The 55704-nt window shown below is 70.8% G+C and carries 52 protein-coding genes (2 of these 52 running past the window's edge); 25 read left to right on the top strand and 27 right to left on the bottom strand.

Going from position 1 to position 55704, the window contains the following annotated elements:
• From AB0I38_RS05835 to AB0I38_RS05825, 3 genes are all read right to left on the bottom strand, one after another.
• A protein-coding gene (locus tag AB0I38_RS05835; protein WP_358462573.1) for a proline--tRNA ligase crosses the window boundary here: on the bottom strand, positions 1-1540 show its 5' portion. The gene continues 206 nt to the left of window position 1, outside the view; only the first 1540 of its 1746 coding nucleotides appear in the window; it begins with the start codon at positions 1538-1540; its stop codon lies off the left edge, out of view.
• 70 nt (positions 1541-1610) lie between these two features.
• Entirely contained in the window at positions 1611-2282 is a 672-nt protein-coding gene (locus AB0I38_RS05830; protein WP_358462570.1) for a hypothetical protein, read from the bottom strand.
• A 157-nt stretch (positions 2283-2439) separates the two neighbouring features.
• Positions 2440-2907 (bottom strand): hypothetical protein, encoded by a 468-nt coding sequence (locus tag AB0I38_RS05825; protein ID WP_358462567.1) that lies wholly within the window; start codon positions 2905-2907, stop codon positions 2440-2442.
• 271 nt (positions 2908-3178) lie between these two features.
• On the opposite strand from AB0I38_RS05825, the gene AB0I38_RS05820 reads away from it, so the two are divergent.
• Together AB0I38_RS05820 and AB0I38_RS05815 are read left to right on the top strand one after the other, a co-directional pair.
• Positions 3179-4486 (top strand): FAD-dependent oxidoreductase, encoded by a 1308-nt coding sequence (locus AB0I38_RS05820; protein ID WP_358462564.1) that lies wholly within the window; start codon positions 3179-3181, stop codon positions 4484-4486.
• A 26-nt stretch (positions 4487-4512) separates the two neighbouring features.
• Positions 4513-5682 carry a DUF6986 family protein gene (locus tag AB0I38_RS05815; RefSeq protein ID WP_358462561.1) on the top strand — a complete coding sequence of 390 codons (1170 nt, stop codon included), beginning with the start codon at positions 4513-4515 and terminating at the stop codon, positions 5680-5682.
• A gap of 3 nt (positions 5683-5685) precedes the next feature.
• Here the strand turns inward: AB0I38_RS05815 and AB0I38_RS05810 are convergent, their stop codons facing one another.
• From AB0I38_RS05810 to AB0I38_RS05800, 3 genes are all read right to left on the bottom strand, one after another.
• Positions 5686-6366, bottom strand: coding sequence for a copper homeostasis protein CutC (locus AB0I38_RS05810; RefSeq protein ID WP_358462558.1), 681 nt, complete (start codon positions 6364-6366; stop codon positions 5686-5688).
• 108 nt (positions 6367-6474) lie between these two features.
• A complete protein-coding gene (locus AB0I38_RS05805) occupies positions 6475-7080 on the bottom strand; it encodes a GNAT family N-acetyltransferase (protein WP_358462555.1) in 606 nt (201 codons plus the stop codon).
• Between the two features lie 199 nt (positions 7081-7279).
• Positions 7280-8029 carry a GntR family transcriptional regulator gene (locus AB0I38_RS05800; RefSeq protein WP_358462552.1) on the bottom strand — a complete coding sequence of 250 codons (750 nt, stop codon included), beginning with the start codon at positions 8027-8029 and terminating at the stop codon, positions 7280-7282.
• Between the two features lie 722 nt (positions 8030-8751).
• On the opposite strand from AB0I38_RS05800, the gene AB0I38_RS05795 reads away from it, so the two are divergent.
• Both AB0I38_RS05795 and AB0I38_RS05790 read left to right on the top strand, forming a co-directional pair.
• Complete coding sequence (locus AB0I38_RS05795) at positions 8752-10047, top strand: DUF2252 domain-containing protein (protein WP_358462549.1); 1296 nt, start codon at positions 8752-8754, stop codon at positions 10045-10047.
• A gap of 102 nt (positions 10048-10149) precedes the next feature.
• Positions 10150-10896, top strand: coding sequence for an SDR family oxidoreductase (locus tag AB0I38_RS05790; protein ID WP_358462546.1), 747 nt, complete (start codon positions 10150-10152; stop codon positions 10894-10896).
• 76 nt (positions 10897-10972) lie between these two features.
• Here the strand turns inward: AB0I38_RS05790 and AB0I38_RS05785 are convergent, their stop codons facing one another.
• Positions 10973-11788: an ATP-grasp domain-containing protein gene (locus AB0I38_RS05785; RefSeq protein WP_358462543.1), complete on the bottom strand. Its 816-nt coding sequence runs from the start codon at positions 11786-11788 to the stop codon at positions 10973-10975.
• A 254-nt stretch (positions 11789-12042) separates the two neighbouring features.
• Here AB0I38_RS05785 and AB0I38_RS05780 point away from each other — a divergent pair, with 254 nt between their 5' ends.
• Positions 12043-12705, top strand: coding sequence for an NIPSNAP family protein (locus tag AB0I38_RS05780; protein ID WP_358462540.1), 663 nt, complete (start codon positions 12043-12045; stop codon positions 12703-12705).
• Positions 12706-12818: 113 nt separating this feature from the next.
• On the opposite strand, the gene AB0I38_RS05775 is transcribed toward AB0I38_RS05780, so the two are convergent.
• Both AB0I38_RS05775 and AB0I38_RS05770 read right to left on the bottom strand, forming a co-directional pair.
• Positions 12819-13490 (bottom strand): pentapeptide repeat-containing protein, encoded by a 672-nt coding sequence (locus tag AB0I38_RS05775; RefSeq protein WP_358462537.1) that lies wholly within the window; start codon positions 13488-13490, stop codon positions 12819-12821.
• A 4-nt stretch (positions 13491-13494) separates the two neighbouring features.
• Complete coding sequence (locus AB0I38_RS05770; RefSeq protein ID WP_358462534.1) at positions 13495-14982, bottom strand: glycoside hydrolase family 3 protein; 1488 nt, start codon at positions 14980-14982, stop codon at positions 13495-13497.
• 156 nt (positions 14983-15138) lie between these two features.
• On the opposite strand from AB0I38_RS05770, the gene AB0I38_RS05765 reads away from it, so the two are divergent.
• Together AB0I38_RS05765 and AB0I38_RS05760 are read left to right on the top strand one after the other, a co-directional pair.
• The gene (locus AB0I38_RS05765) at positions 15139-15801 is read left to right on the top strand and encodes a TetR/AcrR family transcriptional regulator (RefSeq protein ID WP_358462531.1); all 663 of its coding nucleotides are present in this window, start codon (positions 15139-15141) and stop codon (positions 15799-15801) included.
• Complete coding sequence (locus AB0I38_RS05760; protein ID WP_358462528.1) at positions 15798-16478, top strand: DNA alkylation repair protein; 681 nt, start codon at positions 15798-15800, stop codon at positions 16476-16478. The genes AB0I38_RS05765 and AB0I38_RS05760 overlap by 4 nt, the downstream gene beginning before the upstream one ends.
• Positions 16479-16505: 27 nt before the next feature.
• On the opposite strand, the gene AB0I38_RS05755 is transcribed toward AB0I38_RS05760, so the two are convergent.
• A complete protein-coding gene (locus AB0I38_RS05755) occupies positions 16506-17342 on the bottom strand; it encodes a LysR family transcriptional regulator (protein WP_358463229.1) in 837 nt (278 codons plus the stop codon).
• Positions 17343-17425: 83 nt separating this feature from the next.
• Between AB0I38_RS05755 and metE the strand changes: the two genes are divergently transcribed.
• On the top strand, positions 17426-19699 hold the full coding sequence (gene metE, locus AB0I38_RS05750) for a 5-methyltetrahydropteroyltriglutamate--homocysteine S-methyltransferase (RefSeq protein WP_358462525.1): 2274 nt from the start codon (positions 17426-17428) through the stop codon (positions 19697-19699).
• Positions 19700-19799: 100 nt separating this feature from the next.
• Here metE and AB0I38_RS05745 read toward each other — a convergent pair whose 3' ends face one another.
• The 6 genes from AB0I38_RS05745 to AB0I38_RS05720 are packed head-to-tail and all read right to left on the bottom strand — an operon-like array spanning position 19800 to position 25573.
• Positions 19800-20645, bottom strand: coding sequence for a phosphotransferase family protein (locus AB0I38_RS05745; RefSeq protein WP_358462522.1), 846 nt, complete (start codon positions 20643-20645; stop codon positions 19800-19802).
• A 51-nt stretch (positions 20646-20696) separates the two neighbouring features.
• Positions 20697-21614, bottom strand: a complete 918-nt coding sequence (locus AB0I38_RS05740; RefSeq protein ID WP_358462519.1) for a carbohydrate ABC transporter permease — start codon at positions 21612-21614, stop codon at positions 20697-20699.
• A gap of 16 nt (positions 21615-21630) precedes the next feature.
• A complete protein-coding gene (locus AB0I38_RS05735) occupies positions 21631-22539 on the bottom strand; it encodes a carbohydrate ABC transporter permease (protein ID WP_358462516.1) in 909 nt (302 codons plus the stop codon).
• The gene (gene ngcE, locus AB0I38_RS05730) at positions 22539-23948 is read right to left on the bottom strand and encodes an N-acetylglucosamine/diacetylchitobiose ABC transporter substrate-binding protein (protein WP_358462514.1); all 1410 of its coding nucleotides are present in this window, start codon (positions 23946-23948) and stop codon (positions 22539-22541) included. The genes AB0I38_RS05735 and ngcE overlap by 1 nt, the downstream gene beginning before the upstream one ends.
• Positions 23949-23967: 19 nt before the next feature.
• On the bottom strand, positions 23968-24702 hold the full coding sequence (locus AB0I38_RS05725) for an SIS domain-containing protein (RefSeq protein WP_358462511.1): 735 nt from the start codon (positions 24700-24702) through the stop codon (positions 23968-23970).
• 1 nt (position 24703) lies between these two features.
• Positions 24704-25573: a MurR/RpiR family transcriptional regulator gene (locus tag AB0I38_RS05720; protein ID WP_358462508.1), complete on the bottom strand. Its 870-nt coding sequence runs from the start codon at positions 25571-25573 to the stop codon at positions 24704-24706.
• A 79-nt stretch (positions 25574-25652) separates the two neighbouring features.
• On the opposite strand from AB0I38_RS05720, the gene AB0I38_RS05715 reads away from it, so the two are divergent.
• The 3 genes from AB0I38_RS05715 to AB0I38_RS05705 all read left to right on the top strand — a co-directional run bounded on the left by AB0I38_RS05715 (position 25653) and on the right by AB0I38_RS05705 (position 28271).
• Positions 25653-26600: an N-acetylglucosamine kinase gene (locus AB0I38_RS05715; protein WP_358462505.1), complete on the top strand. Its 948-nt coding sequence runs from the start codon at positions 25653-25655 to the stop codon at positions 26598-26600.
• 177 nt (positions 26601-26777) lie between these two features.
• Entirely contained in the window at positions 26778-27626 is an 849-nt protein-coding gene (locus tag AB0I38_RS05710) for a LysR family transcriptional regulator (protein WP_358462502.1), read from the top strand.
• A 15-nt stretch (positions 27627-27641) separates the two neighbouring features.
• The gene (locus tag AB0I38_RS05705) at positions 27642-28271 is read left to right on the top strand and encodes a MerR family transcriptional regulator (RefSeq protein WP_358462499.1); all 630 of its coding nucleotides are present in this window, start codon (positions 27642-27644) and stop codon (positions 28269-28271) included.
• Here the strand turns inward: AB0I38_RS05705 and AB0I38_RS05700 are convergent.
• From AB0I38_RS05700 to AB0I38_RS05685, 4 genes are all read right to left on the bottom strand, one after another.
• Positions 28268-31348 carry an ADP-ribosyltransferase gene (locus AB0I38_RS05700; protein WP_358462497.1) on the bottom strand — a complete coding sequence of 1027 codons (3081 nt, stop codon included), beginning with the start codon at positions 31346-31348 and terminating at the stop codon, positions 28268-28270. The genes AB0I38_RS05705 and AB0I38_RS05700 overlap by 4 nt on opposite strands.
• Positions 31349-31375: 27 nt before the next feature.
• Complete coding sequence (locus AB0I38_RS05695) at positions 31376-31684, bottom strand: hypothetical protein (protein ID WP_358462495.1); 309 nt, start codon at positions 31682-31684, stop codon at positions 31376-31378.
• Positions 31681-32094: a YbaB/EbfC family nucleoid-associated protein gene (locus AB0I38_RS05690; RefSeq protein ID WP_358462492.1), complete on the bottom strand. Its 414-nt coding sequence runs from the start codon at positions 32092-32094 to the stop codon at positions 31681-31683. The genes AB0I38_RS05695 and AB0I38_RS05690 overlap by 4 nt, the downstream gene beginning before the upstream one ends.
• 151 nt (positions 32095-32245) lie before the next feature.
• Positions 32246-32614, bottom strand: a complete 369-nt coding sequence (locus tag AB0I38_RS05685; RefSeq protein ID WP_358462489.1) for a hypothetical protein — start codon at positions 32612-32614, stop codon at positions 32246-32248.
• Between the two features lie 156 nt (positions 32615-32770).
• Between AB0I38_RS05685 and AB0I38_RS05680 the strand changes: the two genes are divergently transcribed.
• Positions 32771-33649 (top strand): alpha/beta fold hydrolase, encoded by an 879-nt coding sequence (locus AB0I38_RS05680; protein ID WP_358462486.1) that lies wholly within the window; start codon positions 32771-32773, stop codon positions 33647-33649.
• On the opposite strand, the gene AB0I38_RS05675 is transcribed toward AB0I38_RS05680, so the two are convergent.
• On the bottom strand, positions 33639-34313 hold the full coding sequence (locus AB0I38_RS05675) for a ThuA domain-containing protein (RefSeq protein ID WP_358462483.1): 675 nt from the start codon (positions 34311-34313) through the stop codon (positions 33639-33641). The genes AB0I38_RS05680 and AB0I38_RS05675 overlap by 11 nt on opposite strands.
• 65 nt (positions 34314-34378) lie before the next feature.
• Between AB0I38_RS05675 and AB0I38_RS05670 the strand changes: the two genes are divergently transcribed.
• The 5 genes from AB0I38_RS05670 (at position 34379) to AB0I38_RS05650 (ending at position 40625) form a co-directional block, all read left to right on the top strand.
• Complete coding sequence (locus tag AB0I38_RS05670) at positions 34379-35239, top strand: RNA polymerase sigma-70 factor (RefSeq protein ID WP_358462480.1); 861 nt, start codon at positions 34379-34381, stop codon at positions 35237-35239.
• A gap of 7 nt (positions 35240-35246) precedes the next feature.
• Positions 35247-36005, top strand: a complete 759-nt coding sequence (locus AB0I38_RS05665) for an SDR family NAD(P)-dependent oxidoreductase (RefSeq protein WP_358462477.1) — start codon at positions 35247-35249, stop codon at positions 36003-36005.
• Between the two features lie 89 nt (positions 36006-36094).
• Positions 36095-37744: an FAD-dependent oxidoreductase gene (locus AB0I38_RS05660; RefSeq protein WP_358462474.1), complete on the top strand. Its 1650-nt coding sequence runs from the start codon at positions 36095-36097 to the stop codon at positions 37742-37744.
• A gap of 12 nt (positions 37745-37756) precedes the next feature.
• Entirely contained in the window at positions 37757-39208 is a 1452-nt protein-coding gene (locus AB0I38_RS05655) for an ATP-binding protein (RefSeq protein WP_358462471.1), read from the top strand.
• A 145-nt stretch (positions 39209-39353) separates the two neighbouring features.
• On the top strand, positions 39354-40625 hold the full coding sequence (locus tag AB0I38_RS05650) for a serine hydrolase domain-containing protein (RefSeq protein ID WP_358462468.1): 1272 nt from the start codon (positions 39354-39356) through the stop codon (positions 40623-40625).
• Between the two features lie 11 nt (positions 40626-40636).
• On the opposite strand, the gene AB0I38_RS05645 is transcribed toward AB0I38_RS05650, so the two are convergent.
• A complete protein-coding gene (locus AB0I38_RS05645) occupies positions 40637-41374 on the bottom strand; it encodes an SDR family NAD(P)-dependent oxidoreductase (protein ID WP_358463226.1) in 738 nt (245 codons plus the stop codon).
• 245 nt (positions 41375-41619) lie between these two features.
• Here AB0I38_RS05645 and AB0I38_RS05640 point away from each other — a divergent pair, with 245 nt between their 5' ends.
• Positions 41620-43551, top strand: a complete 1932-nt coding sequence (locus tag AB0I38_RS05640; RefSeq protein WP_358462465.1) for a protein kinase domain-containing protein — start codon at positions 41620-41622, stop codon at positions 43549-43551.
• 145 nt (positions 43552-43696) lie between these two features.
• A complete protein-coding gene (locus AB0I38_RS05635; protein ID WP_358462462.1) occupies positions 43697-44446 on the top strand; it encodes a glucose 1-dehydrogenase in 750 nt (249 codons plus the stop codon).
• Positions 44447-44482: 36 nt separating this feature from the next.
• On the opposite strand, the gene AB0I38_RS05630 is transcribed toward AB0I38_RS05635, so the two are convergent.
• Positions 44483-45169 carry a PaaI family thioesterase gene (locus tag AB0I38_RS05630; RefSeq protein ID WP_358462459.1) on the bottom strand — a complete coding sequence of 229 codons (687 nt, stop codon included), beginning with the start codon at positions 45167-45169 and terminating at the stop codon, positions 44483-44485.
• A gap of 298 nt (positions 45170-45467) precedes the next feature.
• Here AB0I38_RS05630 and AB0I38_RS05625 point away from each other — a divergent pair, with 298 nt between their 5' ends.
• Positions 45468-47468: a CHAP domain-containing protein gene (locus tag AB0I38_RS05625; protein ID WP_358462456.1), complete on the top strand. Its 2001-nt coding sequence runs from the start codon at positions 45468-45470 to the stop codon at positions 47466-47468.
• Between the two features lie 89 nt (positions 47469-47557).
• On the opposite strand, the gene AB0I38_RS05620 is transcribed toward AB0I38_RS05625, so the two are convergent.
• Positions 47558-48523, bottom strand: coding sequence for an alpha/beta hydrolase (locus tag AB0I38_RS05620; protein WP_358462453.1), 966 nt, complete (start codon positions 48521-48523; stop codon positions 47558-47560).
• Between the two features lie 150 nt (positions 48524-48673).
• On the opposite strand from AB0I38_RS05620, the gene AB0I38_RS05615 reads away from it, so the two are divergent.
• The 5 genes from AB0I38_RS05615 (at position 48674) to AB0I38_RS05595 (ending at position 53752) form a co-directional block, all read left to right on the top strand.
• Positions 48674-49279, top strand: coding sequence for a VOC family protein (locus tag AB0I38_RS05615; RefSeq protein ID WP_189127117.1), 606 nt, complete (start codon positions 48674-48676; stop codon positions 49277-49279).
• Positions 49280-49587: 308 nt separating this feature from the next.
• Positions 49588-50934, top strand: coding sequence for a family 16 glycosylhydrolase (locus AB0I38_RS05610; RefSeq protein WP_358462450.1), 1347 nt, complete (start codon positions 49588-49590; stop codon positions 50932-50934).
• A 100-nt stretch (positions 50935-51034) separates the two neighbouring features.
• Complete coding sequence (locus AB0I38_RS05605; RefSeq protein ID WP_358462447.1) at positions 51035-52513, top strand: AAA family ATPase; 1479 nt, start codon at positions 51035-51037, stop codon at positions 52511-52513.
• Between the two features lie 76 nt (positions 52514-52589).
• A complete protein-coding gene (locus AB0I38_RS05600; protein ID WP_358462444.1) occupies positions 52590-53105 on the top strand; it encodes a cupin domain-containing protein in 516 nt (171 codons plus the stop codon).
• Positions 53105-53752, top strand: a complete 648-nt coding sequence (locus AB0I38_RS05595) for an ArsR/SmtB family transcription factor (RefSeq protein WP_358462441.1) — start codon at positions 53105-53107, stop codon at positions 53750-53752. Before AB0I38_RS05600 ends, AB0I38_RS05595 begins: the two co-directional genes overlap by 1 nt.
• 11 nt (positions 53753-53763) lie before the next feature.
• Here the strand turns inward: AB0I38_RS05595 and AB0I38_RS05590 are convergent, their stop codons facing one another.
• The 3 genes in view from AB0I38_RS05590 to AB0I38_RS05580 are tightly spaced (at most 33 nt apart) and all read right to left on the bottom strand, a layout consistent with a single transcriptional unit that may run on beyond the window.
• Complete coding sequence (locus AB0I38_RS05590) at positions 53764-54258, bottom strand: flavin reductase family protein (RefSeq protein ID WP_358462438.1); 495 nt, start codon at positions 54256-54258, stop codon at positions 53764-53766.
• Positions 54255-55472, bottom strand: coding sequence for a styrene monooxygenase/indole monooxygenase family protein (locus AB0I38_RS05585; RefSeq protein WP_358462435.1), 1218 nt, complete (start codon positions 55470-55472; stop codon positions 54255-54257). Before AB0I38_RS05585 ends, AB0I38_RS05590 begins: the two co-directional genes overlap by 4 nt.
• Positions 55473-55505: 33 nt before the next feature.
• A protein-coding gene (locus tag AB0I38_RS05580) for an AraC family transcriptional regulator (protein ID WP_358462432.1) crosses the window boundary here: on the bottom strand, positions 55506-55704 show its 3' end. The gene runs 845 nt beyond the window's last position; only the last 199 of its 1044 coding nucleotides appear in the window; the start codon falls outside the window, past its right edge; the stop codon is at positions 55506-55508.

Below are 55704 nucleotides of genomic sequence, written 5' to 3'. Positions count from 1 at the left end.
GGCCCCGGGACTCGAGCTCCGCGCCCAGCTCCAGCGCCGCCTCCACCTGGTGCTCCTTGCCGGTGCCGACGATGTGCACGTCGGCGGGGGCCACCTCGCGGGGCCACACCAGGCCGAGCGAGTCGTGCAGCTGCTCGGCGATGACGGCCACCGCTCGGGAGACGCCAATGCCGTAGGAGCCCATCGTGATGCGGATCGGCTTGCCGTCGGGGCCGAGGGCGTCGAGGCCGGCCGCGTCGGCGTACTTGCGGCCGAGCTGGAAGATGTGGCCGATCTCGATGCCGCGGTCGATGGACAGCGGCGACGCGCAGCGGGGGCAGGAGTCGCCCGCGCGCACCTCGGCGGCCTCGATCGTGCCGTCGGGGACGAAGTCGCGCCCCGCGACCACGTGGGCGGCGTGCTTGCCCGGCTGGTTGGCGCCGGTCACCCAGGAGCTGCCCGTGACGACGCGGGGGTCGACGAGATAGCGGATGCCGAGGTCGCGCAGCACCTGCGGGCCGATGTAGCCGCGCACCAGGCCGGGGTGCCGGGCGAAGTCTTCGGCCTCGAAGATCGCGGGCTCGCCGGGGGCCAGCGCGGCCTCCAGGCGCTTGAAGTCGACCTCGCGGTCACCGGGAACCCCGATGACCAGGGTCTCGACCTTGTCGGAGCCGGGCGTGGAGATCTTGACGACGACGTTCTTCAGGGTGTCGGCGGCGGTGATCGACAGGCCGTGGTGCTCGTTGACGAACGAGACCAGCGTATCGATGGTCGGCGTGTCAGGGGTGTCGAGGACCCGCTGCTCCGCCAGGCCGTCGAGGGGCGCGGCGGCGGGAGGCGTCGTGGTGACGGCCTCGGCGTTGGCCGCGTAACCGCACGAGCGGCAGGCGACGAAGGTGTCCTCGCCCGTGGGGGTCGGCGCGAGGAACTCCTCGGAGGCCGAGCCGCCCATCGCGCCGGACGTGGCGAACACGATCTTGTAGTTGATGCCCAGCCGGTCGAAGGTCTTGATGTAGGTCTCGCGGTGCTGCTCGTAGGAGTGCTTGAGACCGTCGTCGTCGAGGTCGAAGGAGTAGGAGTCCTTCATGAGGAACTCCCGGCCGCGCAGGATGCCGGCGCGGGGCCTGGCCTCGTCGCGGTATTTGTTCTGGATCTGGTAGAGCGTGACCGGATAGTCCTTGTACGAGGAGTATTCGCTCTTGACCATGTCGGTGAAGAGCTCCTCATGCGTGGGCCCGAGGAGATAGTCGGCGCCCTTGCGGTCACGCAGCCGGAAGAGCGTGTCACCGTATTCGGTCCAGCGACCGGTGGCCTCGTAGTATTCGCGGGGCAGCAGGGCGGGGAAGAGCACCTCCTGACCGCCCATCCGGTCCATCTCCTCGCGAACGACGCGGGCTACGTTCTCCAGCACCATCTTGCCGAGGGGCAGCCACGAGTAGATGCCGGGCGCCACCCGGCGGACATAGCCGGCGCGGACGAGGAGCTTGTGGCTCGGCACTTCCGCGTCTGCCGGGTCGTCCCGCAGGGTGCGAAGAAACAACGACGACATGCGCAGCAACACGGCTACTCCTTGGTCGAGCCTGGATGTGAAGGATTACAGGCTATCGACTCGGGGCGGCAGGCCGCTCCGGTTAAACGAGGAGCGGAAACCAGCCCGGCACCGGACCGGCGAGCACGAAGGCGGAGACGCCGGCCAGCGTGGCGGTGACGGCGAGCGCGCGCACGCGTCCTCGGGCGCTTCTCCGCACGACGATCACCAGGAGAACGGCCAGGGCGCCGACCACCAGGGCGGGACCCGGCCAGAACTCCCGCACGTCGCCGATGAAACCTGGTGTGGCCCGGTCGACCACGTCGGTGAGCAGCACCGCTCCCACGAGACCGGCGGCGACGTCGCCCCAGCGGTCGCGCCTGCGGGTCAGGTAGGCGAGCAGCCCGAGGCCGACCAGCATGGCGAGCGTCCAGTTGAGCCCGGCGGGGCTGTCACCGATCACGTCGAAGCTGAGGTCACCCCGGAACACGCTCCCGCCCATGGCCGCGACCAGCATGGACACGGCGGCGAGGAAGGTCGTCAGCAGTGCCCAGCCGAACCCGGACGCGGTGGCTCCCACGACCAGGGTCAGCGCGAGGTAGGCATAGGGATAGTAGATCTGCCCTACCCATCCGGGCCCCTTGCCGGACATGAGCATGCCGATCAGGCCGACGACCAGCCCGCCGAGGAAGGCCGCCAGCATGTGACGCTCGATGCCACGCTGTCGCCGGTCGTACTCGGCGAAGTCGGCATAGTCGATCGCGGTGTCGTTCATCTCCATCCCCTGGTCATCCCTGCCCCGGAAATGTCTTGGGACGACCACCCAAAGATTATGCAACCCTACAAAAAAGGCAAATTTCAGTTAACCCTTTTGACAAAGCAAGTGCTTGTTTAACATAGGGGTTCCACGCTCGGCCCGGAGCCAGGGGCGGCTAACCGCCGAGGAGTTCCTCCCACGGGTGGCGGGCGTTGGTGGCGCGGGTGGTGTCGAGCGCCTCGGCCAGCCTCCAGAACCCCGGCCGGGCTCGTACGCTCACCCTGCCCATCGGGTCGATGGCCCGCAGCACGAAGCGGACGCCCATCACGTGCAGGACGGCCGACGCGGCTCCGCCGGGGGCGTCGGCCGTGACGAGGCCGCTCATCCGCTCGCCGAGCATCGCCGCCACCTCGGAGGCGTAGGGGCCGTCGCGCCACTCCACGTGCCAGCTCCGCTCGGAGCCGCGCCACCAGGTCAGGTCGCGGCAGGACTCGATGAACTCCGCCTCGGCGGCGAGCGCGGCCATCACCCGCCCGAACGCTTCGTACCGGCGGGAGCTCGTGGGCGAAAGGTCGTCGTCCCGGGCGCCAGGGAGCGGACCATCCTTCGGCCGCCGTAGCGCGTGCTTTCGCCTCACGAACATCACTCTGATCGCGAGCGCGCCCTTCCCGCAAGGGTTTGATCCCGCCAGTCTCAACGGCCGGCCGCCCACGCTCACGGCGACCCCGGCAAGCCGGCCCTCCGCGCCGGGGCCTCCGGACTCGATTTGGCAGATCCCGATATGTCATAGGAAAGGTCAAGGCAGGGTATGGGTTCGTCGCTCGGGGCGTCCGGGGATACATCGAACACGCCGGGCCGTTACATCTGGTGGAACGCGGGCCCCGTGTTGCAGAATCGCCGGCTAAGGAGGCGACGTGACGTTGCGCGTGGCGGTCATCGGATCCGGCCCTGCCGGGATCTACACGGCCGAGGCATTGGTCAAGCAGTCCGCCGGGGCGGTCGAGGTCGACGTGCTGGAGCGCCTGCCCACCCCGTACGGGCTGGTCAGATATGGTGTCGCACCTGATCACACCTCGATCAAGTCGATCGCCAACTACCTGCGCCGCGTCCTGGAGCTGCCCGAGGTCAGATTCCTCGGCGGGCTCACCCTCGGCGCCGACGTCACGGTCGGCGACCTGCTCAGCGCATACGACGCCGTCGTCTACGCCACCGGCGCGATGGTCGATCGCAAGCTCGGCATCCCGGGCGAGGACCTTCCGGGCAGCGTGGCGGCCACCGACTTCGTCAACTGGTACTGCGGCCATCCCGACGTCGACTCCTCCAGGTTCGTCCTCGACAGCTCCGAGGTAGCGGTCATCGGCGTGGGCAACGTGGCGGTGGACGTGGTGCGGATCCTGGCCAAGACGGCCGCCGAGCTGAGCGCCACCGACGTGCCGCACGAGGTGCTCGAACGCCTGGAGGAGAGCCAGGTCAAGGCCATCCACATGATCGGCCGCCGGGGCCCCGAGCACGCCAAGTTCACCCTGAAGGAGCTGCGCGAGCTCGGCGAGCTGGCCAACGCCGACGTGTGCGTGCGGCCCGACGAGGCCGTGGTCCTCGGCGACGACTTCACCCGGCAGATCCGCGGCAACATCGACGTCCTGCGGTCCTGGGCGGCCCGCGAGCCGGCCGGCCGGCCACGCCGCCTCGACGTGCGCTTCTGGATGCGGCCCGTCGAGATCCTCGGCACCGACCGGGTGGAGGGCCTCCGGCTCGAACGCACCCGGCTGTCGCCCGAGGGCCGCGTGGTGGGCACCGGCGAGTTCGAGACGCTCCCGGTCGGCATGGTGTTGCGCTCGGTCGGCTACCAGAGCGTCCCGCTGCCGGGCGTGCCGTTCTCAGCCGAGACGATGACGGTGCCCCATGAGGCGGGCCGGGTCCGCGAGCGCGAGTACGTGGCGGGCTGGCTCAAGCGGGGCCCCACCGGCGTGATCGGCACCAACAAGTCCGACGCGGCCGAGACCGTCCGCACCCTCCTGGCCGACCTCGCCGGTCGCGAGCCGGCGCGCACCACCGACATCGGCACCCTGCTGGCCGAGCGCGGACTGCGGCCGGTCAGCTACGAGGAGTGGCTGGCCATCGAGGCGGCCGAGACCGAGCTGGCCAGGTCGCTGGGCCGGGGCGAGCGGGTCAAGCTGGCCGGCCTGGAGGCCATGCTGCGCGCCTACCGTCCTGGGGAGTGATCCGCTTCCCGGCTAGGGTGCGGGACATGCGTGTCACCGTGGGAGACGTCCCCATCGCCGGGTTCGAGGAGACCTACCGGGTCCAGCGGGCCCGCTATCCCGGCGCCGGCCCCGACCGGCAGCCGGTGCACACCGTCTACGTGCCCGCCGACCGGTTCTCCGCCGCCACGGTCGCCGACTGGGGCGGGCAGGCGCTGGCCCTGGCGCGTGCGCACCTGGCGGGTCCCGCCGAACTGGCCGAGGTGTTCGGGGTGCCCGGTGAACTGGCGTCCGCCGTACACGAGCGGGTGCTGCGCAAGCTCGGCCGCGAGCCGATCGAGGACCTGCGGATCGACTTCGAGGACGGCTACGGCGTACGTCCCGAGCAGGAGGACGGCGACGCGGAGCGGGCGGCGGTCGCGGTGGCCGAGCTGTGGGCGGCGGGGACGTTGCCTCGCCGGTGGGGCCCGCGGGTCAAGTCGTTCGCCGATGGCGACCCGGCGCGGTCGGTGCGGACCCTCGACGGGTTCGTCACCACGGTGGTCGAGCGGGCGGGCGAGCTGCCTCCAGGGTTCACGGTGACCTTCCCGAAGGTGCTGATGGAGGGCTATCTCGGGCAGTTCGCGAGTGTCCTGGAGCGGCTGGAGGCGGCTCTGGGGGTGCGGCTCCGGTTCGAGATGCAGGTGGAGGCGCCGCAGACGCTGGGGTTCCTGAGGGCGGAGCTGGCCGGGTCGCTCGGCGGCAGGCTGGCCGCGGCGCACTTCGGGGTGTTCGACTACACGGCGGCGATCGGCCTGCCGCCGCACGAGCAGCGGCTCGACCATCCGGCGTGCGACCACGCGCGGCATGTGATGCGGGTGGCGTTCGCGGACACCGGGGTCGAGCTGTCCGACGGGTCGCTGGCCGCCTCCCCCGCCTCCGGCTCGGCCGGCGACGTGCGGGCGCTGTGGCGGCGGCACGCCGAACTCGTCAGGCACTCGCTGGCGCACGGGTTCCACCAGGGGTGGGACATGCATCCCTCGCATCTGGTGAGCCGGTTCGCCACGGTCTACGCCTTCCATCTGGCGCGCTATGACTCCTACCGCGAGCGGGTGCGCGCCTGGGAGGAACGGCGCGACGCCGGTGGCGGGGTCATGGACGAGCCCGCCACCGTCAGGACCATGACCGCCGCCCTGCGGCGCGCCGACGCCGCCCTGGACGAGCCTCCGGCCGGGTGACGCTCAGTCGCGCTCGACCAGGTCGCGCCAGCGGCGGACGAGGCGCCACTCGACTGGGTCGGACCAACCGGCCCGCACCGCGGAGCCGACGTGGAAGGCCCGGATGCCGAAGTCCAGCAGGGCCGGCACGTGCGCGGCCCGGAGCCCGCCGCCGGCCAGGATGATCGAGCCGTCGCCCGCGTCGGCGCGCCCTCTGAGCACGGACAGGCCCTCGCCGACCCCGGTGGGCGAGCCCGAGGTGAGGACGGTCGCGAGGTTCGGGAGCAGGCGCACGGCGCGCCAGGAGGCCTGGATGTCGGCGGCGTGGTCGACGGCCCGGTGGAAGGTCCACGGCAAGGGCGACACGGCGTGGATGAGCGCCTCGGTGGCCGCCAGGTCGACGGCGCCCGCGCCGTCGAGGAAGCCGAAGACGAACCCGGCCGCGCCCGCCTGGGCGAGCGCCTTGGCGTCGCGGCTCAGCCGGTCGAGTACGTCGGCGCCGGCCGTGAAGGAGGCGTCGCAGCGGAGCATCACCATCTGGGGAAGCGGGCACTCCGCGGCGATCGCGGCGACCGTCTCCGGCGCGGGGGTGAGCCCGTCGGCGGCCATGTCGGCGACGACCTCCAGGCGGTCGGCGCCGCCCTGTTCGGCGGCCACGGCGTCGCGCACGTCGAGCGCGATCACCTCAAGGAGGGATCCGGTCATGCAGCAGAGGTTATAGGGTGCTCTGCACCATTTTGCATGAATGACGGTAGTAGATCCCGTCTCCACCTGGCGCCCGGTTCACCCCGGACTCCGGCGGACGCCGGGAGGTCAGACCGCGATCAGCTCGGGCACCGTGAGGTCGCGGAAGGCCGTGATGCCGACGTCCTCCGCGCGCCGCTGGAAGAGCGCGCCCGAGCTGCGGTGCGGGAGGTCGACCGTGCGCACGTGCCGGAAGCCGCGGCTGCGGTAGTAGTGCTGCAGCCCGGGGTTCCCCTTGGCGCAGTCGAGCCGCAGCCAGGGCCGCCCGGTCGCGCAGGCCCAGGTCCCGGCCCAGTCGAGCAGCGCGTCACCGAGCCCGCTGCCGGACCACTGCCGGGCCACGGCCAGCTTGTGCACGTACAGAGCGGCGCCCGGGTCATCCGCCCGGGTCCAGAACTCGGGGTCGGCGTGCTCGTCGACGGCGATCGTCGCGACGGGCGGCGCGTCCTCGTCGGGGTCGAGGTACCGGAGCTCGTCGTCCAGCAGGTACAGCACCCGTTCCTCGATCAGGGGCTCGATCCGGGCCGCGGTGAAACCGCCGCGCGGCCACTGCCGCACCCCCCGCGTGTGGAGCCACTCGGCGGTGTCGGCCAGCAGTCTCAGCACGCCCTTGAGATCGGCCGGCTCGGCCTGGCGCAGGGCGAGCGGGTGCAGGAGGAGGGTGTTCGAGAGCATGATCCATCCCTTCGTCGCATGGTGCGGTCAGTCGATTACTTACAGTGACGAGCGAGTGGCGCACTGGATAGGCTTGGGTGCGGAAGGTGACATGAACGGATAAATCGGTTTTTAGGGGAGCGCGCACTCCTCCCCAAGCCCTGCGAGGCCGGATTACTCGCAGCGGGCGGCCGGCGGGATCACCCCCAACCGAGCTCGATCAGCGGCGGTCGAGCTCGTACCTGATCAAGTGCTTGTCCGCGGGGAGCACCGACACCGCGACACGCACCGGCAAATCAGCCCTGTCGTAGCCAACTCGGACATACACCACAACTGGGGTACCGAGTTCCAATTGAAGCCTCTCAGCTTCCTCTTGGTTGGGCATACGCGCTGAAATGTCGTCAATTACTCGCATTTGCTCGTGCCCGAGCTCCTCGAGCACCCGGTTCGCGCCGCGCGCGATGTCGCCTGGCCTGGCGATTTCCGAGTTGGCGACCAGTTCGCGGGGAAAATAGGAATCATTGGTGTTGTACGGCTGCCCGTCCACGTAGCGCAGGCGCCGGCGCACCACCGCGAGCTCGCCGTCGGCCAGCTCCAGCCGGCTGGCGATCTCCTCGACGGGAGTGACGGTCAGCACCTCGATGAGCTGGCTCGGCGCCCGGCCCTCCTGCGAGACGGCGAAGGCGAAGGCCTCGCGCACCTCTCCCGTGGGCTGAGGCTCCAGCTCGCGCTGCGGATAGATGAGCAGCGGCCGGCGGTCGCGGACCACCGTGCCACGCCGGGGGGTTCGCGTCACGAGCCCCTCGTTGACGAGCTCGCCCAGCGCCAGCCGGACGGTGTTGCGGCTCACCCCGTGGTCTTCCATGAGCTGCGCCTCGGTCGGCAACTGTGCTCCGGGACCGAGGACGCCGGAGTAGATGGCTTTACGGAGTTCCGAAGCCACCTGCTGATACAGCACCGACCTTGCCACTTTCACCCCTTTTGTTCCAACAATTTAGACGATCTGGTTCTAGCAGGCCACAACCCCTTGACCGAACGACCTCGACGGTCGCATCATCCATTCGTTGGTACAAATCCATCGAAAGGCCGGTGAGGGGGTGTAGGCCGTGCTGCCAGTCCGCGCGGGTATGCCATACCTGCCCTGGCATGACCCACACGATGCAACACGTTTACTGCGTTACGCGTCGCATCGCCAGGGGTTCAGCCACACCCACCAGAGCAATGGTCGTGGCACGTTCGTGCACTCCGTGCCGACCGAGCCGACCGTGTGGTGCGAAAACTGTCCCGTTGCCTGGAACGAGGAGGGGTTCGGCGATACGCACCGCATCGGCGTCCCGGCAGGCACAGCACGACGCATCGCCGCACGTTACCGGCAGGCGGAGTCTCCCCGCTCCCTCACCGACTCCGTGCGCGAACCAACGGCCCAGGACTCCATCCCTCGCCGGAGTCCTGGCGTCACCGCGCATGGGGCAGGAAGCGCGCCCTGGCGGGTCCCCCACGCCCGCCAGGGCGCGCGATCCTCTCCCCGGCATCCGTGGGCGTCCAGCCGGCCCGCGTGAGCCCCTCCCCCCGTGGCCGCGCTCGGCGGCGGCGACGCCCGTCGGCGTGACCGGCGCGGACGTCTCAGCGCCACGCCCCTGAACAGGTCGCCAAAGGGTGGGCGAGAGCAGTCGGGCGGCTTACCGTCCAGATATGCTCACACGCTCCACGTACCTGCTCGACGTGCTGATGACGGAGTTCGGCGACTCGATCAAGAGCGACCCGGCGGCTTTCAGACGGAAATTTCGGAAGATGGCGGCCTCGCCGTTCGCGTTCTACCGGGGCAGCGCCTGCCTGTTCTACGCCGACCTGACCGATGCGTTCGCGGACCCGTCCTACCTCGACCCGGTGACCAGCCGGGTGTGGATCCACGGCGACCTGCACGCGGAGAACTTCGGCACCTACATGAACGCCTCCGGTGTCCTGGTGTTCAACGTCAACGACTTCGACGAGGCGTACGTCGGGCCCTACACCTGGGACCTCAAGCGGTTCGCGGCGAGCGTGGCGCTGATGGGCTACGCCAAGGCACTGTCCGACGACGTGATCGGCGCGCTCGTGGCCGGGTTCGGCACCGCGTACCTGGCCGAGCTGACCGGGATCGCGCACGGCGGGGACGACGCGATCGGGTCGCTCACCATCGACACCACGGCCGGCGTGCTGCACCGCGTGCTGCAGACCGCCCGGCTGAGCACCCGGGTGGCGATGCTGGACGTGGAGACCGTGATCGACGCCTACGACCGGCGCTTCGCGATCATGGAGGGGCGTGAACCGGTCGACCGGGCGACCCGCTCGGCCGTGCTGGCGGCGTTCGACGACTACCTCACGACGCTGCCGGGGCAGTCCAACCCGGTCGAGCACGTCATCAAGGACGTGGCGCTGCGCAAGGGGGTGGGCATCGGGTCGGCCGGGCTGCCCTCGTACAACCTGCTGCTGGAGGGGCGCTCGCAGGCGCTGGAGAACGACGTGATCCTCTACATGAAGCAGGCGCAGGTGCCGGCGGTGGCGCGGCACATCACGGACGAGAAGGTGTCTGGATATTTCCGGCACCAGGGGCATCGCACCGCCGAGTCCCAGCGGGCGTTGCAGGCCTACGCCGACCCGTGGCTCGGCTACACGACACTCAACGGCGTCGGCCAGCTCGTGGCCGAGGTCTCGCCCTACTCCGCCGACCTCGACTGGGACGACGTCAACGAGCCCGACGAGCTCCAGTCGATCATGCGGGATCTCGGGCGGGCGGTGGCGCGCATGCACGCGGTGGCCGACGACGAGTCGAGCCACGACCTGGTGGACTTCTCGACGGAGGAGTCGATCGTGGCGGTGGTCCAGGACGACAAGTCCGGCTTTATCGCGATGCTGGTGGACTTCGCGCATCGGTACGGGGCCCAGGCCCGGGAAGACCATCAGACGTTCGTCGACCTGTTCCGCAACGGCCGCCTCCCCGGAGTGTGACGGCCGAGCGGGGTCGATTCAGCGCACCTCCGCGGGCTGCCGGGCCTGCGGGTGAAGGATTCCGGCTAGCGACCGACCAGTCGGTATGGCATGCTCCCGAACATGACTCTGTTCTCGGTGGAAGGCAAGACCGTCGTCGTCACCGGTGGATCGCGGGGCATCGGGCGCATGATCGCGGCCGGGTTCGTCGAGGCCGGCGCGACCGTCTACATCTCCGCACGCAAGATGCCCGAGGTCGAGAAGACCGCCGCCGAGCTCGGCTGTGTCGGCGTGCCCGCCGACCTGTCCACGCCCGAGGGCGTGGCCGCGCTCGTGGCGGCCGTGGACGGTCCCCTGCACGTGCTGGTCAACAACGCGGGCGCCACCTGGGGCGCGCCGCTGGAGGAATATCCCGAGCACGCCTTCGACAAGCTCTGGAACATCAACGTCAAGGGCGTCTTCTACCTGACCCAGAAGTTCCTGCCACAGCTGCGGGCCGCCGCGAGCGCCGACGACCCGGCCCGGGTGGTCAACGTGGGGTCCATCGACGGCATCAGGGTGCCGTCGATGGAGAACTACGCCTACTCGGCCGCCAAGTCGGGCGTGCACATGCTGACCCGGCACCTGGCCAGACAGCTCGCGCCCGAGCACATCACGGTCAACGCGATCGCGCCCGGACCGTTCCCGTCGAAGATGATGGCCTTCGCGCTGGATGACCCGGCGACCCGCGAACTCGTCTCGTCGAGCGTGCCACTCGGCCGTATCGGCCGCCCCGACGACATGGCCGGGGCGGCGATCTTCCTCTCCTCGCGGGCCGGCGCCTACCTCACCGGGACGATCATCCCGGTGGACGGCGGCATCTCCTGCTGACGAACGCGGCGAACATTCAGGCCGGCGTGTTCAGGGCCGGCACGTTCAGGGTCAGGACTCCCGTAGACCCACTCGTTCAGATCAGTTCGCGCAGCGCCCTCGCGAGGTTGCCCGGGGCGCTGGGCTCATAGCGCAGGAACAGGTAGGGCTCGGTCAGCTCCACCTCGATCACCACGGGGCTGCCGTCGGGAAGCCGGACCAGGTCGATCCGCGCGTACAGAAGGGCTTGGGGGATGGCGGCAAGCACCTTCTCGGCGAGCTCGACCTGGTCCGGTGCTGGGGTGCGCGGCTCCGCCCTGACGTGGTCCGCGCCTGACCTCCCCGGTGACAGCATCGGAGTGCGCCGGACCGCGTGACTGAACCGGCGGTTGAAGTAGAGGAGTGAGGTCTCGCCCTCGGACTCGACCATGTCGAGGTAGGGCTGGACCATGGGGGTGCGGCCGCCGGTCTGGAGCAGGGCGGCGTGGGCCTCGGCCCGGGCCCGGTCGGTGGTCCTGATCGTGTCGCGGGCGCCCGCCGAGATCGCGGGCTTGACCACGTAGTCGGGCCAGACCGGCAGGTGCTCGGCCGACCAGTGGGTGGGCACGATCGGCACGCCCAGGTCGCGCAGGTAGGTCTTGTCGGTATTGGACTCGAGGACCGAGGCCGGGTTGAGCAGCAGGGTCCGGCTCTCCACCTGGCGCGCCCAGGCCAGGAAGCCGGCCCGGCGATCGAGATAGTCCCAGACCGAACGGACCACCACGGCGTCGTAGGCGCTCCAGTCGACCGCGGGGTCGTCCCAGCGCTCGGCACGGCCGTCGAGGCCCGCCTCCCGCCAGGCGGCCAGGGCCGGCTCAAGCTCGTCATCATGGTCGTCACGGTCGTCGAATGTCACATATGCGCAGGTAGTCATCCGGGTGATGCTAACCGCAGCGGAAGGCGAGCCGCATCGGGCCTGGCGCCCGCACCGGATCCGCGACCTGCCGACCACGTCAGCCCCTCCGCTCACATCCACCGCCGCCTTGACCAAAGGTCAGTCCGTAAATCAAGGTCATGGCGATCCTATAACCAACCGTTGAACTTCGATCACCATACGTGACCAGAATATTGTTCGATCATCTGATCGCTGACAGAGGATGTCAGCAGGGCGCCCCTAGGGTCGGGCGCATGATCTATGAGCTACGCCAGTACACGTTGCGGCCTGGACGACGTGAGACCTTGATCGAGCTGTTCGAGAGGGAGTTCGTCGAGTCTCAGGAAGAGGCGGGCATGGGGGTGGTCGCCCAGTTCCGCGACCTGGATGCACCCGACATGTTCTCCTGGATACGGAAATTTCCGGACATGGAGTCTCGGCGCTTGGCCCTCAGCACCTTCTACGGCGGCCCCATCTGGAAGGCGAACCGCGACGCGGCCAACGACACCATGATCGACTCTGACAACGTCCTGCTCCTGCGTCCCGCGGGCGGATCCGCCGACCCGTTCCCGGCCACCGACCGGCCGCCCGTCGGCGCCACCGCCCTGCCGTCCTCACGCTACGTGGCCACGATCTACCACGTCGGCGAGGGCTTCTCCGCCTTCTTCGCCGACCACGTCCGGCCCGTGCTGAACGAGGCCGGGGTGCCGCCGGTCGCCTGCCTTGAGAGCGAGCACGCGGCCAACACCTTCTCCGCCCTGCCGGTGCGCACCGGCGAGAACGTGTTCGTGTGGTTCGCCCGCTTCGACCGGCCCGAGGACGAGTGTGACGTGCCGCTGCCCATGCTGGAGGGCCGGCTGACCGCCCCGCCGCAGCGCCTGCGCCTCGCCCCCACGGCCCGCTCCGCCCTGCGCTGACCACGGAGCCGCCGCCCCGGCCAGGACTAGATCACGGTGACGCCCCGGGCAGGGCTCAGACCACGCTGACGCCGCAGCCAGGGCTCAGACCACGCTGACGGCCCGGCCAGGGCTCAGATCACAGTGATGCCGCGGACGGCGAGAATGGCGGCGGCCTGGGCGTGGTTGATCGTGCCGCCCGCGAGGGCCCGGACGCGGTCGTCGTCGCAGTCGCCGAGGTCGGCGCCGCGCAGGTCGGCCTTGGCGAAGACGGTCTTCAGCAGCCTCGCGCCACGCAGCCGGGAGTCGCTGAACGTGGCCCCCGTGAAGTCGCACCCCGACAGGTCGGCGTCGTCGAAGCGGACGCCCTCGATGAACTCGCCGCGCAGCGAGCAGCCGCCGAGGTTGGCCATGGTCAGGTTGGAGCCGCTGACCTTGAAGCCGGTGCCCCGGGAGCCGGTGAGCGACGCGCCGATCAGCCGGCAGCCGGTGAAGGAGACGTCGGTCAGCAGCGCCCCGCCGAACTGTGCGGCGGACAGGTCGACGTCGGTGAACGTCACGTCGACGAGGTCGGCGTCGACGAACCTGATCCCCATCCCGCCGCCGCCCGTGAAGGAGGCTCCGTCGAGGTCCGCCTTGCGGAAGTCGGTCTGCTCCAGCACACACGACTCGAAGCGCGCGCCGGCCAGCGAGGCGCCCCACAGGTCGGTCTCGGTGAGGTCGCAGGAGCGGAAGGTGTGGGTCTCGTCCGGCCCCAGCCGATCGGCCAGGGAGGCGTGGGAGAGGTCTTCGCCGTCGAAGTTCACGGTCTCAGAGGCTACCGGTGATCACCTCCGCGGCCGCCAGGCCGCACACGGGGGCGGAGCCGTACGTGGCGATGTGCACGGCGCCGAGGTCGGAGCGTTCGGGCAGGCCCATCTCGACCACCACGGCGTCCGGGCGGGCGCTGAGCAGGTGGCGCAGCGCCTCGGCCTGCCAGGAGTGGCGGTGCGCGTCGCGGACCGCGATCGCCAGCGGCCGGCCGGCGGCCTCGCCGATCAGCCGCTCGATCTCGGCGCCCGTCGCCTGGCCCGCCGTGAGCCTGGTGACGTGGGTGCCGGGCAACAGCCGCCGGAGCGGCTCCCCCACGCCCCACGGGGTGCGTCCGTCGATGGCCAGGTTCATCTCGGGGGCCAGCTCGATCACCCGCGCCGGGCCGGTGAACGGCAGCACGGCGGCCGTCGACCTGCGGGTGACCCTGATCGCGCGGCGGGCGGCGGCGAGACCGAGACGGCCGTCCCGGTCCACGACGCGGCCCGAACCGCCCGAGGAGGTGGTCCAGGCGGCCAGCTCGCGGACCCTGCGAGCGGCGTCGGCCAGACGCTCCTCGGGCAGCAGCCCCTGGGTGACGGCGGCGGCGATAGCGTCGCGCACCTCGGTGGCGGTCGCCTCGCCGGCCCGCTCGCCGCCGACGCAGATGGCGTCGGCCCCGGCGGCGATGGCGCGGGCGGACGCGCCGCCGATGCCGTGCCTGCCCGAGACCGCCGCCATCTCGATCCCGTCGGTGACGATCACGCCGTCGAAGCCGAGCTCCTCACGGAGCAGGCCGGTGAGCACCTTGGGGCTGAGCGTGGCGGGCAGCCCGGCGTCGTACGCGGGCACCAGCAGGTGGCCGGTCATGATCGCTCTGACGCCTTCCCTGATCGCCTCCCGGAACGGGTGCAGTGCGTCCTCGATCCCGCCGGTGGAGACGACCGGCACGCCGTGGTGGGAGTCGACCGAGGTGTCGCCGTGGCCGGGGAAGTGCTTGGCGCAGGCGGCCACGCCGGCCGACTGGAGGCCGCGGACGAACGCCCTGGTGTGCCGGGCGACGAGCACCGGGTCGGCGCCGAAGGCGCGCAGGCCGATGACGGGGTTGTCCGGGTTGGAGTTCACGTCGGCGGAAGGGGCGAAGTCGATGGTGATCCCGGCCGCGGCCAGTTCGTCGCCCAGGTCCCTGGCCAGCGCCTCGGTGAGCGCCACGTCGTCCACGACGCCGAGGGCGTGGCCACCGGGGCGGCTGCTGCCGGTGGCCACCTCCAGCCTGGTCACCTCGCCCGTCTCCTCATCGGTGCCGACCAGCGCGCCGGGGTTCTCCGCCCGGAGCGCGGCCGTCAGGTCCGCCACCTGGGCGGGGCCGGTGATGTTGCGGGAGAACAGAACGACGCCGGCCAGCCCGTCGCCGAGCCGCCGGCGGAGCCAGTCGGGAGGCGTCGTCCCCTCGAAGCCGGGGAGGAGCACGGCGTCGGCCAGGCGAAGGAGGTCACCGCTCGTGGGCATGCCTCGCAATCTAATAGGAAAGTTTCCTATTTGCTAGAGCCCGGCCGCTTCCGGTCCGGCGGCCACATTTAGCAAGCGCTTGGTCGCATCGAGAACACCGGGTGAGCTGGAACACTTCGGTGAACAAGCGATTGTGCGAGGGCTCATAATGGAAACGTGACCACGCGAAAGAACTCCGGCTCCGCCACCACGAAGCGCCGGCGCGCGAGCTCGACGGGACCGGCCTCCGAGCGGCGTGACCATCTCGTCAAGCTGGCCGCGGAGCTCTTCGCCCGCAAGGGCTTCCAGGCCACGACCGTGCGCAACATCGCCGACGAGGCCGGCATTCTGTCCGGGAGCCTCTACCACCACTTCGACTCCAAGGAGTCGATCGTGGACGAGGTGCTGTCGACCTTCCTCGATGATCTCATCGCCCGCTACCGCACCGCGCTCGAGTCGGGCTCCGACCCGCGCACCGTGCTGTCGGAGATGGTACGCATCGGCTTCGGCACCCTTGAGCCCCACCGTGCCGCGATCACCGTGATGCAGAACGACTGGAACTACCTGCGTCAGTTCGAGCGGTTCAACTACCTGGTCAAGGCCGAGGACGAAGTCGAGCAGATGTGGGTCGCGCAGATCAAGGCGGGCCAGGCGGCCGGGCAGTTCCGGGCCGACGTCGACGCCAAGCTGACCTACCGGATGATCCGCGACACGATCTGGGTCGCGGTTCGCTGGTTCCGCCCGGGTGGGCGGCTCAACACGACCGGGCTGGCCGAGCACTACATCACCGTGCTCTTCGACGGCCTGGCCACCGGCGAGCGGACCAGCCAGCGGGCATGAGCCTCGGTGATGCGGTGCGGTCGGCACTGCGAGAGGCGGCGGAGCCCGGCAAGGCCGCCGCGATGCAGGCGTACATGAAGTCCACGATGCCCTTCCTCGGCGTGCAGGCCGTGCCTAGGCGGGCGGCGCTCAGGCAGGTGTTCGCCGGCCGGCGCATCGCCACCGCGCCCGAGTGGCGCCGGGCGGTGCTGGAGCTGTGGCGCGAGGCCGAATACCGCGAGGAGCGCTACGCGGCCGTCGAGCTGAGCGGTCATCGCCACTACCGCGAGTTCCAGACCCTCTACACGGTGCCGATGTACGAGGAGATGATCGTCACGGGCGCCTGGTGGGACCTGGTCGACGAACTGGCCACCCATCGGATCGGCGGGCTGCTGACCGCCTTCCCCGACACCATGCGGCCGATGCTGCTGGAGTGGGCGCACGACCGCGACCTGTGGAAGCGGCGCACCGCGATCCTGAGCCAGAACCGCTTCAAGGCCCGCACCGACACCGCGCTGCTCTACGCGTGCATCGAGCCGAGCCTGTCCGACAACGACTTCTTCGCCCGCAAGGCGATCGGCTGGGCGCTGCGCGAGTACGCCAAGACCGACCCGGGTGAGGTGGTCCGCTACGTGCGGGCCAAGGGCATCTCGGGGCTGAGCCGGCGCGAGGCGCTGAAGAACGTGCCCATCACCTAAGCCGCGAGGCGCTGAAGAAGCGTGCCGTCACCTAGTCCACAACGCGTCCTGCACGGCCTGTACGAGCGCCATCAGCTCGGGGGTGACGCGCTCCCTCGACCAGGCCAGCGCGTAGGTGAGGCGCAGGTCGCCCGCGTCGAACGGGACGAACCGGATGTCGTCGCGGCGCACGGCCCTGACCAGCAGCTGCGGGGTCGGCAGCAGCCCGGCGCCCGCGGCCACGAGGTCGAGCGCGGCGCCGAAATCGTCGTCGGCGACCACGCGCGGCCGGCCGGGCAGCCCGGTCCACGACCTGCCCGGGGTCAGCAGCACCTGTCCCGCCAGGTCGTCCGGCGCGACGCGGGCTCTGGCCCACAGCGGGTGCCCGGCCGGGACGGCCAGGTGGTCGACCGAGATGTGGAACCTGGCCGCCGTGACGAACGACGCGGGCGCCGGGGTGGCCAGGATGGCGGCCGACACCTCCCCGCGCGTCAGGGCGGCCGAGGCGGCCCCTCTTCCGGCCGGGCGCAGCTCCACGCCGATGGCCGGAGTGCGGCCGGCCAGCCGCCTGGCGATGCGGGCGGCGAGCGGGCCGATGAGCGATGGATAAGCGAGATGAATGAGTGGCCGGGTCAGCCGGGCCGCCTCCGAGGTGAACTCGGCCGCCGACTCCAGCAGCCGGTCGGCGTACGGCAGCAGGGCCTTGCCCTCGGCCGTGAGCCGCACCAGGCGGGCGGTCCGCTCGAACAGCCGGACGCCGGTGGCTCGTTCGAGCCGGGAGACGGCCTGGCTGACGGCCGGTTGCGACATGCCCAGGTCGGCGGCGGCGCGCGAGAAGCTGAGCCGGGCGGCCACGCCGGCGAAGCACTGGATCTCCCTGAGCATAAGCGTCACGAATAGATGATGCCCGAGCTCGACGAGGCCGTGCAGGATGCCTCCGATCCACCGCCTATCGAGGGAGCATCACGATGTCCCGTTCACCGTCCCGTTTTCCGCGCTCCACCGTGCTCGGCTATCCGCGGATCGGCCCGCGCAGGGAGCTGAAGCGGGCCCTGGAGGCCTACTGGGACGGCCGTGGCAGCCGCGCGGAGCTGGAGGCGGCAGGGGCCGCGATCCGCGAGGGGACCTGGACCCGGCTCGCCGAGCTGGGGCTGGAGGGGCTGCCGTCCAACACGTTCTCGCTCTACGACCAGGTGCTGGACACGGCGGTGCTGCTCGGCGCGGTGCCGGAGCGTTATCGGGCGGCCGAGGACCCCTACTTCGCCATGGCCCGGGGCACCGACGGGCTGGCGCCACTGCGGATGACGAAGTGGTTCGACACGAACTACCACTACATCGTGCCGGAGGTCGGGCCGGACACCGTGTTCGAGCTGGACGCCGCCAAGCCGCTCGCCGAGCTGCGGCAGGCCCGCGAGCTGGGGTTCGAGACGCGACCGGTGGTCATCGGGCCCGTGACGTTCCTGCTGCTGGCCTCCGCGCTGGACCGCCTCGACGACGTGCTGGCCTGCTATGAGGAGCTGCTCGCCGTGCTCGCCGCCGAGAGGGTCACGTGGGTGCAGTTCGACGAGCCGGCGCTGGTCGCGGACCGGACCCCCGAGGAGCTGGCCGCCGTACGGACCGCCTACGAGCGGCTCGGAGCGCGGAGCGCCCGGCCGGGGCTGTTCGTCGCCTCCTACTTCGGCCACCTGGGCGAGGCGCTGCCGGTCCTCGCGGCCACCCCGGTGGAGGCGATCGGGGTGGACCTGGTGCGTGGCGGCCTGGACGGGCTGGCGGCACTGGCGGGCAAGACGGTGGTCGCGGGCGTGGTGTCCGGCCGCGACGTGTGGCGGACCGCCCCGGAGCGGGCCGCGCACGCCCTGCGCGCCGTACGGGAGCAGGCCGGGCAGGTGGTGGTCAGCACTTCCTGTTCGCTCCTGCACGTGCCGTACGACGTGGAGGCCGAGCCGGACCTGGACTCCGGGCTGAAGGCGCGGCTGGCGTTCGCCGAGCAGAAGGTCGCCGAGGTGGTGGAGCTGGCGCGGTCCGGCTTCGAGGACGGGGACCAGCTCGCGCGGCCCCGGCCGCACGCCGGAGCGCTGTCGCGGCCACCCGCCGAGCCGCACTCCGAGCCGGTGTCCCGGCCGCACTCCGAGCCGTTCTCCGGGCCGCGCTCCGGGCCGTTGTCGCAGCCGGTCGTGGCCGGCGAGCGCGCGCCGTACGCCGTGCGGGCCGTGGCGCAGGCCGCGCACCTGCGGCTGCCCCTGCTGCCGACCACCACCATCGGGTCGTTCCCGCAGACCGGCGAGCTGCGCGAGGCCCGCGCCGCCGCGGTGGCGGGCAGGCTGAGCGCCGCGGACTACGAGCGGCGGGTGGAGGGCGAGATCGAGCGGGTCATCCGGGTCCAGGAGCGGCTCGGGCTCGACGTCCTCGTGCACGGCGAGCCGGAGCGCAACGACATGGTCCAGTACTTCGCCGAGCACCTCGACGGCTTCGCGGTCACCAGGAACGGCTGGGTCCAGTCGTATGGCTCCCGCTGCACCCGGCCGCCGATCCTGCACGGCGACGTGAGCCGTCCCGAGCCCATCACCGTACGGTGGGCCCGCCACGCGCGCTCGCTCACGGACCGGCCGGTGAAGGGCATGCTCACCGGGCCGGTGACGATCGTCGCCTGGTCGTTCACGCGGGACGACCTGCCGCTGCGCGACGTGGTGTTCCAGGTGGCCGACGCGGTGCGGGAGGAGGTGCGCGACCTGGAGGCGGCCGGCGTCCCGATCATCCAGGTGGACGAGCCCGCGCTGCGTGAGCTGCTGCCGTTGCGCGAGGCCGCGCGGGCCGGCTACCTGGAGTGGGCCGTGGCGGCCTACCGGCGGGCCACCTCCGGCGCGGGCGACCGCACCCAGATCCACACACACCTGTGCTATTCCGACGCCGACCAGATCCTCGACGCCATCGACGGCCTCGACGCCGACGTCACCACGATCGAGTCGGCCCGCTCGGGGGCCCGGCTGCTCGGCTCGGTCGGCGCTTTCGAGCGCGGCCTCGGCCCCGGTGTCTACGACATCCACTCGCCGCGGGTGCCCGGCGCCGACGAGGTCGAGCGGCTGCTGCGCGAGGCGCTGCGGACGCTGCCGGCCGAGCGGGTCTGGGTCAACCCGGACTGCGGGCTGAAGACGCGGACGTACGAGCAGGTCGAGGCCGCGCTGGCCAACATGGCCACCGCCACGCGGCGGCTGCGCGCCGAGCTCGCTGGCACGGGCCGCTGAGCGGGCGGCACTCCGGCCGCACGAGCGTACGGACGCGCCGGGACGCGCCGGCGCGTCCGGGCCCGGCGAACCGGCTAAGCGAACCGGCTAAGCGAACGGGCTAGGCGAAGGTGTGGGCGAGGTGGGCCAGGGCGGCGTCGGCGTAGTGGCGCGGACCCGTGCTGAGCCCGTAGGCGAGGTCCTCGATCAAGGCGCACCGGGCGTAGAACAGCACGCGGGCCCGGCCGGCGTCGTCGAGGCGGCCGTCGTAGTGCGACAGTGTCCGCTCGAACACCTCGGGGCCGAGGTCGCGGTAGATGAGGGCGAAGTCGTGGGCCGGGTCGGTCACCGCGGCGTCGGTCCAGTCGATGACACCCGTCAGCTCGCCGCTCGCGGGGTCGGCCAGCAGGTGCTCGGCGCCCAGGTCGTTGTGGCAGAAGCGCGGTGACGTGGGCTCGGGCGGCGGCGCCGCGCCGAGGAAGCTCTCGATCAACGGCCGGTGCCGCTCGGGGACGTGCGCCGCGACGTCGAGGTATTCGAGCTCGGCGTCGTGGAGCAGGGTCGGCGCGGGGTAGGCGTCGAGCGGCGCGAGGTCGAGCATCGTGCCCGGCTCGGCGCCGTGCAGGGCGCTGAGAAAGCCGCCCAGCGGCTCGGCGAGCCGCACGGGCTCGGCCACCGGGTGCCGGTCGAGGGACCGGCCGGGCAGCTTGGCGTAGGCGATCACCGCCGCTTCGGGGTCGCTGAACACCACCTCGGGCACCGGGAGCGTGGACAGCTCGGCGACGACGGCCAGCAACTCGGCCTCACGCCGGGTCGCCTCCGGGTCGGCCGCCCGGCCATGGCGGACGATCAGCTCGCCGTTGACTTCGTACACGACGTTGTCGAGGCCGCGACCGGACTCGGTAAGGCTGCGCACCTCGTAGTGGGGAAGATGGCGGGAGAGCAAAGCGTGGATGTCGCCGATCACACCCGCAGCCTAGGCCCAGCCGGGCCGGGACGCGAAGCCCGGCCCAGGCGGCTACTTGAGGGCGCCGGCCGTCAGACCGGACTGGATCTGGCGCTGGAAAACCGTGTAGACGACCAGCATGGGCAGGATCGCCAGGGTCAGCGCGGCGAACAGGGCGGCCCAGTCCTGGTCGTAGCCCGCGGCGGTCGAGATGTCGGCGATGCCCTGCGTGAGCACCCACTTGTCGCGCTCCTGCAGCAGCACCAGGGGCAGTTGGTACTGGTTCCACTGGCCCAGGACGTTGAAGATGGTGATGCTCACCATGCCGGGCCGGGCCATCGGCAGCATGATCTGGAAGAAGACCCGCGTGTGCGAGGCGCCGTCGACCAGGGCCGCCTCCGCCACCGCCTGCGGCAGCGTACGGAAGAAGGCGGCCAGGAAGAACACCGTGAACGGCATCGAGTAGGCGATGTAGACCAGCACCAGCCCCGCGTGCGTGTTGAGCCCGATGAACGGGCCGACCAGCGGCACGTTGCCCATGTTCTGCACCACGAAGAACAGCGGCGTCAGCGCCAGGTAGACGGGGAAGGCCAGCCCCGACACGAACAGCAGGTAGACCGCCCGGTTGCCGCGGAACTCGTAGCGGGCCAGCACGTACGCCGCCATGGAGCCGAGCAGCATGGTGCCGAACGTGCCGAATCCGACCACGACGACGCTGTTGAGCATGTACTGGCCGATGTGCGCCTGTTCCCAGGCCCGGGCGAAGTTGTCCCACTGGAGGGTCGCGGGCAGCGACCAGGCGTCGCCGAAGATCTCGTCCTCGCTCTTGACCGAGGCCAGGAACGTCCACAGGATCGGCACCACGGTCAGCACGGTCCACAGCAGCAGCGCCACGTGCGACAGCGCCGCCATCGGCCCGAGCCGCCGCCTGCGCTCGCGCCGGGCCAGCCGGCGGGAGTTGGCGACCGTCCAGGAGGTCGTCGTCGTCATCTCTCGTACGTCATCTCTAGTACTCGATTCGTTCGCGGCGGGACAGGCGCAGCGAGAGGATCGTGAAGCCGATCGTGAAGAAGAACATCACCACGCCCAGTGCCGAGGCGTAGCCGAAGCGGAAGTAGTGGAAGGCGTTGCGGTAGATCTCGGCGGCCATGACCGTGGTGGAGAAGTCGGGGCCGCCGTGCTGGTCGGTCATCACCCACACGATCGCGAAGACGTCCAGCGCCAGGATCCCGAGGTAGACCCACGCCACCTGGACCGTGTCCCAGAGCAGCGGCAGCGTGACGCGGACGAACAAGCTCACCCGCCCCGCCCCGTCGATCTGCGCCGCCTCGAACATGTCGCGCGGGATGGAGGCGAGCCCGGCGGAGAACAGCACCACGTAGAAGCCGACCGCCTGCCAGAGCATGACGCCGAGCACCGACCAGAACGCCACGTCCGGATCGGACAGGAAGCCGACCGGCCTGGCGCCGAGCGCCATCAGCGGACCGTTGAGCATGCCGCTGCCGTCGGGCCTGAACACCTGCTGGAACAGCACCGCGACCACCGCGACGGCCAGCACGTGCGGGAAGAAGAACACCACCCGGTAGAACTTCGACCCGGCGACGCCGCCCACGCCCCGCCCGTTGCCCACGTTCAGGAGGAAGGCGAAGAACAGGGCGATGACGATCGTCAGCAGCGGTAGCAGCACGAGCAGCGCCAGGTTGTGCGTGACCGCCTTCCAGAAGATCCCGTCGGCGAACAGCCGGACGAAGTTGTCCAGCCCGACGAAGCCGGGCGTGGCGGACACGCCCCGCCAGTCGGTCATGGCGATGTAGAACGCCTGGACGTACGGCGAGATGACGTAGACCAGGTAGAGCGTCACCGGAGCCGCCAGGAAGGCGAAGAGGAACAGACTCCGGCGGTGCGCGTTGTACATCAGCGCTTGAACTTCTTGATCGAGGAGTCGTTCTTGATCTCGTCGGCCTTCTTCTGCAGGCGTTCGAGGTACTTGTCCGGGGTGAGCCCGCCGCTCATCAGCTGGCCGGTGGCGGCCATCGCCTCGTCCTTGAGCTGGGCGTACCACGTCTGCCAGCGGTAGGTGACGGTGTTGGCGCCCGCGTCGGTCACGGCCTTGGAGGCGCTGGCGGCGCCCGGGGAGAGCTGCCGGCCCTCGCCCGCGCCCTTGACGACCGAGACGGTCTTGACCAGCTCGCTGAAGTCGCCGGCCGCCTTCTTCGACAGCATGGCCCGGAGGTACTCCATGCCGGCCTGCGGGTTGGCGCCCTTGGACGGGACGATGAAGTTCTCGCCGGGGGTGGTGTGCAGCGTGCCGTACGGCAGCTTGTCGGAGCCGGTGACGTCGGGCAGCGGGAACATCCCGTACTCGAAGTCGTCCGGGGTGGTGGACTTCTGCTCGTTCTCCAGCCACGAGCCCGACGGCAGCATGGCGACCTTGTACTTGTTCTGGGCGGTCTGGGTCTGCACGTGGTCGAGCCCGGCGGTGCCCTCCATCAGGTATTTGGCGCCGATCTCGGCCCAGGCGGCGGCGGCCGCCTTCATCGGCTCGGCGGTCCAGGCGCCGTCCTCGAGGTTGTCGAGGTTGACCAGCACCTCGTTGCCGCCGATCTTGGCCGCCATGGTGAGCAGCGGCTCGTACAGGTACTGCGGGTGCTTGCCGGCGTAGGTGAACGACGCCATCTTGCCGGACTTCTTGATCGTGTCGTTGAGCGTGAGGAACTCGTCCCAGGTCTTGGGCACCTCCCAGCCGTTGTCGCGGAAGACCTTCTGGGAGTACCAGATGCCGAAGATGTAGTTGACGTAGCCCAGCACGCTGAACTTGCCGTCGTAGGTGCCGAGCTCGACGACGGCCGGGTCGATGATGTCGCGGATCTTGGTGGCGGGGTCGTCCCAGGAGGGCGCGTCGAGCAGCGGGGTGAGGTCCTGCAGCTGGCCGTCCTGGGCGAGCGCGCCGAAGTCCATGGCGTTGGCGCCGGAGTTGTCGATCACGTCGGGCGGGTTGCCGCCGGCGAACCTCGGCTGCAGGACCTTGGTGATCTCCTTGGTGGAGTTGTGCTTGATCTCGACGCCCGGGTACTTCGCCTTGAACAGCGGCTGGTGGATGTTCTTGGCGTAGTCCTGGCCGAACCCGCCGTCGAAGATCCACACCTCCAGCGGCTTGTCGGCGGCGACGCCGAAGGGGTTGGCGGCGCTGGTCGCGGCGGGCGCGGCCGAGGACGCGGTGGGCTTGGCGGCCGGGGTGGCACAGGCGGCCAGTGCTCCCGCCACGGGCGCCAGCGCGGCGGCTCGGAGAAGGTCACGCCGGGTGATGCGGGGGGTGTGCGGCATTATGTCTACTCCTGACTATTCATGCTCCACGTCTGATGCGCCCTGCGTAGCGGCTCTCCAGGGCTCTGTTGTGCTCATCGCCGCCCGCCACGTTGGCCGACAGGTAGACGGGCGGGGTCTCACCCAGCGCCACCAGCCGGGCCACGGCCTCGGTGACCACCATCTGCGCGAGCAGCGCCGAGGTGATCGTCGAGACCGCGCCGTAGCCGCCGCCACCGGGAAGTTCGAGGATGGAGTCTCCGTACGGGGCTCCGTTGTCCAGCACGACGTCGGCCAGGTCGAGCAGCTTGCGGCCGGACGGATGCCGCGAGGTCATCCGCGTGCTGTGCGCGACCGAGGTCAGCGCGATCAGGGGGTGGCCGTGATCCTTGACGATCGTGGCCAGTTCGACGACGGCGCCGTTGACGCCCGAGCTGGAGACCAGGACGAACACGTCCTGCGGCTCGACGGGCGCCAGGGCGTAGATCTGGTGGGCGATCGCCGGGTCGCGTTCGAGCTCGGGGGTGAGCACGCTCGGCGGCTGCCCGCCGTACAGGACGAGGTCGCGCGGGGTGAGCCGGTTGCTGGGCACGAGGCCCCCGGCGCGGCCGGCGATCTCCATGGCGATGGCCTCGGAGTGGCCGGAGCCGAAGGCGTTGACCACGCCGTCCGCGCGTAGCGAGGAGACGATCAGCCCGGCGGCCCGTCCCACCCCCTCCAGCTGGGTCTGCGAGACCTGGCGGGCCAGCTCCAGGGCCTTGGTCGCGTACGTCAATTCAGCCTCTCTCCACCCGATGACTCTCCACGGCGCTGATCGTCAGCTCGAACGCCTCGTTGGTGCGCTCGTAGGTGCGCTGGGCCACCGCCACGTAGACGGCGTCGAGCACGAACAGCTGCGAATGGACGGCGGCCAGCCCGCCGAGCCGGAACGTCGTCTCCCGGCTGGCCGTCGTCAGCACCAGGTCGGCCAGCTCGGCCAGCGGCGAGCGGGCGAAGGAGGTGACGGCGACCGTGGTGGCGCCGTGGCCGCCGGCCTCGGCCAGCGCCTCCATGACCTCGCGGGTGCGGCCCCGGTGGCTGATGCCGAGGGCGACGTCTCCCGGGCCGAGCAGCGCGGCGTCGGACAGCGCCACGTGCGCGTCGCCGGCGCTCCAGCCGGGGATGCCTATGCGGCGCAGCCGTCCTTCGAGCATGGTGGCGACGTTGCCGCTGGTGGAGACGCCGACGAGGAGCACCCTGCGCGCCGCGACGATCGCGTCGGCGACCCGGGCGACGGTCTCGGGATCGAGCTGGGCGGCGGTGTCCTGGATCAGCCGGGCGTCGGCCGCGGCCATCACCTCGATGGCCGACTCCAGCGGGTCGTCGGGGCCGATCTCGTGGCCGACGCCCGCTCCCCAGCCCGCCTGGGCGGCCCTGCCGGTCTCGGTGGCGATCGCCACGCGGAGCTCCGCGTAGCCGGAGAAGCCGAACGCCCGGCAGAACCTGGTCACGGTCGCGGGTGAGCTGCCCGCCCGCTCGGCCAGCGCGATGATCGTCGAGCGCGCGGCCTCGGCGGGGTCGCCGAGGACCGCCTCGCCGACCCGGCGCAGTGCCTCCGGCAATCCCGGCAACTCGGTCTCGATGCGCCCGAGGGCTCCTGAGCTCACGAATATTCCTTCCGGACACCCGGCATTGCAGCGAAAATTATTCTTGCAACTCGATCACGTCAAGACCCACAATCGGTCCGTGACTCATTCGCCGCTGGTCGTCGGGGTCGACGCCGGAGCCACCTCCACCCGCGTCTCGGTGCACGCACTCGATGGCACCAGGGTCGGCTATGCCAGGGCCGGAGCGGGCAATCCGAGCGCCCACGGCCTGGCCAGAGCGGTGGCCGCCATCGGCGCGGCCCTGGAGGAGGCTCTGGGCTCCCTCGACGGCTCCCGGGTCGTCGCGTCCCTGGCGGGCGTGGCGGGCAAGGTCGACGAGCTGGCCGCCGAGCTGGCGAAGGTGTGGGCCGCTCATGGCGTCGCCGGCGGGCCGGAGGTCGCTGGTGACGTGGCCATCGCCTACGTCGCGGGCTCGCCCGAGCCGTGCGGCTCGCTGCTGCTGTCGGGCACCGGCGCGGTGGCGGCTCGCATCGTCGGACACCAGCAGGACGTGATCGCCGACGGGCTCGGCTGGCTGCTCGGCGACGAGGGGTCGGGCTTCTGGATCGGCCGCGCCGCCGCCAAGGCCGTCGTGGCCGCCCTCGACCGGGGCGAGCCCGAGGGCCTGCTCGCCGAGATGGTGCTGGACCACTTCCTCGGCCAGGAGCGCGGCTCCTCACCGCGTCAGAGCGCCGACCGGTTCGTCCGCCTCGCCCAGGCCGACCACATGCGGCTGGCCGCGCTGGCGGCGACGGTGAGCCAGGCCGCGGCGGCGGGCGATCCGGTGGCGCTGGCGATCACCCGCCGGGCGGCCGGGCTCCTGGTGACCACCGTCCGGCGGGTGCACGTGTCGGGCCCCGTGGTGCTCGCCGGGAGCGTCCTGACCAGCGAGGGCCCGGTGCGGCAATCCGTGCACGAGCTGCTGGCGGGCGAGACCGTGACGACGGCGCGTGACGCGGCGGGCGCGGCCGCCTGGCTGGCCGCCCGTCCCCTGCTGGCGGAGGACCGGGCCCGCGACCTGCACCCGAGGTTCACCGCCGCCCCCTGACCGTCCGGCCCTGAGCATCCGGCCCTGAGCGACAGGCAAGCGTTTGCTCAGCACTGCTCGATGTGGCGAAATATCGTCACCCAAGGGCAACTGAAACGCTTCGTGATGGATATCCCTTTCGCGGCCGGGAGATGCGATCATCCGATAGCCCACGCCTATCACTGGAGAAGGTGAGCGATGGATCTACGGCACGTAAGGTACGCCATCGCGATCGCCCGCGCGGGCAGCCTGCGCCGCGCCGCCGCGGTGCTCCGCATCGCCCAGCCGACCCTGTCCGAGCAGCTCAGAGCGCTGGAGAAGGAGATCGGCGTGGAGCTGTTCTCCCGTTCGTCCAGCGGCGTCCGGCTGACCGAGGCGGGCGAGGTCTTCCTGGCCCAGGCGACCATCGCGGTCGACGCCTTCGAGCGGGCCGTCACCGCCGCGCGCGGCAAGGGCCAGACGATCCGCCTGGGCGTGGCCGACGGCCTGGGCGACGTGGTCGCCCGGCTGCTGTCGCAGCTCCAGGGCTCGCGGCTGCGCGTCGCCCCGATGGGCACGGCCGAGCAGATCGTCTCCATCGTGGACGGCACGCTGCAGGCCGGGCTGGGCTACGCCCCCGGCTCGCTGCCGCGCGGCGTCGCCCGGATGCTCATCCGCCGCTACGCCGTCCACGCCCTGCTCCCCCGTGACCACGAACTGTCCGCGCGGGAGTCGCTGCACCTGGCGGACCTCGCCTCGGAGCCGCTGGTGATGCCCGACTCGGAGGCGGTCGCGGGCGCGCGCCGCTACCTGGAGGGCTTCGTACGGCACGGGCTGCATCCCCGCCTCGGCCCGTCGGCGGCCGGCCACGACGCGGCCATCGCGATGGTCGGGTCGGGCGCCGGCTACACGCTCAGCATCCGGGAGGTCACTCCCCTGCCGGAACACCTGGTGTTCGTCCCGATCGCGGAGGACATGCCGCCCATCGAGGTGGTCTTCCTGTGGAACCGGCAGGCCGACGTGCACGACCTTACGCATGCCGCCCGCCATCTCGCCCGCTCTGGATAGCATTATTATCTAGCGATGCGCATCTCGGAGCTGAGCAGCCGGACGGGCGTGGCCATCCCCACGATCAAGTACTACCTCCGCGAGGGCCTGCTGCACTCCGGCGAGCAGGTCGCCGCCACCCGGGCCGAGTACGACGACTCCCACCTGCGCAGGCTCCGGTTGATCAGAGCGCTCCTGGAGGTGGGGCGGCTTCCGGTGGCCGCCATCAAGAAGGTCATCGAGGCGGTGGAGGACGAGTCGCTGCCGGTCCACAACCTGCTCGGCACCGCCCAGTACGCCCTCGGCCCCGTGGTCGAGCCCGAGCCCGGAGCCGACTGGCAGGCCGCCCGCGCCCAGGTGGACCGGCTCATCGAGGAGCGGGGCTGGAGCGTCGCCGCCGAGGCCCCCGCCCGGAACGAACTCACCCAGACCCTCGTCCGGCTGCGCCAGCTGGGCCTGTCCACCGACCTGACGCCCTACGCCGAGGCGGCCCAGCGGCTCGTCTCGGAGGTGGAGATGGACACGATCCCGTTCGACGGGCCGCGAGAGACGGCGGTCGAGGCGATGGTGCTCGGCACGGTGCTGTTCGGCAAGGCCTTCGACACGCTGCGCCGCCTGGCCCACGAGTCGGAGTCGGCCCGCCGGCTCACGGGACGGGCTCCCTAGGGACCCGCCCGGTCCGGGAGGATCCAACCGTAGACATGCCAGGCTCCATCTCTCAGCACGACGTCCTCGACGAACCAGGATCGGCCGCGGCCGATCAGGAGTTCGTGTTCCCCGGCCGTGCTGATCGGCTCGACGTAGATCGCCGGAGTACCCTCGAGCACCCGCAGATGCAGTTGCACGTCCAGCTCAGGCCAGAGCGGCCCGGCGCCGATGCTCGCCGACATGAACGCCGGATCCCGCTGAACGGTCCCCTGCAGCTCTTCGACGGGCACGGTGAAGAGCCCCTCCCGCAGGGCCATCGACCGGAACACGTCGATCGTCTCCGGCACCGGCTGATGTCGCGTGGCCGCGTCCAGGAGTTCGATTCGCCGCAGCGTGGCGGCTTTCCGCTCGGCGCGTAAGTGCGGCGGGACGTCCGAGAACTCGAAGTACCGGCTGTCGCGCAACAACCCGTTCATCGGCTTCCAGCTTGAGAAGGTGTAGAGGTCGATCGCGTCGCGCTGCTCGCCGGGCAGGTTCTCGAGGACGTCGCCCCAGACCTCGTCTCCGTACGACGTACTGACCTGTAGGGCGTCGAACGGTGCTTCCAGCTCGAACGGGGCGTCCAAGTCGAACGGGGCATCCAACAGGACATGGTCGCCCAGTTCGATGGAGTAGATGTTCGAGTCGGCGAGAGGCGGCTGAGCCGATTCGCCGGATGCCGGCCAGGCAGGAGCCATCGGTGAGCCGTCGGCGTCGAGCGGGCTCGGCGCGTGGTCTCCGAAGCGACTGATCAGATCGGCTCGGCGGGCCTTCAGCGTGGACGTGAGAATGCCGGCCTCCTGGGGCGGGAAGTCCAGCCGGTCCACGAGTTGACTGATTCTGTGCTCGCTGATCGTCTCGATCTTCCGCACCCCTGCCCGGATGTCGGCCTCGGTGACGTACCGGAACACCTTGGCGGCCTCGGGATTGACGTACGGGTCACGCAGGGAGTCGATCTCGCCGACGAAGCCGGTGAACAGGTCGCCCTTCGGCTCGCCCGCAGCGTGGTACAGGAGCGAGCCGCCGCCGTCGATCCGCACCAGTCCGTCCGCGGTCTTCAGGACGTTGTCGAAGTAGAGCCCGACCGTGTCCCAGTTCGACAGGAAGGCGTCAACGGCGAAGTCGTCGTACAGGTTCTTGAGATAGCTGAAATCGTTCACGTGGGCGGCGAGGTCCCGCGCGCCCTCGATGATGCCGGAGCGCACTCCCAGACGACGGTCACCGAAGGTGCCGGCGAGATCGATCAGCTCGACGACCGGCACGGGCACACCGGCCTCGCGATAGAGCTGGTTGGCCAGCACCTCGTTCTTGGCGTGCACGTCGGTCTGCGAGGCCTTGACGTACCACTCCTTGCCCGAAGGATCCACGAAGCGCCCACCGGCGGTGCCGCCCTCCTGGCCGCCGATCCGGGTGTATCCCTCCATGCGGGGGATCGCCGGTGCCGGCGCGTCGTCGAACAGCGACAGCACGTCACCGAGTGACCCGGCCAGGGCAGGGTGCAACTGGCCGGTGTCCGCCATGTGCGCCAGTTCTTCGCGCGTCACCCACCTCGCGGCAGCGGTCTTGCCTCCATCGACCCTGGGGCTGAACGAGTCCCCCTCCACGGCGAGGTTGGCGTGGGCCCAGCCGTTCGGTTCCGCCACGAGGTGCGTTCCGGTGAGCCTCAGCTTGCCGAGATAGTCATTGCTGACCCCGAGTCCCTCGCGGAGCTCCCGCGCGGCCGCTTGCGGAGCGGACTCCCTGCTGTTCAGCGCCCCGCCGGGCAGCTGCCATTTCCCCACGTCCGAGCCGGCCTCCGGGCCTCGCTGGGCCACGAGATACCGTGGGCTCCCGTCGGCGTCGGTGCTCCTGATCATGACGCCCGCGGCTCCGTACACGCCCCACAACCCTGGACCCGCGTAACCGTCGCCGGGCAGGCCGGTGTCCGGGAGCACCTCGAACGGGCCGCCCGGTGACTCCTCGGTGACGGCGTACGGGGTTTCGGCGAGCGATTGAGAGGCCGCCGTCTCAGTGGCGGGGTGGCTCGCGCCGTGGCCGTCCGGCCGGATTCCGGCGCTCTCCGGGAGGCCGGTCGCGGCAGGCGTGAGCGGATCGGCGGACTGCGCGGCCGAAGACGCGGCCCCTGCCAGGACGTCCGGCCGTACCCCTCGCTCTGGCAGGGTGTGCGGCGGGCCGGGGTGAGGGCCACCGTCCGGAAGCACGGGGTCCGGTGTCGCCGTATGCCCTCCGGCTGCCGGACCGAGCCCGTCGGTGCCCGCCGTACGCCAGGACGGGTTCCAGCTCGCCCAGTGCGCGTCGGCGCCTCCCACCACGCCGGACGTGACTCCCTTCAGCACCAGCTCCCAGTCGACAGGCTGGCCGGCGGCCAACTGCTGGGTCAGCGTGGTGGCCCCGCTGGCCAAGCCCGATCTCCCCATCAGCCCCCAGATCGACCGGCTCGGGAAGAAACCGGTGAACGCCGTCAGGAAGCCGCCCATCAGCGCGCCCGTCCCCACCGACATCGCGATCTGTTCCTGGTCCAGGTGGTCCCGCCGGGACTGCGACACCTGCACCGCCAGGTCGAGACCGCCCAGCAATGCCCCGAACGTCCCCACGTTGATGAGTAGTCGCTTGCCGAGCTGCGCGATCGCCAGCCGGGTCAGCTGCACCCTGGGCCCGATGAGCGCCAGCGACACCCCGCCCCACGGCCCCATCGCCGCCGCCAGCAGCCAGCAGATCTGGAAGATCAGCAGCCAGACGGACACCTCGATCATCCGCTTGGTGTACTCGACCTGCACGCCCAGCTCGTTGAACTCGATCGCGGCGCGCACCAGCCGGTCCACCAGCTCGGTCATCCGGCTTCCGGACGTGCTCCGAACGTGTTCCAGGAACTCCTTGAGCGCCTCGCCGTCCCAATCATCGCCGGGCCGGGCCGCGACCGCCGGCCCTTGCCTGGCGCCGACCCGCTGCGCGGTCGCGGCGCACGCGTCAGCCAGCCGGAACAGGCCCGACTCGTCGGCTTCTGGCCAGTCCGTCCCGACGGCCCAGCCGACATAGGGCTTGGACCAGTCAGGCACGAGAAAACCGTCGAACCCCAAGAGAACTCACTTCGCGGGCGGTGGAAGCTCCACCGCCTCATAGGTGGTCGCGTTGACCCGCAACCCGTCGCGGACCTGCTCCATGTCATCGATGTACGCGTCGAAGGCCTCGAAGACGACGGACGTGAGCTCCGCCAGTCGCTTCTCCAGCTCCACGCCGTAGTGATCGTGTCCCATGGGATTGCCCTCCCTTGCGAACACCTCCAGCAGCGCGCGACGCTCGTCCTCCAGGAAGTCGACTTCCTCAGCGGTCCCCGCCGCACGGCGCCGCAGGCCGCCCCACCGTGCCAGGTAACCGGTCGAACCCGCCATCATCCCCGCTCACCCGGCCCGGCCGGCCCGTCCGGCGGAAACTCCACCGGCTGCGGCAGGAACGCCTCCAGACCGGCTCCGTCGCCGAAGATGTCCTCGTAGGGCAGGCCCTCTGGCACGAAGGGCCCCATCAGCTCCTTCGTCCGCTCGGCCACCTCACTCGTCGCCACGCTGATCTGCTTCATGATCGACTGGGACAGCTCGGACGGCGACAGCTTGCGATACACCCGGGGATTCAGCACGATGTCGCGCACCTGACCGCGTGGTCCCACGGTGACGGTCACCATGCCGTCGTCCGACTTCCCGACCGCGCTCAGAGTGGTCAGCTTCCCGTACGCCTCCCGCAGGTGGACGGCCTGGCGGTTGTATTCCGCGGCCAGTTCCTCGACGGCCGACCGGAATTCGTCACTCACCAGCTCACACTCCGCACACGAACCTCAGGGGTCGGATTCACCGGACATTCCACGGCATGCTAGGCGATCATGTCCACGAATGCGTACAGAACTATGACATAACGCTCTTGGAGCTGGTCGAGCCTCGACCGGGGGCACCGCCGGGCGGTCGTCAGTCGGCGGCCAGCCGCTCCAGGGCCGACAGACCGGGCAGCTCCCGTTCCGCGTCCACCGGAAGGTGGCCCGCGCGGACGTCCTCCGCCCGTCCGACCCAATGCCGCAGCGCCCGCAGTGGCGTGAGCCCGTTGGCCTTCGCCCAGCGCAGGCGCCGCACCCAGGCCACCCCGGCGTTGGGTCCGGCGTCACCGGCGCCGGCGCGCGCCACGTATCGCGCCGCGTCGTCGGTGACCGCCGCCCACAGGTAGCCGACGACCGTGTCACCGAAGAGAACCGGGATGAAGCGGACGGCGGACTCCGTCGTCCGCGGATAGCCCTCCGGGGCCCGGAGCGTCTCGAACCGCGGTTGGTCCTGCAACGACACCTTCAGTCCTCTTCAGTGGTCGGAATCATCCGGAAGGACCCAGCCGTGAACATGCGAAGTGCAGTTCTACCACGTCCTCCGCGAACCACGACTGTTCGATCATCCGCAGCCGGGTTCGCGGTGTCAGAAGCGCCACCCGCGGGGTAGGGCGGGCGAATGTTCGATGACTTCACGACGGCCACCGTCGATGTCGGCCAGGCCGAGCTGTTCGTCCGGCACGGCGGCTCCGGCTCACCGGTGCTGCTCCTCCACGGCCACCCCCGTACGCACGCCACCTGGCACCGGGTCGCACCGGCGCTGGCTTCCCGGCACGTGGTGGTCTGCCCCGATTTAAGGGGATACGGGCGCTCGTCCAAGCCGCCGACCACACCTGACCACGAGCCCTACTCCAAGCGGGCGATGGCCCGTGACCTGGTCGCCCTGATGCGCGACCTCGGCCACGACCGGTTCGCCGTCGTCGGCCACGACCGCGGCGCGTACGTCGCCCAGCGGCTCGCGCTCGACCATCCCGACGCGGTCACGCACCTGGTCGTGCTCGACAGCGTGCCGATCGGCGAGGCGCTGGCCCGATGCGACGCCGCCTTCGCCGCCCGGTGGTGGCACTGGTTCTTCCTGGGCCAGACGGCCAAGCCCGCCGAACGCGTCATCTGCGCCGATCCGGACGCGTGGTACCAGGCGGATCCGGAGAAGATGGGCGACCCCGAGGCGTACGAGGATTTCCGCAGGGCGATCCACGACCCGGCGACCGTGCACGCGATGTGCGAGGACTACCGCGCGGGGCTGGGCGTCGACCGCGCGGCCGACGACGCCGACCAGGCGGCCGGGCGCCGCGTGACCTGCCCCACGCTCTTCCTGTGGGCGACGAAGGACGACATGGAGGACCTGTACGGCGATCCGCTGGCGATCTGGCGGTCCTGGGCCCTGGACGTGCGCGGGCGCGCCCTGGACAGCGGGCACCACCTGGCCGAGGAGGCGCCCGGCGAGCTGGCGAGAGAGATCATGGACTTCGTGGGCGGCCGGGAGGTCAGTCCCTGACCGTGACGGGCCGCTTCAGCAGCCACAGGGCGGCCCGCTGCAGCAGCGTGCGGTGGATCTCGTTGTCGTAGGACCGGGTGTCGTGGCCCAGCGCGTCGTAGAGCACCCGGCCCCTGCGCACCGGGCGGGCCCAGACGAGGGGCTGGCCGTTGGACGAGGCGAGCGGTCGCACGTCCGGCAGCACCCGCAGGTCGCTGTAGACCTCGTCCACCAGGTCGAAGTCGCGCAGCCCCTCCACCACCGGGTGGCCGCCGTGCACCCGGACCCCGGTCCAGCCGAGCGGCGGGTGGTGCGACGCGGGCCAGCTCCAACTGGCGCCCAGCACGCGCGGCCAGCCCTGCCAGTCGTCGAAGCAGATCGACGCCGTGTGCATGCCCAGCAGGCCGCCTCCCCGGTCGAGGTGGTCGAGCAGCGTCGTGCGGGCCTGGGCCGGCAGCTCGAACCGCCACTCGTCACGCAGGTCGGCGAACCGGTCGAGGCCCATCTGCCAGCGCAACGCGTTGACGGTGATGAGCTGGACCTCCGACGGCTCGCTCAGCGCGCCCGCGATGTCGTCGGTGATCTCGGATTCGATCCCCACCTCGGCGAGCACCTGCGCGAGCGCGGACGAGGTGGCGTCGAAATCGTGGAACAACCCTCCCGACAGGATCAGATTTCTCGCCATTTGCCAAGCTCATCACGGTTGTCCCGGCTTTGCCACCCGCGAACCCCGCGGGCATGATGCCGTTCATGGACTTCGAGGAGCTCCGCCCCATGCTGCTCGGGCTGGCCTACCGTCTGCTCGGCAGCATGTGGGACGCCGAGGACGTGGTGCAGGACGCCTGGCTGCGCTGGGAGGGCGCCGACCGGAGCGAGGTCAGAGAGCCGCGCGCGTTCCTGATCACGGTGGTGTCGCGGCTGGCCCTCGACCAGCTCCGCTCCGCCCGGGTCAAGCGCGAGGCCTACACCGGCCCCTGGCTGCCCGAGCCGGTCACGACCGGCCAGGCCGGGCCACTCGACACGGCCGAGCTGCGCGACACCGTGTCCTTCGCCACACTGCACATGATGGAGCGGCTCACCCCGCCCGAGCGCGCGGTGTTCGTGCTGCGGGAGGCGTTCGAGCTGCCGTACGACGAGCTCGCCGGGATCGTCGGCGTCTCGGTCGTCAACGCCCGGCAGCTGCACCGCCGGGCCGCCACGCGGCTGGCGAGCGGCCGTGAGCGCTTCCGGCCGACGGCCGAGGAGCACGGCAGGCTGCTGAAAAGGTTCATGGAGGCGGCCTCAGGCGGCGACCTGACGGCCCTCACGGAGGTGCTGCACGAGGACGTCGTGTTCTACAGCGACGGCGGCGGCAAGGTCAAGGCCGCGCTGCGCCCGATCTTCGGCCGGCGCAAGACGGTGGCTTTCATCGGTGGCCTGCTCTCCCGCTACGGCTTCGAGGGCCTGCGGATCGTCGAGGTCAACGGCCACCCGGCCATCTGGATGCCGGTCGGCGACCACGACCAGTTGCTCATGATCGGCGTACGCGACGGCATCGTCCACGAGATCTACGCCATCCTCAACCCGGACAAACTAGGGAGAGTACGGCCCGCTCCGGCCGGCGACCTATAGTCGGCCCATGGATCTCGCCATTAAGGGAAAAATCGCACTCGTGACCGGCGGCAGCGCGGGCATCGGCCTGGCTGCGGCCAAGAGTCTGGCCCGCGAGGGATGCGACGTCTGCGTCAGCGCCCGTGACCCCGAGCGGCTCGCGGACGCCGTGGTCGAGCTGCAGGAGTTCGGCGGGGTGGTGCACGCCGTGCTGGCCGACGTGGAGGACCCAGAGGCGGCGGCCCGCCTGGCGGCCGAGACCCGCGAGGTGCTCGGCCCGGTGGACATCCTGGTCGCCAACGCCGGTGGCCCGCCAGCCGGCCGGTTCGTCGACGCGAGCCTGGCCGAGTGGGACGTGGCGATCCAGCGCAACCTGCTCGGCACGGTCCGGCTGATCCATGCCGTGCTGCCCGAGATGCGCTCGCGCGGCTGGGGCCGGATCGTCACGATCACCAGCCGGTCGGCGCGCGAGGCGATCGACGGGCTGGCCCTGTCCAACGCCACCCGCTCGGCCGTGGCCGGGATCGTCCGCACCCTGGCCCGCGAGGTGGGCGGCGACGGGGTGCTGGTCAACAACGTGCTGCCGGGCCCGATCGACACCCAGCGGATGCGCGACCTTTCGGGGCGGCTGGATTCGTCGGCGAACGGCGCCGAGGTGCCCGTGGGCCGGATCGGCCGTCCCGAGGAGGTGGGCGACGTGGTCGCGTTCCTGGCGAGTGAGCGCGCCTCGTACGTCAACGGCATCTCCATGCTCGTCGACGGCGGCGCCAGCCGGGTCATCGCCTGACCAGCGTTTCGGTGGCCGGCGGCGCGTTGTCACCCGCCGGAAACCACATGACATCCTGCTAAGAGGGACCTCGCGGGGAAGGCAGTGCCATGGACAAGCCGGTCATCGTGACGGTCGACGACGACCCGGGGGTCTCGCGGGCGGTCGCCCGCGACCTCCGGCGCCGTTACGGCCGGCAGTACAGGATCGTCCGGGCGGAGGCGGCCGGACAGGGCATCGAGGCCGTCAAGGAGATGCGGCTGCGCGGCGACGAGGTGGCCGCGATCCTCGCCGACTACCGCATGCCGCAGATGAACGGGGTGGAGTTCCTCGAAGCGGCCATGGACATGTACCCGTACGCGCGGCGGGTGCTGCTGACCGCCTACGCCGACACCGACGCCGCGATCCAGGCGATCAACGTGGTCGACCTCGACCACTACCTGCTCAAGCCGTGGGATCCGCCGGAGGAGAAGTTCTACCCGGTGATCGACGGCCAGCTCGACGCCTGGCAGCGCACCGATCGGATCGAGGTGGCGGAGCTGCGGGTGGTGGGCGACCGCTGGTCGGCGCCGTCCTACAAGGTGCGCGACTTCCTGGCCCGCAACCACGTGCCGTACCAGTGGATGCTGGCCGACGACCCGGAGGGTGCGCAGTTGGTCGCCGCCGTGGGAGAGGAGTGCCATCTGCCGCTGGTGATCACCGTGGACGGAGAGTCGCTGCAGTCGCCCGACCAGTCCACGCTGGCCTCGGCCGTGGGCCTGTCGACCACTCCGGCGACCGACTTCTACGACCTGATCGTGATCGGCGGCGGCCCGGCCGGGCTGGGCGCCGCCGTCTACGGCGCCTCGGAGGGGCTCAACACCGTGCTGGTCGAGGCGCACGCCTCCGGCGGGCAGGCGGGCCAGAGCTCCAGGATCGAGAACTATCTGGGCTTCCCCGACGGCGTCTCCGGGCAGCAACTGGCCGACCGGGCCCGCAGGCAGGCGCTGAAGTTCGGCGCCGAGCTGCTGACCGCGCGCAGGGTCACCCATCTGGAGCCGCGCGGGCAGGCCCGGGTGGTCGGGTTCGAGGGAGGCGGCGAGATCGCGGCGCACGCGGTGATCCTGGCGACCGGCGTCACCTACCGCCGCCTGGACGCGCCCGGCCTCGACGACTTCGTCGGCCGCGGCGTCTTCTACGGCGCCGCTCTGACCGAGGCGCCCGCCTGCCAGGACAGCGAGATCTATATCGTCGGCGCGGCCAACTCGGCCGGGCAGGCAGCCGTCTACCTGGCGGGATTCGCGAGCAAGGTCCATTTGTTGGTGAGAGGTGACGGTCTGGAGAGATCCATGTCGCACTACCTCATCGAACAGATCAACGCGATCCCCACCATCGAGGTGCACGTCCAGAGCCGGGTCACCGGCGGGCAGGGCGACGGGCACCTGGAGCGCCTCTCGATCTCCACCAAGGGCGAGGAGCGCACGGTCGACGCGCAGTGGCTGTTCGTGTTCATCGGCGCCGAGCCGCACACCTCGTGGCTCGGCGACACGGTCGAACGCGACGAGCGGGGATTCGTGGTGACCGGGCCTGACCTGGTGCACGGCGGGAAACGGCCGCGCAACTGGACGCTGCGGCGCGAGCCGTACCACCTGGAGACGAACGTCCCGGGGGTGCTGGCCGCGGGTGACGTGCGGGCCGATTCGATCAAGCGGGTCGCGTCGGCCGTCGGCGAGGGCGCGATGGCCGTCGCTCTCGTGCATCGGTATCTGGAAAAGCAGTGAGCGGTGAAGCAGATGAGCACAGAGCTGCCGGCGAGAGTCGACATCGATGAGTTGCGGAAGTTGTTCCTGTTCGAGCGGTTGACCGACGATCAGCTGGCCAAGCTGGCCGGCAGCGGGGCGATGAGCCGCTTCGAGCAGGACGAGTTCGTGGTGCGGCAGGGCGATCCGGCCGAGTGCTTCGCCGTCCTGGTCGAGGGCGAGGTGCAGATGATCCAGGAGACGGTCAGCGCCGGGACCGTCGCCATGCCGCGTACCTCCCAGCCCGGCGTGTACGGCGGCGCCACGGCCGCCTACCTCGGCGACCGGGCGCCGCAGACCTACCAGCACTCGCTGAAGGCGACCGCGCCCTCGCGGATGTTCATGCTGCCGGCCAGGAAGTTCGCGCACATCGTGGCCGAGTGGTTCCCGATGGGGATGCACCTGCTCGACGGGCTGATGTCGGGCGGGCGGGCGCAGCGGGAGGTCATCGACCGGCGGCAGCGGCTGACGGCGCTCGGCACGATCACCGCGGGGCTCACGCACGAGCTGAACAACCCGGCGGCGGCGGCCGTGCGGGCGGTCCGCGAGCTGCGCTCCCTGATCAGGACGTCGCGCATGCGGCTCGCCCAGCTCACCGAGGACGGCATCCCGCCCGAGCGACTGCGCGCGATCATCGAGATGCAGGAACGGTGCACCGCGGCGGTGGGCACGCTCCCGGCGCGCAGCCCGATGGAGATCTCCGACGCCGAGGAGACGCTCGGCGACGCGCTGGAGGAGTTGGGCGTCGAGGACGCCTGGGATCTGGCTCCCGCGCTGGTGAGCGCCGGTTTCGCCGACGAGCACCTGGCGAAGGTGCGCGACAAGGTGGGCGAGCGGCACGCGCCGGCGGCGCTGCGCTGGCTGGCGGGCGCGGTCGAGATCTCGCAGATGCTCAGCGAGGTCACCGAGGCGACCGAACGGATCACCTCGCTGCTCCGCTCCGCCAAGCAGTACTCCCAGATGGACCGTGCGCCGTTCCAGGTCTGCGACCTGCGCGAGCTGCTCGACAGCACCGTCGCCATCTTCCGCGGCAAGATCCCGCCGGGCATCACGCTGGTCACCGACTACGACCCGACGCTGCCGCCGGTCCCGGCCTACGCGGGCGAGCTCAACCAGGTGTGGACCAACCTGATCCACAACGCGCTCGACGCGATGGGCGAGGAGGGCATGCTGACGATCCGCACCGCGCACGACGAGGACGAGGCGATCATCGAGGTCGGTGACACCGGCCACGGCGTGCCCGACGCGATCAAGGACCGGATCTTCGAGCCGTTCTTCACCACGAAGTCGGTCGGCCAGGGGACGGGGCTCGGGCTGGACATCTCCTACCGGATCGTGGCGGGGCGGCACGGCGGCGAGATCAAGGTGCGATCGGTGCCCGGCGAGACCTGGTTCGAGGTGCGGCTGCCGTTGCGCGAGCCGGCCACGGTGCCGGCACCGGCCTGAGCGAGCCGCGGACAGCGCGGGCCCGGTCACACGGGCCGGACGCGCGGGCCCGGACGCGCGGGCAGGTCGGCCGTCTGGGCCGGGGCGAGCTCAGTTGTTAGGCTCGGCAGCCAAGTAAGCGCTTCCTTTCGAGGTGGAGGGTCCCATGCACTGCGATCCACGGTTCTCGCGCGTCCAGGAGGTGTTCGAGCGCCACTTCGCCGACGGAGAGGAGCTCGGCGCGGCGTTCGCGGTCTACCTCGACGGCGAGCTGGTCGTGGACCTGTGGGGCGGTGTCGCCGACCGGCACACCGGGCGCGCCTGGCGGGAGGACACGCCCGCGTACGCCTACTCCTGCACCAAGGCGATCACCGCCACCGTCCTGCTGCAGCTGACCGAGCGGGGGCTGGTGGACGTGGACGCGCCGGTGGCGGAGGTGTGGCCGGAGTTCGCGGCGCAGGGCAAGGAGACGATCACCGTCGCCCAGTTGCTCACCCACGAGGCCGGGCTCCCCGCGCTGGAGGAGCCGGTGCCCGTGTCGGAGTTCGAGGACCAGCCGGCCATCGCGGACCGCCTCGCCCGGCAACGGCCGCTGTGGGAGCCGGGGACGGCGCACGGATACCACGCGCTCACGTACGGGTTCCTGGTGGGCGAGGTGGTGCGGAGGGTCACCGGCAAGTCGGTCGGCGAGCTGGTCGCGGCGGAGATCGCCGGGCCGCTCGGGCTGGACATGTGCCTGGGCGCCTCCGACCCGGTGATCGCCCGCGCCGCGCGCCTGTCCAGCGGCGAGCCACGCACCGCCTCCCCAACGGGAGCCGTGCCCGGCGCCCGGCCGGCGAACCCGGACGGCGGTGCGGGCGACAGCACGGGCAGTGGTGCCGGCGGCGGTGGCGGTGGCGGTGCGGCAGGTGGTGTCGGTGAGGCGCTCGGGGGGCTCGCGGAGGCGCGCGGCGACGTCTTCACCCGGATGGCGCGGGCCGCGCAGGACCCGGAGAGCCTGATGAACCGGGCCCTCGGCAACCCCCGGATGCAGTCGCTCGACGGCGGCGCCAACAACCCGGTCATCCTGCGGGCGGGCTGGCCCGCCGCCGGCCTGGTCACCACGGCCACGGGACTGGCGGGCTTCTACCGGTCGCTGATCGCGGGCGACGTGCTACGCCCCGAGACCCTGCGCGACGCCGTCCGCCCGCGCGTCAACGGCCCCGACCGGGTGCTGTACGTGGACAGCTCGTTCGGCCTCGGCTACATGCGCCCGTCGATGACGTTCTTCGTCCCGTCGGTCACGGCGTTCGGTCACACGGGCTTCGGCGGCTTCCTGGGCCTGGGCGACGAGGAGCGCGGGCTGGCCGTCGGCTACGTGATGAACAAGATGGCCAACGCCGTCTCCGGCAGCCTGCGGGCGTTCCGCCTCACGGAGGCCGTCTACCAGGCGCTGTGACCGTACGGCGCTCAGTGCATGGTCACGCCGCCGCTCACCGACAGGATCTGCCCGGTGAGGTAGGCGGCGCGTTCGGTGCACAGGAAGGCGACGAGCCCCGCCACGTCGGCCGGGACGCCGAGGCGGCGCAACGGGATGCCCTTGGCGATCCGATCGACCAGCCCGGGCTCGGTGGCCGACACCCGGCGCAGCATCGGGGTGTCGGTCGGGCCGGGGCAGACCACGTTGGAGGTGACCTCGGCCCGGGCGGCCTCCCGGGCGAGCGTCTTGGCCAGGCCGAACAGGCCCGCCTTGGTCGCCGCGTAGGCGCCCTCGCCGCCCGAGCCGGCGCGGGCCCCGTCGGACGAGACGAACACCAGCCGGCCCCATCTCCTGGCCGTCATCCCGGGCAGCAGCAGTTTGGTCATCAGCATCGGGCCGCGCAGGTTGACCTGCCACATGAGGTCCCAGTGGGCGGGGTCGCTCTCGGTGAACGCCTCGACGATCGAGACGCCGGCGTTGTGCACGAGGATGTCCACCTCGCCGCAGGCGCCGCAGAACCGCTCCACGGACTCGGGCGAGGTGAGGTCGACGGCCATCGGGACCGCTCCGGCCAGGCCGGCGGCGGCCTTCTCAGCGCCCGGCAGGTCGACGTCGGCGATCACCACCCGGGCGCCCAGCGCCGTCAGGTCGGTGGCGATGGCCGAGCCGATGGCTCCCGCGCCCCCGGTCACCACGGCCGTCCGGCCGTCCAGTCGCATCCCGTCCATCACGGCAGCCCGCCCTCCCCTGGCTCCGGGGGACACGCCGCCCGGGTCGCCGCGCTCCTCCAGCCCCGGCCGCCACTGCTCGGTCGAGCGCTTGCTCGGGCAAGCGCACATGAGCCCCATTACCGTACAAGACGGTAACAGCGGGTGATATACGGCAACTTACGGCGAATTATCTGCCATCGTGACAACCGGAACCCCGGGTGAGACCGTCGAACCTCAGGACGGCTGCGTGATGGGGGTTGGACTTGGTCCCTGGTTACCGCGAAGTACGCCAGCTCGGCGCCGGCCACACCGGCCGCGTGTTCCTCGCCACCTACCAGTCCACCGGCGCCTACGTGGCGATCAAGTACCTGAACGCGACGCTGCGCAGGGACGCCGAGTTCATGGAACGCTTCCGGGTGGACGCCCCCGCCCTGGTCGAGATCGACGATCCGAACGTGGTCAAGCTCTACGAGTACGTCGAGACGCAGACCCGGGCCGCCGTGGTCATGGAGCTCGTCGACGGGGTGTCGCTGCGCACGCTGCTGGACGAGCACGGCCGGACCAGCCCGGAGGCGGCGCTGGCGGTGCTCAAGGGGACCCTGCTGGCATTGGCCATGGCCCACGACAAGGGGGTGCTGCACCGGGACGTCAAGCCCGAGAACGTGCTGGTCCAGGCCGACGGCACGACCAAGCTGGGCGACTTCGGCGTGGTCGTCCACGCGGAGGAGCCGGGGGTGCCCGCCGGCAGCCCGCCGTACATGTCGCCCGAGTTGTGGACGCGGGGCCAGGCGGGGCCGCCCGCCGACCTGTACGCGGCGGCCTGCGTGCTGTTCGAGGCGGTCAAGGGGCGGCCGCCGTTCCGCGCCGACGACGTTCCAGGGCTGCGGGACATGCACCTGGTGGAGCCGGTGCCGCTGGAAGTGGTCCCCGACACGCTGCGCGACCTGCTCCGGCGGGGGCTGGCCAAGGATCCGGCGCTCAGGTACGCCTCCGCCCGGCAGTTCGCGGCCGAACTGGAGGAGGACGCGGTCGCCGGCTACGGCCCCGACTGGGAGCAGCGCGGCCGTCGTCACCTCGCCGAACTGGCCACGCTGCTCGCCCTGCGGTTCCCGCTGGCCAGGGCCGACGCCGGGAACGGCCCGGCACCGGTCACCGTCCGCGAGCGGCTGTCGAGGGTGCCCCGGCTGCCGCCCCACCTGTGGATCGCGGCCGCGACCGTGCTCGCCGTGCTGGTGACGCTCATGCTGTCGGGCGGCCAATTGCCTCCCGGCCCCGGGACGGTGCTGATGCCGCGGCCCGAGACGGCCGGCGAGCTCGACCCTGCCGACGAAACGACCCCGGCGCGTTCCAGCGAGGAGGGCGAGCCATCTTCCTCCGCGCCCGCGCCGACCGCCTCCCGACCGGCGGGCTCGCAGCCCGCCGTCCCGACGCCCACCGCGATCCGCACCGGCGCTCCCACCGTCCCTGCCACCACAGGGCCTCCCACCACGGGACCTCCCACCACGGGCCCCACCGCGACTCCCACCGTCCGGCGCAGCGCGAACGCACGGCCGGTCGTACGCTCGGCCGACATCGTCCAGTGGAGCGGCTCCGTGGGCGAGGTACGCGTCACCGCCGACGGCACGGGACCGGTCCGGCTGCGCATCACCTACACCGTGCGCGAGGGCGACGGCCCGGCCCAGACCGTCGGCGAGGAGTCGCGCACGCTGTCCGGCCGGACGCTCTACACCAGCGGCGTGACCCGCGCTCCGGGGAGCGTGACGTGCGGCGTCACCACCCACTTCGGCATCGTGGTGCTGACCGAGCCCGCGGCCGGCAACGGGCCGCAGGTCAGTGAGGTGGCCGTGGACGGCGCCGCCTGCCCGGCCACCCCGACCCGGTCGGCCGTCCAGTCGCCGTCACAGGACGCCGCCTCGGCGGCCCACACCCCCTCGCCGGAGCCGACCGAGGAGTCACTCTCCCTGCCCACCGATTCCCCTTCGGCCGAGGAACCTCTCTCCCTGCCCACCGGCTCCACCCCGGCCATGGAACCTCTCTCCCTATCCACCGACTCCACTCCGGCCGAGGAACCCCTCTCCCTGCCCACCGACTCCCCTTCGACCGAGGAACCCCTTTCCCCGCCCACCGGCTCCGCGTTGACCGAGGAACCCCTCACGAACAGCGGTGGCCTTGCCGGAGAACCAAGCGTTCACTAGCTTGGCTAGCGATGATCGGCGACACCTCTACCCTGGGCCGTACGCCGGCATCGAGGTCGATGTACGGAAGATCGCGGCGGCGGCGGAGTCCCCGTCTACCGATCGATGGAGGCGGCCTCGGTGGCCGTCGCGGCGGGAGGACGACATGGGTCTGCTTGACGGCAAGGTGGCGCTGATCACCGGCGGAGCGCGCGGCATGGGCGAGGCCCATGTGCGGCTGTTCCTGGAAGAGGGCGCGTCGGTGGTGTTCGGCGACGTGCTGGACGAGGAGGGCAAGGCGCTGGCCGCCGAGACGGGGGCGACGTACGTGCGTCACGACGTGACGAGCCCGTCGGAGTGGGAGCGGGCCGTCGACACGGCCGTCTCTACTTACGGCAGGCTGGACGTCCTGGTCAACAACGCCGGGATCCTGAAGTTCCGGCGGATCAGCGAGATGGCGCTCGACGACTTCGACCGGGTGATCGGCGTGAACCTGAGGGGCACCTGGCTCGGCATCAAGTCGGTCATCGAGCCGATGAAGGCCGCCGGCCGCGGCTCGATCGTGAACATCTCGTCGATCGAGGGCTTCGTCGGCGCCGAGGGTCTGTCGGCCTACGCAGCCTCGAAGTTCGGCGTGCGCGGGGTCACCAAGTCGGCCGCCCGCGAGCTCGCCCAGTTCAAGATCCGCGTCAACTCCGTCCATCCAGGGGCGATCAACACCTCGATGGTGATGGACCCCGAGATCATGGAGGCCGTGGACGCCGACGCGTTCATCAAGTCCATGGTCATCAAGCGCTTCGCCAAACCGGTCGAGGTGTCGCACGTGGTGGCGTTCCTGGCCTCCGAACGGTCCAGCTACTGCACGGGCAGTGAGTTCACCGTGGACGGGGGCCTGCTCACCGGCGCCGGCTACTGACGCCCGTCACCCCGCGCCGGCGAGCTCCGGCCGCCGCTAACCGTCCTGTCCGTTGACCGGCGGCGGCCAGCCGGCGTCGCCGGGGGTGAGCTGCGCGGGGTCTGCCGGGTCGCGTCCGAGCCACGCGGACGGGACGATGAACAGGCCCGTCGCCTCGACCAGCGGCGTGCCGTCGGACAGCGCGATGCGGCCGTCGGCCCAGGTCTTGCGGCCCTCCGCGCGGGTGTATTCGGCCGTCGCCACGAGCGGCCGGCCGTACGGCACGGGCGCGCGGTAGCGGATGGTGAGCGTGCCGGTCATGCTCGCGAACCCGGCGACGGCCACCGCCTGGCCGAGCAGGTGGTCGAGCACCATGGCGCTGATCCCGCCGTGCACCAGGCCGGGCGGCCCCTCGTGCAGCGGCCGGAAGGTGATCTCGGCTCGCACCCCGCCCTCGGGAGCCGCCTCGATCACCACCGGCGGGGCGAACGGGTTGGCGGCGCCGGTGACGGCGTTGCCCAGATGCCGGACCGTTCCGCCGGGCCCGATCTCGAAGGGCTGCGGTGTGGCGCGGCGGACGGCGTTGAGCCGCTCGGTCAGCGCCGTCAGCTCGGCGGTGACGGCCATGAGCTCGTCCTCACCGACATCGGTGACCGCCGCCGCGTCCATCAACTCGCGGGTCTGCTGCGCGAGCACGCACAGTGCTGCGAGCCCGCTCTCCTCGGTGGTCACCTCGGTCGTCATGATCCCATCCTAGAACACGTTCTACCGAATCCCGTTCACCTACAGAACATGGTAGATCTTTTGAGCATAAACCGACTTTCGGGGGACATTTCTGGCAAGCTCTTGACCTGCACCTTCACCCACCTTGAGAGTTTTACGCTCTCATGACGCGTGCTTGACCTGCCCTTTTGTCACGGTAGCCTCCTTCATCACAGAAGAGGACAGACCTCCGGATTGTCACACTCGTCCCGGGATACCCGCTTTACCCAGGATTGGTGTACCAAACCCGGTCTTGCCTGGAAGGTTCCCCCGCACGTCCATGACGCCAGAGACGAAGAAGTTCATCGACCTTCTCGAGAGCCAGCTCGGCTACTCGGAGAAGTCCGGCGCCTACACCAAGTTCGGCGACTGGTACGGCAAGAACGTCGAGTTCGACGCCGACTACAGCTCCGCGCCCTGGTGCGACATGCTGCTCTCGTGGGCCGCGCACAAGCTCGGCTACGAGGAGTGGATGGGCCAGTTCGCCTGGACCATCGGGCACGCCAAATGGTTCAAGAAGAACGACGCCTGGGGCCGCAAGCCCGAGCCGGGCGCCTTCGTCTTCTTCGACTGGGGCGGCTCCAACTCGATCGGCGCGATCGACCACGTAGGCGTCGTGACCAAGGTCGAGGGCAACACGATCCACACCATCGAGGGCAACATCGACGGCGGCGTCCTCAAGCGCAAGGAACGTGACACCAGCAAGGTCGTGGGCTACGGCTACCCGGCGCGGATCAAGGAACGCCTCGACCAGCGGCTGGTCGAGCAGCAGGCCAGGGAGAACGCCTCGCGCGACCGGGCGAACGAGCCCACCACCGAGAACTCCCCGGACCTCGGCCGGCTGCAGAACGGTCCACTCAGCTCCCTGATCCCCTACTCCGAGGTCCGCCAGGAGCCCCAGCCCGGCCTGAACGCCCAGATCAAGCCCTCCCAGAAGCGCCGCGACGAAACCCCGCAGGCGGGCGCCAGCGCTCCGGCCGCCCCTCAGGCCCAAGCCGCCAAGCCCCTGTCGTCCGACACGCCCCGCACGAGCGCCGCCACTCCCTCCACCGGCACCGGGCAGGCGGTCAAGAAGGGCAAGCACGCCAAGCCGGCCACCGCCGACACCAAGGCGGTGACCAGCGAGCCCCTTCCCGTCCTCGTCGACGCCTCCGCCTCCCACCCGGCTCCGGCGCTCGGCTCTCCCGCCCTGATCGGCTCCGCCCTGGTGGCCGCCCTCGCCGTGCTCGCCGTGGCCAAGACGAAACAGCTACGCGTACGGCCCGTGCTCGCCGTCCCGGCACCGGTGGCGCCCGCCCGGCGCGGTCACCACCGCCGCAAGCCCCGCACCGCCATCCGGGCCGCCGCGATCCTCGCCGCCCCCGTGCCGAAGACCGCCGAGCCGGCCACTCCGCTCATCGCCGAGCCCGTCATCCCGGCGCCTCTCCTGCCCGTCGGGGTCGTCGCCCTGCCGTTCGCCCAGGTCGTCGTTCCGGACATTCCCGAGGCGGCCAGCGCCTTCGACGCGTTCACGCCGTTCGCGCCGCCTCCGCTTGCCACCCGCGAACCCCGGCCGGTCCCGGCCGCCCCCTCGCCGTCCCCCACCCGGCACCCCTTCGAGAGCCCCATCCGCCCGCGCCGCCCCTTCGCGGCTCTGGACGACGCCTGGCAGGAGCTGGACAGCCTGCAGCGCCCGTCGCACGCCCACCGGAGGGACAGCGGCTACTACGGCCGTCGCCGTCGCAGTGGCCACCCGATCGAGGAGCCCGCGGCCTTCACGCCCGACGCCCCGCTGCGCGGCCGCCGCCACCGCACCTCCGACACCCACCGCACCTTCGACACCCACCGCACCTTCGACACCCACCGCACGTCCGACACCCACCGCACCGAGCCCCACCGCTCCGACCAGCGCTGGTCCGACCCCCGCTTCTCGGACCCCCGTCGCGCCGACCTCTCCTCCTGGCCCTCGCCCCGCCGGCTCGACGCCCACCGAACCGATCCACACCGTACGGATCAGCCCCGTTCCGACGCCTACTGGGCGGACGCCCTGTGGCCGATTCCCTCGGGCCTCGACGCGTACCGGAGTGCCGATCCCCGGGCGGACGAGAGTTCGCCCGACGTACCGCGCGGGCGACGTGGCCGCGTCGCGGACGCGCACTCCGACGAGCCGCTCGTGCGGGGTTCCGCGCCGCGTGGACGCCGCCACCGCGTCACGTCCCACGCCACGGAAGCACCCGCTCTGGTCGCGGCGGCCGGTCCGGGTAAGGACAGGGGCTCCCGCCGGGGCCGCCACCGCGCCTGACACGCTCCCGGCAGCCCCCACGTCTGGGAGTCCGCCGGTGCGGAGACGTTCCGATGCGCCAAGGGCAGTAAGGCGCTTCGGCCCGGCGGTCAGCGCTGGAAGGCGCGGGCGAGCGCGGCGAACCTGGTCTCCACAGCCCTGCGGCTCAGCTCGGTGGCCGGGATCAGCGCGTCGAAGCCGTGGAAACCGCCCGGATACAGGTGGAACTCGGTCGACACCCCGGCCTGGACGAGTCGCCGGGCGTAGTCGAGGTCCTCGTCCCTGAACACCTCCAGCTCTGCCACGTCGATGAACGCCGGAGGCAACCCTGACAGGTCCTCGGCCCTGGCCGGCGCGGCGTACGGGGAGACGTCGTCACAACCCATCCGGTCGCCGAGCAGGGCGGTCCAGCCGAAGAGGTTGGCCTCGCGGTTCCAGAACACGGACTCGGTGAACTCGTGGCTGGACGGGGTGGCGTTGCGGTCGTCGAGCATGGGAGACAGCAGCAGTTGGAAGGCCACGGCGGGGCCGCTCCGGTCACGGGCGAGCAGCACGGTCGCGGCGGCCAGCCCGCCGCCCGCGCTCATCCCGCCCACGGCCAGCCGTTCGAGGTCGATGCCCAGCTCGGCGGCGTTCTCGACGGTCCACACCAGCCCGGCGTAGCAGTCCTCGACGGGCACGGGGTGAGGGTGCTCGGGGGCGAGCCGGTAGTCGACCGAGACGACGACGCAGCCGAGCCGTTCGGCGTAGCCGACGAGGGTGTGGTCGTCCATCTCGGGGGCGCCGAGGATCATCCCGCCGCCGTGCACCCAGTAGAAGCAGGGCCGCCCGGTGCCGGACCCGGCCGGCTGGTAGACGCGCAGCCGCAGGCCGGGCCCGCCGTCGGGGTGCCGCACGTAACGGTTCTCGATGACGACGTCGCTCTCGGGCGCCGGAAGGCCGGCCAGCATCACCTGGAGCTGGGCCCGGTGGTCGGCGATGCCCTCCATGGTCGCGGTGGACGCGTCGAACACCGGGACGAACAGTTTTTCCAGCTCCGCACGGAGTTCGGGGTCGAGATTGGGATGGGAAGCCATCGATTTTCCTTCCACGGGCCACTTGCCGCACTTCTTGGTGATCTCGGAGCGTTCCAGAGGCAATCGCCGTCCCGTCTTTTTCGCCCACCTAAACGGGACGAAACCAGGTACTAGCTCCGCGGGAATAGTTGAAAGACGTACGATTGGCGCATGGCCGCAACCCCAGAAACGATGCACTGGCGGGGAGTGCATCACCTCGCCCTGGTGACCGCCGACATGGACGCGACCGTGCGGTTCTGGCACGGTGTGCTCGACGCCCGGCTGGTCACCACCCTCGCCATCCCCGCGTTCAGGCACTACTTCTTCGAAGTGGGGCCGGGCAACACGATCGCCTTCTTCGAATACACCGACCAGGAGCTCGACAGCTTCGCCAAGCCGGCCGGCGTCCCCTACGCCCGCGCCGCCCAGTTCGACCACCTGTCGCTGCACCTCCCCGACGAGGACGCCCTCATCAGGATGCGCGACCGGCTCAAGGCGCACGGATGCGAGGTCACCGACGTCATCGACCACGGCTTCCTGCGTTCCATCTACTTCAGCGACCCCAACGGCATCGCCCTCGAAGCCTCCTGGTGGACCATCGACCCGACCGGCCGGCCGGTGGACCACGCGGACGAGCGGCTGTTCTCCGACCCCGATCCGGTGCCGGCCGTACGTGAGCTGCGCGAGACCGGCGAGCTGGCCCACACCGTGAGCACCCGGCTGGTGGACGGCATCATCGAGGACCTCCGACGCGAAGGAATCACCCTGGAGCCCTGACCCTGACTCTCCGATGACACGACCCGCGGCGCCTGTCCTCCTCACGGGAGGGCAGGCGCCGACGTGTGGGAAGCACGCTTTCCGGCATGTGGCGAAGAGGTTGCGCTCCGATCCGTCGATGCGTAAGTTGATCACCGCCATTCGACGCCGATGCCCATGGGAATTCTCTCGTCGGCGATCCGAGCTCCGGATTGCCGCCCTGGCCGGCTCTCCTTGCATTGTTAGCCCGCGCAACGGATGAACGCGTGAAGGCTTACTCCGGAGAGGAAATGATGAAAAGGGCTTTAGGTTCCGCGCGACGCGCCACTGTGGCGGTCACCGCCGCGAGCGCCTTACTCGTAAGCATTACGGGCGGCGCCTCCGCGACCGCCTCCGCAGCGGCCTCCACGACGGTCAACGCGTCAGCAGACACCACGTACACGCAGGTCACCCAGGACGGCGACAACAGCGCCAGGACCACCCTGGCGACCTGTCCTTCACTGTGCGACGGAAACTCCAGCGGTGAGCGCATGGCGGTGGTCGGGTTCACGGTGGCGGGGCTGCCCGCCGGCGCCTCGAACATCACCGCGCGGCTCGAGCTCTATTCTTGGACCGCCTTCGCGAGCACCACCACCTCCGTTCACAAGGCGAGCGGCGGCGCCGGCGGCACCGGAACCTGGGCGAGCAAGCCGACCCTCGGCACCGCGCTCGACACCAACACCGCGGTGACGAAGGGCTACAACGCGTGGAACGTCTCGTCGACGGTGAAAGGCAACGGCGCGGTGACCTTCGCCGTTCGTCAGTCCACCCGAAACACCCGGGTTTACTGGGGGTCCAAGGAAAACACCAACACCGCCGCGCGGCCACGGCTGGTCATTTCCTACACCGCGCCCAGTCCCACACCAACGCCGACGGCGTCCCCGACCCCGACCCCGACGCCCTCGCCCGGCCCCGGCTGGCGGCTCGTCTGGTCTGACGATTTCGACGGCACCGCGCTGAACACGGCCAAGTGGCGGGCGCGGGATTCGTACGTCGACTATGACCGCGCCTGCATCACCAGCCGCGCGAAGAACGTCTTCGTCGCGAACGGTTCGCTGACCCTCCGGGTGCACAAGGAGAACCACACCTGTGGCGGCGCCACTCGGCCCTACACCACCGGCTACGTCGACACCATAGGCAAGGCGTCGTTCGCCTACGGCCGGTTCGAGGCGCGGATCAAGTCGCCCAACGGGCCGGCGAACTCGCGCGGCCTGTGGCCCGCCTTCTGGATGCGGCCCGACGACGGGGGCAACGGCGAGATCGACGTGACCGAGCTTCCCGGCGGCGCGAGCTACTACAAGGCGGCGACTGCCGCCATCTTCCGTGACTACAAGCCCACCAAGAACGACTTCCGCTACACCTTCCCCACGGGTCACCCTGGCGACGGCTTCCACACCTACACCACCGAGTGGGAACCAGGCGTGATCCGCTGGTACGTGGACGGTCGCGAGATCTGGCGCCGGGACGGCGACACGACGTCGTGGCTGGAGGAGACCTTCGGCGCCGACGACACCTACAAGCGCAAGTTCCACCTGCGGCTGAACTTCCAGGTGGGCGGCTGGCTGGGCGACCCCGACGCCAGCACCACCTTCCCGGCCGACTTCGTGGTCGACCATGTCCGGGTCTGGCAGCGCTGACCCGAAGGACAAGCCTGTCCCGCAGAGCGATCCGGCCCTGCGCCCGCTGACGCTGAAGTACAGTCTAGTGAACTGTACTTCAGCGGCAGCGGAGTAGCTCATGGTGACCAAGCCCGCCTATATATTCGACCGCTCCTGGGAATGGGAGGCGCTGACCGACTTCGCTACCGGCCCCCAGCCAGAGGTGGCCTTCGGTGTGGTGAGCGGCCGTCGTCGCCAAGGCAAGACCTATCTGCTCCGCGCCCTGGCAGAGGAGTTGGGTGGGTTCTACTTCGAGGCGACCGAAGGCACGGACATCGAGCTGCTCCGGCTCTTCGGCATGGCGCTCGGCAAGCACACCGGCTCTCCGGTCGGCCTCCCGTTCGCCGACTGGCAGGACGCCCTGACCTTCATGTTCGCGTTGCCCAAGGACCGTCCCATCCCCCTGGTCATCGACGAGTTCCCCTATCTGATGAAGGCGAATCCCGCCTTGCCGTCCATCCTGAAGCAGGAGATCGACCTGCGGGGCCGCACCCACCGCGGAACGAGCCAGGCGCGAGTGCTCATCTGCGGCTCGGCGCTGTCCGTCATGGGCAAGGTGCTGTCCGGCCAGGCTCCGTTGCGTGGCCGGGCCCGTCTCGAGCTCGTGGTCCAGCCCCTGCCGTTCCGTGAGGCCGCGGAGTTCTGGGGGCTGGACGATCCGCGGCTGGCCGCGATGACGCACGCCATCGTCGGAGGCACTCCGGCCTACCGGGACGAGTTCGTGGCCTCGGACACTCCCGCTTCTCTTGACGACTTCGGTTCGTGGGTGGTCCGCACCGTACTGAACCGGCAGCGCCCCCTGTTCCGCGAGGGCCGCTATCTGCTCGCCGAGGAAGCCGACATCCGTGATCCCGCCCTCTACCACTCCGTCCTGGCGGCGATCGCCGAGGGCAACCACACGTGGGGTCGCATCGCAGGGCACATCGGCTACAAGTCCTCCGACATCGCACATCCCCTACGGGTGCTGGAGGACTGCGGACTGGTGGTCAAGGAACGCGACGCCTTCCAGACGAGTGCCACGTGCTACCGCATCGCCGAACCGATCATTGCCTTCTACCAGGCGATCATGCGTCCCGAGTGGGCGGCCCTCACGACGGGACACGCGGATCAGGTGTGGGGGCGGGCCCGCGAGCGCTTCTCCAGCGCCATCATGGGCCCCCACTTCGAGACCCTTTGCCGGGAGTTCGCGCTGAGATACGGCGAAGACCTGTTCGGCGGGGTCGGCGAGGTAGCCGCGGGCACCGTGACCATCCCCGGAAACCGGGACAGGAAGGAACGCAGGATCCAGGTCGACGTCGCCGTGCTGTCGCCCGCCTACCCGGGCGAGCCCAGAGCCGTCCGCGCCCTGGGCGAGGCGAAGTGGGGCAAGGTCATGGGACTGCGCCATCTGGACAGGCTGCGCCAGGCTCGCGACCTCCTCGACGCCAAGGGATACGACACCCGCGAGACGGTGCTGACGTGCTACAGCGGCAAGGGCTTCGACGACGACCTCAGAGCGGCCGCACAGGCAGATCCACACATCCTCTTGGTGGACCTTCCCACCCTCTACGGCCGCTGAGATCTCGTACAGCTTCACATGGGGGACGAATGAGGCTATTCTAAGAGTCCTTAGAATATTCGATAAGGAGCTTGCCATGTCCTACCCCGACGCCCGCTACCTTGACGAGAACGGTGCCGCCAGCGGTGTCCTCAGGTCCGCCGGCCTGCCGCCGGACCTGAGGATGGGCCCGAAGACCGACGACCCGGCCGAGAGGCCCACCGAGGTGCACTACCTCGGCACCGGCGCCTCGACCGGCGGCGCCTTCGGCCTCTACCGATGGGAGATGGGCCCGCGCAGGAGCGGCCCGAGCCCCCACTTCCACCGCACGATCACCGAGTCGTTCTACGTTCTCGACGGCACCATCAGGCTCTACAACGGCGAGCGGTGGGTGGACGGCAGGCCGGGCGACTTCCTGTACGTGCCCGAGGGCGGCATCCACGCCTTCTGTAACCAGTCGGGCGAGCCCGCCTCGATGCTCATCCTGTTCACCCCCGGCGCCCCGCGAGAGGCCTACTTCGAGGAGCTGGCCGACATCGCCACCACCGGCCGGCAGCTGACCCCCGAGGAGTGGACCGACGTCTACCTCCGCCACGACCAGTACATGGTCTGATGTCCGGCTTCCCCGAGGAACCGATCTACGAGCAGCTCGCCCGCATCGGCAAGGCCCTGTCCAGCCCGGTGCGGCTGCGTCTGCTCGACGTGCTCGACCAGCGCGAACGCACGGTCGAGGAGCTGGCCGAGGAGGCGGGCGTCCCGCTGAAGAACACCTCGGCCCAGCTCCAGCACCTCAGGGCCGCCCACCTGGTGACCAGCCGCAAGGACGGCACCCGGGTGCACTACCGGCTGGCCGACGAGCGGGTGTCGCGCTTCCTGGGCGAGCTGCAGGGCTTCGCCCACGGGCGCCTCGCCGACCTGCGCGACGCGGTCGCGGAGCACCTCGGGGCGCTGGAGGGCGTCACGGCCGACGAACTGGCCGCCCGCCTCACCGACCCCGACACGGTCGTCATCGACGTACGGTCCGCGGCGGCCTACGCCGAAGGCCACGTCCCCGGCGCCATCTCGGTGCCCCTGGCGACCCTCCAGGACCACCTCGACGACCTCCCCCACGACGCGGAGATCGTCGCCTACTGCGGCGGCCCCTACTGCGTCGTCTCCCCGAAGGCGGTCCGCCTCCTGCGCGCCCACGGCCACACCGCCCGCCCCCTGGACGGCGGCTTCACGGCCTGGCGCCGCTCCGGCCACCCCTCCACCCCCTGAGCGGCGGCGGCTCAGGCTCCGATCCGGTCCATGGACGGGTCCATGACCCCCAGCTCGCGGTAGCGGCCCGCGTGGAAGACCAGCGGCTCGCCTTCGTGCCACTGGAAGTGCTCGACCTCGCCGACGAAGATGCGATGGTCACCGGCCTCGTACGCGGTCACCGTACGGCAGGCGAAGAAGGCCAGGGCGCCGGCGAGAGCCGGCAGCCCGCTGGGCGTGAGACGGGTCTCCACTCCGGCGAACTTGTCCGGCGCCGGCCTGGCGAACCGCTGCGACAGGTGCTCCTGCCCGCAGGCCAGGACATTGACGGCGAAGCGCCCGGCCCGCAGAAACGCCTGGGTGCTCGGCGCCCGCTTGGACAGGCACCACAGCACCAGGGCGGGGTCAAGCGAGACGGAGGCGAACGAGTTCACGGTGACCCCGATCCGCTCCCCGCCCGGCGCGCAGGTGGTGACCACCGCCACCCCGGTGGCGTAGCGGCCGAGCGCGTCACGCAGGGTCCTCATGACGCGCTCGCCAGGTAGTCGCGGGCCGCGCCCGGGTCCATGAACCACTCGGCGAAGTCAGCCGGGTCGTCGAACCCGTTGACGAAGCGGGAGGCCACCGCGGGCAGGGAGCCGGCGGCGCCGAGGATCTCCAGCACGTGCGGCGGCGGAGGGGCGAGCAGGGCATTGGTCCACGCGGTGGCGTGCCGGGCGCCCGCCCAGTAACGCTCGAAGGTGGCCTCCATCCACGCCTGGTCGAACGGCTGGTCGCCGCGCTCCAAGACGGCGGCGAGGTAGGCCGAGGCGCACTTGGCGGCGTTGTTGGCGCCCTGGCCGGTGATGGGATCGTTGAGCACCACCACGTCGGCGACGCCGAGCACCGGGGCGCCCGTCGGCAGGACGGCGACGGGCCGGCGGACCGTGGGCGCGAACCGGCCGGCGAGAGTGCCGCGCTCATCGGTGAGCTCGACGCCGGCGCAGCGGGCGGCCTCCCACGGCAGGTAGGTCTCCAGGATCGAGCGGCTCCTGGCCAGGTGCTCAGCGGGGGTGAAGACGTCGCCCCAGCAGTCCATCGGCCCGCCGGGGATCCCCTCGAACACCATGATCTCGCACGGCCCGGTGACGGTGAGCGCGGGAAAGACGAAGTACTCGCCGACGCCGGGGATCAGGTTGAAGCAGACCGCGGAGTGTTCCGGCCGGGGGGTGAGCCCGTTGACGTAGGTGAGGGCCAGGGCGCGCTGCGGGACGTCGTACGGCGAACGGGCGGCGTCCCGCTCGAACAGCGAGGCGATCTTCCCCTTGCCCGCGGCCACCAGGACCAGGTCGTGCCGGGCCGCGTACTCCTCCAGGTCGCCGGGCGTCGCGTCGTGGATGACGACCTTCCCGCCCAGCCTCTCCACCTCGGCGAGCCAGGCGGGCATCTTCAGCCGCTGGTCGACCGAGCGGGCGGGTTCGTCCAGCCGGGCCGCCCAGCCGATGGCCTTGCCACCGTCGGGCCCGGGGACGGCGAGCTGGATCCCGTCGATCGGCGGGCAGTCCGGCCACAGGTCGAGGCCGAGGTCGCGCTCGTGGCCGAGTGCGGTGCCGAACATGGCCTGGCTCGACGTGACCCGGCCGTCCCTGATGTCGTCGGGGGTCCGGTTGGAGACGACGGTGACGCCGTAGCCGTTGCGCAGCAGGCCGAGCGCCAGGTGCAGTCCGGCCTGCCCGGCGCCGACGATGAGGATGTCGCGCATGGTGGTGGTCCTTCTGTGTGCTGGAGTGGATGCTCAGAAGGTACGTTTCGGTGCCGTACGCCATCCATCCGCTGAGCGCGGGTTCCGTCCAGTTGACGCGGAGTTTCGCAGCGTCGCCGACGGAGCCTGGCCGTACCTGTCCCGGTAGGCGGCGGCGAAGCGGCCCTGGTGCGGGAAACCCCAGCGGGCGGCGACGACGGTGACCGTGACCCGCGCCGGGTCGGCGGCCAGC

Source organism: Nonomuraea cavernae (assembly GCF_040655715.1).
GTDB classification, from domain to species: domain Bacteria; phylum Actinomycetota; class Actinomycetes; order Streptosporangiales; family Streptosporangiaceae; genus Nonomuraea; species Nonomuraea cavernae_A.
This window is presented reverse-complemented; position numbering and strand designations above follow the sequence as displayed.

Bases quoted from the DNA above. Each gene is read 5' to 3' on its own strand.
- AB0I38_RS05665 (WP_358462477.1), top strand. From the start codon at position 35,247: ATGGATCTCGCCATTAAGGGAAAAATCGCACTCGTGACCGGCGGCAGC.
- AB0I38_RS05695 (WP_358462495.1), bottom strand. From the start codon at position 31,684: ATGATGGCGGGTTCGACCGGTTACCTGGCACGGTGGGGCGGCCTGCGG.
- AB0I38_RS05810 (WP_358462558.1), bottom strand. From the start codon at position 6,366: ATGACCGGATCCCTCCTTGAGGTGATCGCGCTCGACGTGCGCGACGCC.
- AB0I38_RS05625 (WP_358462456.1), top strand. From the start codon at position 45,468: ATGACGCCAGAGACGAAGAAGTTCATCGACCTTCTCGAGAGCCAGCTC.
- AB0I38_RS05760 (WP_358462528.1), top strand. From the start codon at position 15,798: ATGAGCCTCGGTGATGCGGTGCGGTCGGCACTGCGAGAGGCGGCGGAG.
- AB0I38_RS05630 (WP_358462459.1), bottom strand. From the start codon at position 45,169: ATGACGACCGAGGTGACCACCGAGGAGAGCGGGCTCGCAGCACTGTGC.
- AB0I38_RS05790 (WP_358462546.1), top strand. From the start codon at position 10,150: ATGACTCTGTTCTCGGTGGAAGGCAAGACCGTCGTCGTCACCGGTGGA.
- AB0I38_RS05825 (WP_358462567.1), bottom strand. From the start codon at position 2,907: ATGTTCGTGAGGCGAAAGCACGCGCTACGGCGGCCGAAGGATGGTCCG.
- AB0I38_RS05615 (WP_189127117.1), top strand. From the start codon at position 48,674: ATGGCCGCAACCCCAGAAACGATGCACTGGCGGGGAGTGCATCACCTC.
- AB0I38_RS05785 (WP_358462543.1), bottom strand. From the start codon at position 11,788: ATGACTACCTGCGCATATGTGACATTCGACGACCGTGACGACCATGAT.
- AB0I38_RS05740 (WP_358462519.1), bottom strand. From the start codon at position 21,614: ATGACGACGACGACCTCCTGGACGGTCGCCAACTCCCGCCGGCTGGCC.
- AB0I38_RS05780 (WP_358462540.1), top strand. From the start codon at position 12,043: ATGATCTATGAGCTACGCCAGTACACGTTGCGGCCTGGACGACGTGAG.
- AB0I38_RS05770 (WP_358462534.1), bottom strand. From the start codon at position 14,982: ATGCCCACGAGCGGTGACCTCCTTCGCCTGGCCGACGCCGTGCTCCTC.
- AB0I38_RS05620 (WP_358462453.1), bottom strand. From the start codon at position 48,523: ATGGCTTCCCATCCCAATCTCGACCCCGAACTCCGTGCGGAGCTGGAA.
- AB0I38_RS05600 (WP_358462444.1), top strand. From the start codon at position 52,590: ATGTCCTACCCCGACGCCCGCTACCTTGACGAGAACGGTGCCGCCAGC.
- AB0I38_RS05670 (WP_358462480.1), top strand. From the start codon at position 34,379: ATGGACTTCGAGGAGCTCCGCCCCATGCTGCTCGGGCTGGCCTACCGT.
- AB0I38_RS05660 (WP_358462474.1), top strand. From the start codon at position 36,095: ATGGACAAGCCGGTCATCGTGACGGTCGACGACGACCCGGGGGTCTCG.
- ngcE (WP_358462514.1), bottom strand. From the start codon at position 23,948: ATGCCGCACACCCCCCGCATCACCCGGCGTGACCTTCTCCGAGCCGCC.
- AB0I38_RS05650 (WP_358462468.1), top strand. From the start codon at position 39,354: ATGCACTGCGATCCACGGTTCTCGCGCGTCCAGGAGGTGTTCGAGCGC.
- AB0I38_RS05595 (WP_358462441.1), top strand. From the start codon at position 53,105: ATGTCCGGCTTCCCCGAGGAACCGATCTACGAGCAGCTCGCCCGCATC.
- AB0I38_RS05635 (WP_358462462.1), top strand. From the start codon at position 43,697: ATGGGTCTGCTTGACGGCAAGGTGGCGCTGATCACCGGCGGAGCGCGC.
- AB0I38_RS05705 (WP_358462499.1), top strand. From the start codon at position 27,642: ATGCGCATCTCGGAGCTGAGCAGCCGGACGGGCGTGGCCATCCCCACG.
- AB0I38_RS05735 (WP_358462516.1), bottom strand. From the start codon at position 22,539: ATGTACAACGCGCACCGCCGGAGTCTGTTCCTCTTCGCCTTCCTGGCG.
- AB0I38_RS05655 (WP_358462471.1), top strand. From the start codon at position 37,757: ATGAGCACAGAGCTGCCGGCGAGAGTCGACATCGATGAGTTGCGGAAG.
- AB0I38_RS05605 (WP_358462447.1), top strand. From the start codon at position 51,035: ATGGTGACCAAGCCCGCCTATATATTCGACCGCTCCTGGGAATGGGAG.
- AB0I38_RS05710 (WP_358462502.1), top strand. From the start codon at position 26,778: ATGGATCTACGGCACGTAAGGTACGCCATCGCGATCGCCCGCGCGGGC.
- AB0I38_RS05645 (WP_358463226.1), bottom strand. From the start codon at position 41,374: ATGGACGGGATGCGACTGGACGGCCGGACGGCCGTGGTGACCGGGGGC.
- AB0I38_RS05755 (WP_358463229.1), bottom strand. From the start codon at position 17,342: ATGCTCAGGGAGATCCAGTGCTTCGCCGGCGTGGCCGCCCGGCTCAGC.
- AB0I38_RS05795 (WP_358462549.1), top strand. From the start codon at position 8,752: ATGCTCACACGCTCCACGTACCTGCTCGACGTGCTGATGACGGAGTTC.
- metE (WP_358462525.1), top strand. From the start codon at position 17,426: ATGTCCCGTTCACCGTCCCGTTTTCCGCGCTCCACCGTGCTCGGCTAT.
- AB0I38_RS05805 (WP_358462555.1), bottom strand. From the start codon at position 7,080: ATGCTCTCGAACACCCTCCTCCTGCACCCGCTCGCCCTGCGCCAGGCC.
- AB0I38_RS05830 (WP_358462570.1), bottom strand. From the start codon at position 2,282: ATGAACGACACCGCGATCGACTATGCCGACTTCGCCGAGTACGACCGG.
- AB0I38_RS05675 (WP_358462483.1), bottom strand. From the start codon at position 34,313: ATGGCGAGAAATCTGATCCTGTCGGGAGGGTTGTTCCACGATTTCGAC.
- AB0I38_RS05585 (WP_358462435.1), bottom strand. From the start codon at position 55,472: ATGCGCGACATCCTCATCGTCGGCGCCGGGCAGGCCGGACTGCACCTG.
- AB0I38_RS05815 (WP_358462561.1), top strand. From the start codon at position 4,513: ATGCGTGTCACCGTGGGAGACGTCCCCATCGCCGGGTTCGAGGAGACC.
- AB0I38_RS05590 (WP_358462438.1), bottom strand. From the start codon at position 54,258: ATGAGGACCCTGCGTGACGCGCTCGGCCGCTACGCCACCGGGGTGGCG.
- AB0I38_RS05680 (WP_358462486.1), top strand. From the start codon at position 32,771: ATGTTCGATGACTTCACGACGGCCACCGTCGATGTCGGCCAGGCCGAG.